Source organism: Mesorhizobium metallidurans STM 2683 (genome assembly GCF_000350085.1).
GTDB classification, from domain to species: domain Bacteria; phylum Pseudomonadota; class Alphaproteobacteria; order Rhizobiales; family Rhizobiaceae; genus Mesorhizobium; species Mesorhizobium metallidurans.
In genome coordinates, this window is sequence record NZ_CAUM01000060.1 from 5,001 (window position 1) to 61,141 (window position 56,141).

Sequence of the window (56,141 nt, forward strand, 5' to 3'; positions counted from 1 at the left end):
TGAAGATGCGGGGTTCCTGCGGTTAGACGGAAAGACCCCGTGCACCTTTACTATAGCTTTACATTGGCATTCGTAGTGGCATGTGTAGGATAGGTGGTAGGCTTTGAAACCTGGGCGCCAGCTCAGGTGGAGCCACCCTTGAAATACCACCCTTATTACTATGGATGTCTAACCGCGACCCGTTATCCGGGCCCGGGACAATGTATGGTGGGTAGTTTGACTGGGGCGGTCGCCTCCTAAAGAGTAACGGAGGCGCGCGATGGTGGGCTCAGAACGGTCGGAAATCGTTCGCTGAGTGCAATGGCATAAGCCTGCCTGACTGCGAGACTGACAAGTCGAGCAGAGACGAAAGTCGGTCATAGTGATCCGGTGGTCCCGCGTGGAAGGGCCATCGCTCAACGGATAAAAGGTACGCCGGGGATAACAGGCTGATGACCCCCAAGAGTCCATATCGACGGGGTTGTTTGGCACCTCGATGTCGACTCATCGCATCCTGGGGCTGGAGCAGGTCCCAAGGGTATGGCTGTTCGCCATTTAAAGCGGTACGTGAGTTGGGTTCAGAACGTCGTGAGACAGTTCGGTCCCTATCTGCCGTGGGTGTAGGAATATTGAAAGGATCTGTCCCTAGTACGAGAGGACCGGGATGGACGGATCTCTGGTGGACCTGTTGTGGCGCCAGCCGCATAGCAGGGTAGCTATATCCGGACGGGATAACCGCTGAAGGCATCTAAGCGGGAAACCCACCTTAAAACGAGTATTCCCTGAGAACCGTGGAAGACGACCACGTTGATAGGCCGGGTGTGGAAGAGCGGCAACGCTTGAAGCTTACCGGTACTAATAGTTCGATCGGCTTGATCGTTCTCATTCCTTATGCCCATCAAGGCGACAATCCTTTGGATTGCGCTGAAATGGATGGCACAGAAAACAGCTTCTCGAACAACGTGCGTTTTGCCGACCTGGTGGTTATGGCGGAGCGGCTGCACCCGATCCCATTCCGAACTCGGCCGTGAAACGCTCCAGCGCTGATGGTACTTCGTCTCAAGACGCGGGAGAGTAGGTCGCTGCCAGGTCTGCCAAACGCACGTTTGATCGTCACATCGTACTTTCCAAAATCGAAAATGATTTCGGGTCGATGTGAAGAAAATCTTCTCCTAACGATTAGGCCCGCCAACGGGATTTCGGGCCGCGCAAGCGGCCCTTTCATTTGGCAAAGGCTTGAATCCGGTAAGTTTCGGCTTACTTCTAAGGTTGACGCGGGGTGGAGCAGCCCGGTAGCTCGTCAGGCTCATAACCTGAAGGTCACAGGTTCAAATCCTGTCCCCGCAACCACTGATACCGACACTCCCGCAGCTTTCGCTGCGGGAGTGTTCTTTTTTGTAGTCTTTCCAACGGCTTGGCTTGGAGGTATGCTTCAGGCGTTTGATCGACGGCCAAGCAATTATTTGAAATGGCACCTGACGGACAATGACGAGAGGTTGCGCGTATCCGGCGCCAAAGTTGATCTGACCCGTGGAAACGATGATCCGGTTGGCGGCCAAGCATGAAGATAGGCCGCCCGGCGGGACCAGAAAAATCAGGTCCTGCCCTCGCGGCCCAATTCTTCATAATTTCAGCCGGTTGGGTTTGCTCAGCCGGTTTTTTTCGTTTGACGCCCTGCGTGAGCCGCCCGAATTCCGCTATGCCGCTGATGTCGACGCCGTTGTGGAGGCAACAGTCACCAGGCACGCCTCCGATCGCAGCAGGCCCAGCGCCTCTTTGGAGACGCTGTCGTCGGTGATGACTTCGTCAATCTCGGAGATATCACAGAGCGTGCAGAAGCCAGGCGCCGTAAACTTCGAGCCATCCACAAGCAGGATTGTTCGCCTGGCCGAAGCAATCATGGCCCGCTTGAGGGACGCAACCTCAAGCGCCGTCTCGGTGAGCAGGGTGCCGGTTACCGCTGACGCGCCTGTCATGCAAAGGTCGGCGTGGAGCGTCCTTATGAAGCTTTCACCGGGCTCGCCGGCAAGATGGCGATAGCCCGGCCGGACGGTGCCGCCGGGCAGGATGATGCGCCAGGATTTGATGTCAGCGGCAAAGTCGGCGATCTGGAGGCTGTTGGTCACCACGGTCAGAGGCAGATCGCGCTCGGCAGCCGCGCGAACCGCCTCCATGACCGTCGAGGAACTGTCGAAGATGACGCTGTCTCGCGCACTGAGGCGCAGGGCGGCCTCGCGGCCGATCGCCACTTTTTCCGCGTGCTGGAGTTCGGCGTTGACCGTCATCTCCCTTTCGAAGGTGGCCCGCATCGGCTGAAGCAGATGAGCGCCGCCATGGGTGCGCTCCAGATAGCCCTTTTCCACGAGATCCTCGAGGTCGCGCCGAACGGTCGATTGGGAACCGCCGATGGTGTCGGCCAGTTCCTGGATGCTGGCTGCTCCATTGACCCGCAGATGCTCCAAAATCAGGGCCCGTCGTTTGGCCGGAACGATGTCGACGCGCTTGCTCGGAGAGTCCATGCATCACCCGGTTGGTGGCCGGCAATGATGCCGGCCGGTTTCCGATCAATTTCGGTCAATCTCTACCAAATCGTATATCCACAATCCACCACGACCACCGAGCCGGTCATCGCGCTGGAGGCACTGGAGGCGAGAAAGAGGATGGGTGCCGCGATCTCGTCCGCCCGCGCGACGCGCCTCATCGGCGTCATGTCCATCCAGACCGGCATGAGTTTGTCGTCCGTGAAGCCGTCGCGGGACATGACCGTGTCGACGTAAGTCGGTGCCACACAGTTGACGCGCACGCCCCGCTCCGCCCATTCGCCGGCAAGCGACCGTGTCATATGATGAACGGCCGCCTTGGCCGCATTGTAGTGCGCCTGACGCTGCGGCTTGTTCGAAATCAAGCCGGACATCGAACCGAGCGTCACGATGGAGCCACGACCGCGTTCCAGCATCGGCCTGGCGAATTCCCGGCATGACCAGTAGGCGCCGTTGAGATCGACATCGACAACCCTAAGCCAGACCTCGTCGCTCATTTCCTCGCCACCCGTATCCGGCCAGGCGATGCCGGCGTTGGCAACCAGGATGTCGACGGCCTGGTAACGCTGGTTGGCTGATCGAGCGGCCGCCGCGACTGCCTTGGAATCGGTAACGTCGAGCACAACAGCGTCGACCGTATAGCCTTTCCCGGTCAATTCCCGCCGGCCGGCTTCGAGCACGTCAGGGTTCATGTCCGAAATGATCACCCGCGCCCCGGCTTCGGCCAGCGCCTCGGCTGTCGCCAGGCCGATGCCGCGCCCCCCGCCGGTGATGAATGCCGTTTGTCCATCCAGGCGGAATCGTTCGAGATACATCGGATCTTCCTTCATGCCTGTTTGAGGGCGGTGCGCGTGTCAGCCGGGCTGTGGCGGCCAAGCATCAGCAGGCAGCCGGCCGTGAAACTGTCGCCGAGACCAAGTGTGGTGGCGGGCTTTTCGACGTAAGGCGAAGCGCAGGCGACGAAGGCCCAGCGCCCTTTGCGCACTGCTATCTCGAACGGCACGGTGTGGAACTGGACCTCGGGTGCCGTGGTAATGATTTCGGCGGGTGCGCCCGTTGCGGCGCGTGAGCTGGCGATGGCGCAGCCGGTCATCAAGGCAAGTTCCTCCTCGCGCGGATCGTTGATTGTAATGGCCGCGGCCCAGGTGTCGGCGTGAACGCAGACGCGCTCAAGGTCCAGGCGCTCCGCGAGCGCGATCATCGCCTCCCGGGGTGATTGGGCCGAAGGGTCCATGGCGAGCAGCTCGGAATGGCTCATGCCGAGAGAGGTGATCGTGCCTTTTGCGTGGGCGAGCAATTCCTCCACGGCGGCCAGCGAGGCGTAACCGGCAAGCTCGAAATGGATGGTCTTGAGCCCCGCCGCCTTCCACGCCCGGCTGAGTTCGAAGACATGCCGGCTGGCCGTGCCGACATTCTCCACCGCCTCGTCATTGAGGCCTGAAAGCAGGCCGGTGGCAGCCGATGACGCCAGCTGCCGGGACAATGTCTCGAAATCGGCATCGCGCTGGATGCCCCGATCGCAGAAGCGGACGATGACGCGTGATGAGCGTGGAGGCACCAGCGTGCCGATCGGCCGGCCTGCCGTGTACTCGAAGATGAATATTTCGGGAATGTGCGGTCCGGCTGGCCTGATCGCGTCGACCGTCTTCATCATACCGCCTTCGGCGAGCAGAACACCGCTCGGGATTTGCCGCAGCATTTGCTCGTGACGATCCTCGAGCGCGATCAACGCGGGCACGCCCAACCTCGAAAGAACCCAGGCGGCCTGCGGACCGGTTCCTCCCAGCGCGTAGCGCGGCTCGAGCCGTTCGCGGAGCCAGGCGGGACCCTGCGGCCATTCAAAACGGACCTCGCCGCCGATACCGCGCGCGGCGCGTGAGAGCAGAAGCGATGCAAGTTCACCCGCCGGGCTTGCCGTGGGCGCATCCAGCAAGGGCTGAATGTCGGGCATGTCGACCCTGGCATCCACGCAGGCACTTATGCCGCACAGAACCAATCCGGACTGGGAAAGGGTGCTCGCGCTCAACAGACCCGATCGCGGGTTCGTCAGGGCGGCATAGCGATCGGCCCATGATCCAGTGAAAATCTCTTTCATAGCCGCGTAAATCCTCCCCTACCCGGCGATGATGTCAATTGCTACCATTATCTTCCAAATCGTCAATGCGGTTTTGCGGAAGCCTGTCAAAATTATGCATATTTGGCGAATTCCGGTAACCGCCCGTAGCCATGAGGTCGAAAATCCCTATTCCCTGCTTCGCACATCTGGCGGCGTCGATTAGTCACCATAAGCTATTGTTAATAACTATATTTTTAAATCAAAATGCAAAAAGTTCTGCTCATTAATGCCTGCGACCAGGTGTCGACTGGGTAAAATTTCGAGAGAGTTAGATAGCTATTGACAGATTATGAAAAGAATCGGCATATGACTGCAGGTCTTTGGCGGCGAGAGGACGCGCGCCGCGGCCCCGTCCAGAATTTTGAGGAACACTGATGCCCACGAGACTCGATAGAAAACTGGCGAACATCCGGGCAGGACACTACAAGCCCACCGACTTCATCATCGCCGATGCCAAGGACAGTGATGTCGGAGCGGGCGTGACCGCGACCGGGTTCGATTATTCGGCAAAACCGCCGCGCCGCCGCAGCCGCCAGGAATTCATCGCGCAGATCGAGGCGATCATCAAGCAGGACATCGTCGACATCATGCTGGTGTCGCAGTCGAATCTCGAACTGCTGGACGAACGTGCCGCCTTTCTTGGCAGCGACGTGAAGCCGGCGATCCGCGCCAATCTCGAAACCATGTGCTGGGGGGCGGTCCGGCATGGCGTCTATACGCAGACGCCATCCATTCCGTTTCGCGATGCCAATCTTGCCCGCCTCGTTGCCAACTATCCGACGAGCGGCACGAATCTCGGCCTGTACTCGGTGTCCTTCAGCAACAATATCGAACTCGATATCCGCACCTTGAACGCCTTCGCCGAATTCCGGGCAGAGGCCGCCAGGCACAATTTCAGATATTTCTACGAGGTCTTCAATCCAAGCGTCGACATCGGGCTCAGCCGTGAGGAGATCGGCGAGTTCGTCAACGACAGTATCATCAAGTCGCTGGCAAGTGTGCCGCGCGCCGATCGGCCGCTTTTCCTCAAGACCCCCTACAACGGACCGAAGGCGCTGGAGGAACTCGTCAATTTCGATTCCGAACTCATTGTCGGCGTGCTCGGCGGTGGTGCCGGAACAACGCGCGACACTTTCGAGTTGGTCGCTCAATCCGAACGTTACGGCGCGCGGCTGGCCCTCTTCGGGCGCAAGATCAACCTCGCCGAGGCACCGCTTCAGCTGATCGTTCTGATGCGAGCTGTCGCCGACGGCGAGATGGGGCCGGAAGAGGCTGTCCGCGCCTATCACGGTGAACTGCAGAAGCTGGGCCTTGCCCCCAACCGGTCGCTGGCGGACGACCGGGCCATTACGGAGGACGTCTTGAAGGTCGCGGCCGCGAAGGCCGCCTGACCGCTGATAGGGAGACGCCATTTCGTCTCCTTCGGAACGTGGCCCCTGGGTCACGGCGCCCGCGAGTAAGAGGCCGCGACGCGCGCATGCTTGGAGAAAAAAGGGAGGAACATAATGAGGAAAATGCTGTTTCTTGCGACGACCATCCTTACGGCGGTTCTTGCCGCCGGTTCGGCCTGGGCCGACGAGAAGGAAGTGACGGTCTGGTCCTGGTTCATCCAGAGCACGATGGACAAGTCGATCGCGGCCTTCGAGAAGGCCCATCCGGACATCAAGGTCAAATACACCTACTACAACTATTCTCCTGAATACATCACGGCACTGAAGGCGGCGGCGGCTTCAGGCAGCCTGCCTGATGTCATCGGCCTGCAGCCGGGATCGCTGACACAGCAGTACCGGGACAATCTGGAGGCGGTGAACGAGCGCGCCGAGAAGGAATGGGGCGCGGACTGGGCGCGGAAGATCTTCCCGGTCAACCGCAAGCAGATGCAGATGGGCAATCCGGCGGGCGACAAGAACTATTACATCGTCCCGCAGGAATCGCAGGTCCTCTGTATATGGTACAACCGCAAGATCTTCGAGAAGCTCAACATTGCCGCGCCGAAGACCTATGACGAGCTCAAGGCGGCGGCCAAGGCGCTGACCGACGGCGGCTATATCCCGATGTTTCAGGGAGCGGCCGACGGCTGGCAGAACGAGAACGTGTTTCTGATGCTGGCCAACCAGTTCTCGCCCGGCATCGTCGACAAGGCACAGGCCGGCGAGACACCATGGACCGCACCTGAACTGGTCGAGGCCATGAAGGCCTGGAAGGGTCTCTTCGACGACGGTATCTTCCAGCAGGGCGCGCTTGGCGCCCATGCCTATCCGACGGGCGCCCAGCTTTTCGCGCAGGGCAAGGTCGGCATGATGGCGCTCGGCTCGTGGTGGATGCAGGAAAGCAAGTTTCCACCGCCGCTTTCGGAGTATGTTCAGAACATGGACGGTTTCGACTTCTTCTACATGCCACCCGTCAAGCAAGGCAATCCGGCGAGCCCGCCGGTCGGTGGCATCGACATCGGCTACGGGCTGACAAAGAACGGCGGCAAGAACCCGGCTGCATGGACATTCCTGGCGGAGCTGACCAATGGCGCCGGCCTGCAGGAAGCGCTGAACGACCTCAATGATCTGCCGGCCTTCGACGGCCACTCGCCGAAGGGCGATATCACCGACCACGTGAAGGAGATGTCGACCCGCTTCATGACCGACCTGCCAAAGGCCGAGAACCAGCGGTTTGCCTCGCCGGCAGTCGCCGAGGCGCTGGACAACGCCCTTGCCGGTGTCGCGGCCGGCAGCACCGAGCCGGAGGCGGCGCTCGCGACCGTGCAGGCGGCGACCGAAAAGGCGCTTGCCGCGCAATGAACCGCAGCGATCGACCGGGCGCTTTCGAGCGCCCGGTCCCCGTTGATCTGACAGGGTGAGCATTATGCGCGCAGAAGCCGTGCGAGCCGGACCCGCGGCGGCGATCGAACGGCGGCCGGCATCGAGAACCTCAACGCTTTATCTCTTCGCTCTGCCGGCGACCCTTCTGTTCGTCGTCTTCATTGCCTATCCGATCCTGTGGGTGGCCGGACAAAGCTTCTACGTTCGTTCGGGCAGCGGCACATCCTCCTTCGCCGGCCTCGCGAATTACGTGACGGTTCTCGGCGATCCGACCTTCTGGATCGTGGTGCGCAACATGCTTTTGTGGGGCGTGATCACCATCCCGGTGCAGATGCTTATCGGTGGGGTGCTTGCCTATTTCATAGAGCGGCACACCCATGCCCTGCGCGGCTTCTTCCGCACCATGTTCTTTCTGCCGGTGGTCACCTCGGTTTCGGTCATCAGCCTGGTCTGGGTGCAGATCTATGCGCCTTACTACGGCATTGCCCAGGAATATCTGAAGCATGTCGGGTTCGTCATGATGACCTCGCCGATCGGTGACCCGAAGATGGCGATCTATGCGCTTGTCATCGTCAACATCTGGCAGTGGACCGGCTTCTCGATGCTCATGTACATCGCCGGCATCGCAAATCTGCCGAGCGAGGTGCTGGACGCGGCGCGCGTCGACGGGGCGAGGGGCTGGCGGCTCGCGATGCATGTCATCGTGCCGATGCTGGCGCCCGCGACCAAGTCGCTGCTGCTGCTGGGCGTCATCGGCACGTTGCAGACCTTCCCGATCGTCCATCTGATGACCGGCGGCGGCCCGAACCGCGCCAGCGAGGTGTTCGGCACTTTCATCTTCAAGCAGAGCTTCGTGCTCGGCGACACCGGCAGCGGTGCCGCACTTTCCGTCATCGTGCTCGTCGTCGCGCTGGTCCTGTCGCTGCTCCAGATCGTGACGCTCGGCGCCCGCCTGACGCCGGCCGGAAAGGAGCGCGCGTGACCCCGCTTGCCCGCTCCCGTCTTCGCAGCACCGTGATCCACCTGGTGCTCTTCATCGTGCTCGGCTTCTGGATGATGCCGCAGGTCTACATGCTGTCGATCGGTCTCAGGACGCCGGCCCAGGCCTTCGATGCGGCGCTCTTCACCTGGCCGGTCACCTTCGACAACTTCGCCACGGTCATCCGCGACAATCCGCTTGGCGGCATCTTCCTCAACAGCCTCATCGTGACGGTGGCGACGGTGGCGATCGTGGTGGCTGTCGCCTCGCTCTTTGCCTTCGCCTGCGCCATCCTGCGGCTGAAGGGTTCGCTCTTCCTCTACACGACGCTGCTGACGACGCTCATGGTGCCGCTCGCCTCCATGGTGCTGCCGCTTGCCATCCTGCTCAGGAATTTCGGCTGGGTGAACACCTATATCGGCCTGATCCTGCCCTATGCGGCGCTCGGCGTGCCCTTTGCCATGGTGATCCTCAAATCCTTCCTGGAGGATGCGCCCCGCGAGCTTTTCGAAGCCGCGCGCGTCGACGGCTGCAATGCCTGGCAGACCTATTGGCACGTGGCGCTGCCGCTGGTCAGGCCGGCGCTTGTCTTCGTCACGATCTGGCAGTTCATCGTCACCTGGAACGAATTCTTCCTTGCCCTCATCGTGCTCACCAAAGCCGAGATGAAGACACTCACCATCGTGCCGATGCAGTATTCGGGCCTCTACATGGCCAATCCCGGCGCGCTGTTTGCGGTGCTCACGCTGATCGCGCTTCCCCTCATCCTCCTCTATGTGCTGGTTCAGCGCGCCTTCGTGCGCGGGCTGCTCGCCGGCGCGGTGAAAGGCTAGATCCATGGCGACGCTTTCGATCGACAAGATCACCAAGGCTTTCGGCAGCGTGATGGTCATTCCCGAATTGTCGCTCACCGTCCCTGACGGCGAATTCTGCGTGCTTGTGGGACCGTCAGGTTGCGGCAAGTCCACGCTGCTGAGGATCATCGCCGGCCTGGAGCCGGTCAATTCCGGGCGCATCTTGGTGGACGGCGTCGACATGAGCGATGCCGAGCCGCCGGAACGCGGCGTGGCCATGGTTTTCCAGTCCTATGCGCTCTATCCGCATATGGATGTCGGCCGCAACATCGGTTTCGGCCTCGAGATCGCCCGCACCCCTTCGGCCGAGATTGCCGAGCGGGTGCGCCGGGCCGCCGACAAGCTGCGCCTGTCGTCCTATCTGCGGCGCAGGCCGCGCGAACTCTCCGGCGGTCAGCGGCAGCGCGTGGCGATCGGCCGGGCCATAACCCGCAAACCGAAGCTCTTCCTGCTGGACGAGCCGCTCTCCAATCTCGATGCGGCGCTGCGTGTCGGCATGCGCATCGAGATCGCGCGCCTCAAAGCCGAACTTGCATCGACAATGATCTACGTCACCCATGACCAAGTAGAGGCGATGACGCTTGCCGACCGCATCGTCGTGATGGACGGTGGGCGGATCGAGCAGGTAGGCACGCCGCTCGAACTCTATCACCGGCCCGCCAATCTGTTCGTTGCCGGCTTCATCGGCTCGCCCGCCATGAATTTCCTCAAGGGCCGGGTCGCCACCGTTCAGGACAAGCAAGCGACGGTCCGTCTGGTATTGGGCCCGACGCTTGATATCCCCGTCTCCAAGCCGCTCGAACCGGGCGACGAAGTCATCCTTGGCATTCGACCGGAACACGTTCTCCTCTCGGCCGAGGAACACCCGGATGTGCATGTCGTGAAGGCTGGCGTGGTCGAGCTGTTGGGCAGCGATACCTTCATTCATGTGCGGGACGGTGAAGAGAACCTCGTGATCCGCGACAGCAGCGGGCGCGTGGCGCGCGCGGGGGATCGTATTGCAATCTCCTTGCCGACTTCCGCCTGCCATCTCTTCGACAAGACTGGCCACAGAATCTCCGAAAATGCTCCCACGCGCTGGGAACCCATACCCGCAAAGGCGCGGATCAACTGACGACAGCCAAGGAATACAGGGAGGAAAATATGACGGATTTCCAAGGGCGACCCATTCTGGTCACGGGCGGCAGCGGCGGAATCGGAGGCGCCGTCGTTCGCCATCTCGTGGCGGCCAATGCGGATGTCATCGCCGCTGGCCGTTCGCGCGAGGCGCTCGATGCGATCGCCGGCGAGACCGGCTGCCGCACCCTCACCTTCGACCTCGCCTCGGAGGAAGAAATCCGCAATGCCCTCGAAGGGCTCGATCTCTGGGGTGTCGTCAACTGCGGCGGCTTCGGCGGCGAAATTGCAACGCCGATGGATACCGACATCGCCATCTTCGACAAGGTCATCACCATCAATGCGCGCGGCGCATTGCTCGTCACCAAATATGCCACGCGGTCGATGGTCCGGCTCAAGAAGGGCGGTGCGATCGTCAACGTGTCGAGCCAGGCAGCGCTCGTTGCCCTGGAAGGGCATATCTCCTACGGGTCGTCGAAGGCGGCGCTGGAAAACATCACGCGCGTTTCAGCCCTTGAGCTCGGCAAATACGGAATCCGGGTCAACAGCGTCAACCCGACGGTGGTGATGACGCCGATCTCTTCCGGGCATTGGAGCCAGCCGCATGTCGCGGAGCCATTCCTGAAGCAGATGCCGCTCGGCCGCTGGGCTACCGAGGATGAAGTCGCAGCGCCGATTGTTTTCCTGCTCAGCGATGGAGCGTCGATGATTACCGGCGTCTCCTTGCCGATAGATGGCGGCTATACGTGTCGTTAAAAGAGGTGCGGCCGGTTATCCCGGCCGCACCAGGCCTGGGAGGTTAGCGGGCCGCGGTCCAGCCCTTATAGTCCTTCAGGTTCTCGGCCGTGATCAGCTTCGGGTCAAGCAGCACGGTGGGCTCGGCCGGCTTCTTGCCGGCAAGCAGGTCAGCCGCCATCGTGAGCGACTGGCCGGCCATCACATAGGGGTCCTGTGAAGCCGACGCCTTGATCATCGAGGTGCCGGAAGAGAGTTCCTTCTCGATGTCCGGTGCGCCGTCGACCGCAGTGAAGATGAACTCCGAGCGGTTGAGCTGCTTGGCCGCAAGCTGGGCGCCGATCGCTGTCGGATCGTTGATGGCAAAGACCGCGTCGATCTTGTCGAAACGGGTGAGCAGCGACTGGAACACTTTCAGGCCGCCGTCGCGCGAGCCTTCGGCATTCTGGTCGTCGGACAGGATCTTGATGTCCGGATGCTTTGCAAGCACGTTCTTGCAGCCCTGCACCCGCTCGAGAATCGACGACGACGCCGGACCATTCAGGATGACGTAGTCGCCCTTGCCGCCGGTGTGGTCGACGAGATACTGGCAGGCCTCTTCGCCGGCCTTGACGTTGTTGGTCATCACGGTGACGTCGGCGCCCGGCGCCGAAACGTCGAAGGCGGCAACCACGATGCCCGCGGCCTGCGCCTTCTTCACCGCCGGCGCGATCGCCTTGGCGTCGACGGCGTTGAGCATGATCACGTCGACGCCGGCGGCGATGAAGGAATCGACCTGCGAGACCTGCTTGTTGAGGTCGTAGTCGGCCGACACCGATGTCACCTCGACATTCGGGTTGATCTTCTTGGCGGCGTCCTCGATGCCCTTGATGGTGGCGACGAAGAAGGGGTTGCCGAGCAGGCCGACCGAGATGCCGACCTTGTTCAGATCCTTGGCCGAAGCGGGTGCGATGGCGACGGCCGCGAGTGCGACGCCGCAGAGCAGTTTAGCTATGGTCTTCATTGCTTTCCTCCTGATGCCCCGCGCCTCTCACGGTGCGTTACACGAACCGGGTCGTTGACGCCGGCGACTAAGGTCAATCACGTTCTTGCTCCTGCCTGGAGCCTGTAGCGGTCGAGGGCGACCGCCACGATGATGACCAATCCCTTGATGATGTACTGCCAGATGTCCGAAACACCGGCCAAGATGAGCCCGTTGGAGAGCACCGCGATGATCAGGCCGCCGATCAGCGTGCCCCAGATCGAGCCAACGCCGCCGACGAAGCTGGTGCCGCCCAGAATGACCGCGGCGATGGCGTCGAGCTCGTAGGACTGCCCAAGTTGAAGCCCGTTGGCAGCGTAGAGTCTGGCAGCCGACATGGCGCCGCCAAGGCCGGCCAGAAGGCCGGAGACGCCATAGACGAAGAGCAGCACCAGCGGCACCTTGATGCCGGTGAGGCGGGCGGCCTCGGCATTGCCGCCGACGGCATAAATCCAAGTGCCGAGCACGGTGCGCTTGAGCACCAGCCAGGACAGCACCACGACCGCGAGCGCGATGATGACCAGCCAGGGAATGCCGAACAGCGAACCGTTGCCGATGAAATCGAACGGCAAGTCCGAATTGAACACGGTCGTGTCCTGGCCGAGCAGGCGGGCGACGCCGCGTACGGCGGTCAGCGATCCCAGCGTGACGATGAAGGGCGGCAGCTTGATGTAGGCGACGAGCAGCCCGTTGATGAGGCCGAAACCGAGGCCGACCAGAATGGCGGCCGGAACGCCGAGCATGCCCCAATCCGGCACCAGCGACACGATCACCGCCACCATCGCCGAGGCGGCCAGGATGGCGCCGACGGACAGGTCGATGCCGCCAGTCAGAATGACGAAGGTCATACCGGCCGCGAGCACGATATTGATCGACGATTGCTGCGTGACGATGAGCAGATTGGTCTCGGTCAGGAAGCGCGGATTCAGGAACTGGAAGCCGGCCGCCAGCAGGACCAGTACCGGCAGCATGCCCAGCGCGGCGAAGGCGGTGCGCAGCCGCCGGTTCCTGGCGACAGCCTGGTCGCCTGCACTGATTGTTCCGGTCGCCCTGTCGGTCATCCCTTGGCCGCTCCCGTTGCAAGTTCCATGATCTTTTCCTGGCTGAGCGGCTCGCCTTCGGATGCCGCCACCTCGCCCGCGATTGCGCCGTCGCGCATCACCAGCACGCGGTCGGCGACGCCGATCACCTCCGGCAGTTCGCTGGAGATCATCAGGATGGCGATGCCCCTGTTGGCGAGGTTGTCGATCAACCGGTAGATCTCCGACTTCGCCCCGACATCGACGCCGCGGGTCGGCTCGTCGAGGATGAGGACCCGCGGCTCGGTCTCGAGCAGGCGGGCAAGCAGCACCTTCTGCTGGTTACCGCCCGACAGCGAACCGGCATTGGCCTGCACAGACCCGGTGCGGATGGAGAGGTCGGATACGGATTTGGCGGCACGCCTTTCGGCGGCCATGAAGTCGCGGAAGCCGCCAGCCCGCGCATCCCTCGCGAGCACGCCCATGCTGATGTTGTCGGAAATCGACATGTCGAGAAACAGGCCGAGTTCCTTGCGGTCCTCGGTGAGGTAGGCGATGCCGGCATCGAGCGCCTCACGCGGCGAGCCGATGGTTACAGGCCTGCCGTCGAGTTCCAGCGTGCCTGCCATATGCCTGTCGGCGCCGAAGATCAGCCGTGCAAGCTCGGTGCGACCGGAGCCGACAAGGCCGGCCAGCGCCAGCACTTCGCCCTTGTGCAGGTCGAAGGAGCAGTCCCTTAGCAGCTTTCCGTCCGACATGCCGCGCACCGAAAGTGCCACCGCGCGCTTCTCGTCCGGCGGCCGGTGATCTTTCTTGTAGAAGGCGGACAGATCGCGGCCGACCATCATCGAGACGAGGCGCGAGGCGTTCAGGTCGGCGCGCTCGAGCGTGCCGACATAGCCGCTGTCGCGCAGCACGCTGACGCGGTCGGCAAGCTGGTAGACCTCTTCCATGCGGTGGCTGATATAGATGATGGCGATGCCTTGCGATTTCAGCGTCGCGATGACCTCGAACAGCCGATCGGTCTCGCGCGAGGTCAGCGACGTCGTCGGCTCGTCCATGACGATGATGCGTGCATTCGTCGACAGCGCGCGGGCGATCTCGACCAGTTGGCGTTCGCCAAGCGACAGGCTGGAGACAGAAGCGCGCGCCGAGAAGGAGACGCCGAGCCGCGTGATGATCTCGGTGGCGCGCCGGTTGCACTGGTCGCGGTCGACGACGCCGAAACGCCGCGGCTCGTTGCCGAGGAAGATGTTCTGCGCCACCGTCAGATTGGGCGCCAGCGACAACTCCTGATAGATGACCGCAATGCCATGGGCGCGTGCCTTGATCGGGTTGCCGGTCACAACCGGTACGCCGTCGATCAGGATCTCTCCGCCGGCGTCAGGCCGGTAGGCGCCGGACAGCACCTTCATCAGCGTCGACTTGCCGGCGCCGTTCTCGCCCATCAGCGCGTGCAACTCGCCGGGATGAACGGTCAGCGACACGTCCTGCAGGGCGCGGATGGCGCCGAACGTCTTCGAGATATGACGCATTTCCAGCACTGGCTGGCGCGCGGCCTCTGCCCGGGCAGTGGCGGTCATCGTGCGCCTCCCGCTGTTGCGCCGGCGACACCTCGGTCAGCGGCGAGGCCGCGCCAGCGATTGCGGTAGCCGGCGAACCCGGCGAAGGTCGAAGCGCGCACGGGCTCCGGCACCTCGGCGGCAAATTCGCGGCCGACACTCTCGAAAGCGAGAGCCGCCGCCCCGGTGGCGCTGCCCTCCAGCGTGGCCCCTTGCATGAAGGCCTGTCCGGAGCGCAGTTCGGCCAATAGGGAGGCGAGCAGGCCGCCACTGTTCAGCCCGCCATCGACGATCACCGTGTTGTTCGAATGGATCAGGTCGAGGCAGAGATCGACCATCAGCGCGACGTAGAGCAGCGCCACGGCGGCGCGTTCCCCGGCGCTGGGCGTGCGCCCGGTGAGTTCGCCTGAGCGATGAGGCATCGGCCCGCCAGGGGCGAAGCTCGGTAGCGCCATGATGCCGGCGTCGATCACCTGCTGCAGCGAGGAGCGGTCGATCGCACCTTGCCAGTCGCCGCTGATGACAGCGAATTCGCGCCCGCCCATGAAGCGGATGGTTGGCACCGGGCCGCCGTCGACGTCGACATTGACAAGCATGTCGCGGTCGCGATCGAGCGCGTCAAGCGGGCAGTCCGGATTGAGCACGACGACCCAGGTGCCGGTCGAGACGACTGTGACCGGGCCCCGCTCCTGCCTGCGGTAGGCATGGAGCGCGGCGTTCGAGTCGTGCACGCCATTGTGGATGGCGATGGGCTGCGCCGCACTACCGAAGCGCTGCTCGCCGATGACGGCGCCGGCTCGCTCGAAGGCAGGCATCCGGCCGCGCCAGCCCTCGGCGTCGACCAATGAGGAAAAGTCGCGCTTGCGCGGCGCCCACAGATGCGAGTGGCAGCCGAGATAGGACACTTCCGAGACCGTCCTGCCGCCGAAGCGCCAGCTCCAGTATTGCGGATAGCCGAGGATCGATTTCGCTGCCGTGAAGGCGTCGGGCTCCACCGCCTGCAGCCACAGCATGTGGCGGCCATAGTTGAAGCCGAGCGGCAATTTCGGCGAAAAGGTCTCGGCAAAATCCGGAATGCGACGATCGATTCTGGCAGCGATTTCAGCAGGCGGCTCCTGCTCGTAGTCGAGGATCGGATGCGTCAGGCTGATATCGTCGACCAGGGCAAAGGTGCAGCCATGGCCCGACACCATCAACCCCTCCACACCGTGGTCGTCGATGGCATCGCTGACGGCGCGGACCGCCCAGTCATGAAGCGCCGGCTCGTCGAGCACGCTGAACCCGCCTTGGCGTATCCAGCTCGGCTTGCTGCGACGCTCGTCGAGGATGCGTCCATCCTGGGCGAAGACGAACAGCTTCGAATTGGTCTTGCCGAAGTCGAGCACGGCCATCTTCACTGGATGGCCCCCGAAGCAGAGGCGATCCGCACCATGACGCCGGCGTCCTCCAGCATGCGGGCGTCGGCGTCGGCGAGGCCGTCATCGGTGATCAGCGTGCCGATGCGCGACAGCGGCAGCGCCACATTGCGTGCGTGGATCGACAGTTTGCGGCTGTCGGCCAGCACCACAATCTGGTCGGCGCAGAGACTGAGATCGACGATCGAGCGGACCAGCAGCGGATGCGATTCCAGCACGCCTTCCTGGCCAAGGCCTTGCGCGCCAAGAAAGAACTTCGAGGCATAGAAGGTCACTGCCTGGGTGAGCGAATGGGTGATGCCCGGCTCGCGGTGCAACTCGCCGCCGGCAACCGTCAGGCTGCAATGGCCGTGGTCGCTCAGATAGGCCGCCAGCGGCATCGAGTTGGTGTAGAGACGGATGTTGCGGTCGGCGAGCTTGACGCCGAGATGAAAGCAGGTCGACCCGCCATGCACGATGACCGCGTCGCCGTCGCGCACCATGGTTGCGGCGAGAGCGGCGATCTGCCGCTTGGCCTCGACCGCGAGGTCGCGGTTCTCGTCATAGGGCCGGGCGTAGGCGACACCCGCATGCGACGCGCCATCGAGCGCCGAGATGCCGCCATAGACCTTGCGCGCTTCACCGGCCTCGTCGATCCTGTCGATATCGCGCCTGACCGTCGCGGCCGACACGCCGAGCCGCTCCTGCAGCTCGCGCACCGAGGCGAAGGGGCGATCCCGCAAGAGCTCGACGATCTGACGCTGGCGGCCGGAGTCGCTCAATCCTTTTCCTCCCATGCCATTCTGCGACGGCAATTGGTGTAACTTACTCAACATTTATCCGATTGCAAGCGTGATATGATTAGATAAGATCACTATTGACGTAACTTACTCGCATCTGCGATACCGACGCCAACATCTGGCCCAGCGACGGGACATCCGAAGCCGTGAGATACGCGGCCGGGTTTGTGGAGGAATGTTCGATGGCGACTGATGCCGATACACGAGAACTGGCCGCCTTGCGGACGCTTTCGGCCAGCATCGGGCGTGATCCGCATTTGACCCAGGCGGCCGGCGGCAACACCTCGCTGAAGGCCGGCGAGACGCTCTGGATCAAGGCGTCCGGCACCTGGCTGAGGGACGCGCTCGCCGAGGACATCATGGTGCCGGTGGCGATCCCTGCGCTGCTGAGTGCCGTCAGACAGCGCGACCCGGCCGCCGACCGGCCGCAGGGTTTCACCATCGAGGCGCTCAACCCGCGCGGGTTGCGCCCTTCTATCGAGACAACGGTGCATGCGTTGATGCCGCAGCGCGTGGTCCTGCATGTCCACTGCGTCGACACCATCTCGCTCGCAATACAGGCCGATGGCGAGGCTGAGGTCGCCAGGCGTCTCGACGGCCTTGAATGGGCCTATGTTCCCTATCGCCGACCGGGCCTGCCGCTTGCCCAGGGCATTGCCGAGCGCCTTCGGCCTGGCGTCGATGTGCTGATCCTTGGCAATCACGGGCTGGTCGTCGCGGCCGAGACTGTCACTGAGGCCGAGGCGCTGCTGCGCCGCGTCACGCAGCTTCTGGCACGGTCGCCGCGCGACGTGGCGGAACCGGATATTGCGGCATTGACGGCGCTTGCCGGAAACAGTGGTTACAGATTGCCGGCCGACATCGAGGCACATGCCGTAGCGATCGATCCCGAGAGCTGCCGCATGGCATCGGGCGGCAGCCTTTATCCGGACCACGTCATATTTCTCGGCATAGGTTCCATCGTGGCAAGGTCCGGCGAGGATGTGGCCGGTATCATCGAGCGGCTGGGCACGGCGCCGGTGGCGATCCTGCTTCCCGGCCTTGGCGTGCTGATGCGCGGCGACGCCAGCGCCGGCGCCGATGCCATGCAGCGCTGTCTCGCCGACGTGACCGCGCGGGTCGACGCCGCAGCGAGGCTGAGCTACCTTACAGAGGCCGAGAATGACGAATTGATCAACTGGGACGCCGAGCAGTATCGCCAGAAACTCAATGCCGCCGGCAACTGACATGTCGCCTTCGCATGGGCCGCTTGCCATCGGCATCGACATCGGCACATCAGGCGCGCGCGCCGTCGCCATGCGGCCGGACTTTTCCATTGCCGCGCATTCCGCCGTTGCCCTCGAACGATTTGGGCCGAACGGCCGCGATCCTGCCGTATGGTGGGAGGCGGTCGGCGCGACGTTGGCGGAGCTGCTCAAATCTGTCGATCACGCTGCCGTCCGCTCGATCGCCGTCGACGGCACGTCGGGCACACTGCTGCCGGTCGACAGTGCCGGGCGGCCGCTGGCCGAACCGCTGATGTACAACGACAAGGTCGCCGACGACGCGATCCTCGCCGCGGTTGCCCGCGCGGCACCGGCAACGAGCGCGGCACTTGGGGCGACATCCGGCCTCGCCAAGGCGCTGTCTTTCCAGCGCCCCGGCGTCGCTGCCGTGCTGCACCAGGCCGACTGGATCGCGGGACAACTCTCCGGCCGCTTTGATATCAGCGACGAGAACAACGCGCTGAAAACCGGCTACGACGTCGAGGCCCGCTGCTGGCCGGACTGGATCGCGGCGACCGGCCTGCGCATGGAATTGCTGCCTGGCGTCGTCGGGCCGGGCGATGTCGCCAGCACGATCGCTGCGAGCGCCGCCGAGCTGTTCGGCCTGCCGCGCGACGTGATTGTCGTCGCCGGCACGACGGATGGCTGCGCATCATTCCTGGCGACGGGTGCGGCGACAGTCGGCGACGGCGTTACCGCGCTGGGATCTTCGCTGACCATCAAGATCCTGTCCGACCGGCCGATCTCGGCGCCGCATTTCGGCATCTACAGCCATCGGCTCGGCGATGCCTATCTGGCCGGCGGTGCGTCGAATTCCGGCGGCAAGGTGCTCGCCCAGCACTTTTCGCTTGCGCGCATCATCGAACTCAGCGCGGTTATCGACCCGATGACCGAGACCGGCCTCGACTACTATCCGCTTCCCGCTACAGGCGAACGCTTTCCGATCGCCGATCCGGCGCTGCCGCCGCGGCTTGTTCCGCGGCCGGTGGACGACGCGGACTACCTGAAGGCGATGCTGGAGGGGATCGCCGCGATCGAAGCGCTCGGCTATAGCAGGCTTGCCGAACTCGGCGCGCCTCGGCTGACATCGGTCAGGAGCGTCGGCGGCGGCGCGGCAAATCCCGCCTGGACCGCGATCCGGCAACGCAAGCTCGGCGTCGATTTCCTGCCGGCGCTTTCCGACGAGGCCGCCGCCGGCACGGCGCGGCTGGCGCTGATGGGTGCAGGCACAGCGGGGCTTTTGTGAAAACGGCTGAACATCTCGACGGGATCGGAGCGCTGGCCGCGCGGTACGATGTCTTCCTGCTCGACCAGTTCGGTGTGCTGCATGACGGCACCAGCCCCTATCCGGGCGCGGTGGAAGCATTGTCGGCGCTGAAGCGCGCGCGCAAGACCGTGGTGCTGATCTCGAACTCCGGCAAGCGGGCAGAGCCCAACGAGCGTCGCCTGCTGAAGCTCGGTTTCGAAGCGGGGAGTTGGGACCACTTCGTCTCTTCCGGCGAAGTGGCGTGGCGGTCCTTCCACGACATGGTGGCGCATGGAAGCCTGCGCCCGGGCACGAAATGCCTGCTGATCAGCCGCGACGACGACCGCTCGGCGATCGAGGGCCTGCCGTTCGAACTGGCCAGGAGTGGCGACGATGCCGAGCTGGTGCTGATTTCCGCCAGCGAGGGCGACCGTTACGACCTCGACCATTATCGCAGACTTCTCGCGCCGGCAGCGGCGCGGCGGGTGCCGTGCTTCTGTACCAACCCCGACAAGATCATGCTGACGGCCGTGGGGCCGCGTTTCGGCGCTGGCCGGCTGGCCGATCTCTACGAAAGCCTCGGCGGCGGCGTCACCCGCATCGGCAAGCCCTATCTTCCGATTTTCGCCGCCGCCCTGGCGCTGGCGGGGGATCCCGATCGCGGCACGGTGGTGTGCGTCGGCGACAGTGTCGAACACGATATCGCCGGCGGGCTTGGCGCCGGCGTGGCGACGGCGCTGGTCTTGTCCGGAATATTGGCGGACACTGCCGACCTCGCCGGACTTTTAGACGAGCTGGACGCCTATCCGGACTACACCATGGATCTGTTCAGGTTCTGCTGACCGAGCCGGCAATTTACGAGGTAAAACAACGCAGCCAATTGACGGAGAGGAAGATGCGGCAGGCGCTGATCGTGTGGGGCGGCTGGGATGGACACGAGCCGGAACAAGGCGCGCATGCCGTCAAGGCGATGCTCGAGGAGGAAGGGTTCGAGGTCCTCGTCGAAACCACGACCGAGGTTTTCGCCGACCCCGCAGTCGCCGAACTGAGCCTGATCGTGCCGATCTACACGATGTCCAAGCTGGCGAAGAACGAAGAGCTCAACCTGACGAAGGCAGTCGCGGGCGGTGTCGGTCTTGGCGGTTATCACGGCGGCATGTGCGATGCGTTTCGTGAAGCCACGGACTATCAATTCATGTGCGGCGGCCAGTGGGTCGCCCATCCCGGCAATATCATAGATTACAAGGTCGATATCGCCAGGCGCGACGATCCCATCATGCACGGCATAGACGATTTTTCGTATCGCTCCGAGCAGTATTACATGCATGTGGATCCGTCGAACGAAGTGCTGGCGACCACCACTTTCTCCGGTGAGCACGCATCCTGGATAGAAGGCGTCGTCATGCCAGTGGTCTGGAAGCGCCGGCATGGCAAGGGAAGGGTGTTCTATTCGTCGCTCGGACATGCCGCCAAGGAGTTCGCGGTGCCGCAGATGCACACGATATTCCGTCGCGGCCTGCTCTGGGCGGCACGTTGATACGACCGGCCTCGCCGGCGCGCCATGCGGGACATGGCCGCGATGCACCTCAAACAGGGCGATAGCGTTCCGCGCTACGATGCCCGCGCGAGAAAGCTCTGGTAGTCCGACTTCGCCTGCAGCAAGCGAAGGATGTTGTTGCGCGACCCGCGGATGTGCGCGCGCGTAAGCTCGACGGCACGCGCGGCATCGCCGGCGCAAATGGCCTCGACGATCTCGAAATGCTCGTCGCGGGCGATCCCCCATTCGTCCAGCCTCAGCAACTCCATCCAGACATAGTGCTGACACTTGTCGAGGATGCCGTTCAGCAGGCCGCACAGCATGACGTTGCCGCTGATCTCGGCGATGGTGCGGTGGATGTCCATTCCGATCTGGAGTTCCTGGAACATGTCGCCGGAACTGCGCGTCGGGAGTGCTGCCAGGCGTTCGCATTCCCGCACCATCTCGCGGAGGCGTTCCTTATCGGCGGCCGTGATCTTGGCGGTCGCCAGCTCGGTCGCATAACCATCCAGCAATTCCCTGATCTCGAAGGCCTCGCGGAACATCTGGATGTCGAATTCCTTGACCGTATAGCCCTGGCGGGGGCGGCCAACCACCAGGCCGTCCTGCTCCAGCCGGTTGAGGGCTTCGCGCACGGGCGTGCGGCTGACCTTCAACTTGACCGCCAGGTCGTTCTCGGTGACGCGCGCGCCGGGAGGAAGCTGTCCGGTGACGATCATCGCCTTCAGCGACCCATGCACCGATTCGCGAAGCGTGTTCTTCTTTCTCGTGGGCATATTTTTCCGATTCATCTGCGAGGAGCGCCCCGCGAGGTTAATCTCATTGGTCCAGGATTAGCATGATCGCAAAGATCGCGGGAAGCGAGCGTGTTCGACGCCTCCACGCGACGACGCGCTGCCGCCAAAAAAAGCGATCTTTCACGTTGACATCCGTTTTGCCGTCCCGCTACATTCAAAATTGTATACAAAATAGAATGCCGAGACAACGGCCAGATATGGGGAACATGATGACGAGAAAATCAAGATTTGTCAGTGCGTTGGCGTTGACAGGACTGGTCGGCTGCATCGTGCCGGCAGCACTTGCGGCGGAAACGATCACCGTTGCTTCGTGGGGTGGATCCTATCAGGAAGCCCAGTCGAAGGCCTTCTTCAAGCCGACCGCCGATGCGCTTGGCATCACCATCAAGGAAGATACCACAAACGGACTGGACGACGTCCGGTTGCAGGTGACGGGCAATGCCGTCAAATGGGATCTGGTCGAGCTCGGCGCCGACGAATGCGCGCGGGGAACCAAGGAAGGATTGTTCGAGAAGCTCGACTATGGCCAGATCGACAAAAGCGGCATCGACCCGAATCTCGTCCACGACGACTGGATCGGGATCACCTATTATTCCGTTATCCTGATCTACAACACCGACGTCTTCGGCAAGAACGGGCCGAAGACGTGGGCCGATTTCTGGAACGTCGAGAAATTCCCCGGCCGCCGCGCCCTTGGCGGCGCCTTCGCAACCGAGACCTTGACCGTGGCGGCGATCGCCGACGGCGTGCCGCTCGACAAGGTCTATCCGCTCGATATCGATCGGGCGCTGAAGTCGGTCGACAAGATCAGGTCGCATGTCGACGCCTGGTGGACGTCAGGCGCGCAGGCTATGCAACTGGTCAAGGACGGCGAGGTCGACATGGCCAGCATCTGGAACGGCCGGGCCAGCACGCTCAAGGATCAGGGCGCGCCGGTCAGCTACAGTTACGACCAGGGCGTCCTGACAGCCGACTGCATGGTGATCCCCAAGGGCGCCAAGAACAAGGACGCGGCAATGAAGGCGCTCGCAATGTTCCTGAAGCCGGAGATCCAGGCGAACCTGCCGCTTTACATCGCCAACGGTCCGGTGAACGAGAAGGCCTTCGATACCGGCAAGATTCCCGCCGACAAGATACCAGGCATCAATTCGGCGCCGGAGAACGTCAAGAAGCAGGTGCTGCTCGACCCGGCCTTCTGGGGAGATCATCTGGTCGAGGCGCAGGAGAAATTCGATAATTTGATCCAGCAGTGACGGGGCTGATCCAGCAGTGACGGGGTCGTCTATAGTTGGCCGCGTGGGGTCGGCTCGATCGACCCTTCGTCCGTCTCTTGCCGCATCTGCGCAGATTTCCGAAGGAGCCCTGCCATTGTCCACCGCGCGATCCGCGCCGCCGATCAACATTCGGGGCATCGCCAAGCGTTTTGGCAGCGTGCCGGTGCTCAGCGGCCTCGACCTCGACGTCGCCTCCGGCGAATTCCTGACGCTGCTTGGCCCGTCGGGATCGGGCAAGACCACGCTGCTGATGATCCTGGCGGGGTTCGTCCGCGCCAATGCCGGAAGCATCGACATCGGCGGGGAGGAGGTCATCACCAAGCCGCCGCACAAGCGCAACATCGGCATGGTGTTCCAGAATTACGCGTTGTTTCCGCACATGAACGTCTTCCACAACATCGCCTTTCCGCTGAAGCAGCGCCGCACGTCCGCAGCGGAAACGGCCGAGCGCGTGGAGAAGGTGCTCGACCTGGTGCAGTTGCAGGGTCTGGCCGACCGCCGCGTCGACCAATTGTCGGGCGGCCAGCGCCAGCGTGTCGCGCTGGCGCGGGCGATCGTTTTCGAACCGCGCATCGTGCTGATGGACGAGCCGCTGTCAGCGCTCGACAAGGGACTGCGCGAGCATATGCAGATCGAGCTGCGCAGCCTGCATCGCCGGCTGGGCATGACCACCGTCTACGTGACCCACGATCAGCGCGAGGCGATCACCATGTCGGACCGTATCGCGGTCATGAACAAGGGCCGGATCGAGCAGCTCGACCGGCCCGAGACGCTCTATGCCAGGCCGCGCACCAGGTTTGTCGCGGGCTTCATCGGGGAATCGAATTTCATCCCCGTGGAAAGCCGCGACGGCAGCGTCTGGTATGCCGGAAAAAAGGTGCATACCGCATCGCCTTCGCCGTCGTCGGGCCGGCACTGGCTGGTCGTGCGGCCCGAAAGGGTCCGGCTCGCCGCCGATGCCGGACTGGGCGCCAACGCCAACATGCTGCACGCCACGGTGCGTGACATCGTCTATCAGGGTGATAGTTTCATCTGCTATGCCAATCTGGCGGATGGCCAGCAGATCGCGCTGCGCGACTATTGCCGCAGCGACGTGCTGGCGCGTCTGCCCGTCGCCGGGCAGCCGGTGCAGCTTCGCGTCGATGCGGAGGACGCGATACTGGTGGCGGACGAGACATGAGCGCCCGGCCAGCAGAATTCGTCAGCCATGGCCTGAATGCGGATGCGTTGCGGGCCGATGCTCGCCGCGAGTCGCTAGGCCTGCTCGGCCTCTGCTCTCCGGGCCTGGTTTTGGTCGGGATCATCATCGTCCTGCCGATCGGCTGGCTGTTCTGGCTGTCGCTGTTCGACGAGAACGGACAACTGAGCGGTGCGAACTACGCCCGCTTCGTCGAACAGGCTTCCTATATCAGAACCTTCATCACGACGTTCGAGGTGGCGTTCCTGGTCACCGGCCTCTGCGTCCTCATCGGCTATCCCTTGGCCTACATGCTGTCACAGCTTCCGCGGCGTGCCGCCTCCGTCTGCCTGATCTTCGTGGTGCTGCCATTCTGGACATCGGTGCTGGTGCGCACCTATGCCTGGCTGGTGATCCTGCAGCGCAAGGGCCTGGTGAACACTTGGCTCATCGACCTTGGCCTGATCAGCCAGCCATTGCCGCTCGCGCACAATTTCGCGGGCGTCATCATCGGCATGACGCATATCATGCTGCCTTTTCTGGTGCTGCCGCTCTACGCCTCGATGAAGACGATCGACGCAGACTATCTCTGCGCCGCGATGAACCTCGGTGCGCCACCGACGGCGGCTTTCTGGCAGGTATTTTTCCCGCTTTCGCTTCCCGGCCTCGCCGCGGGCGTGGTCATCGTCTTCATCCTCTGTCTCGGCTTCTTCGTCACGCCCGCCCTGATGGGCGGCGGCAAGGTCGTCATGTGGGCCATGCGCATGGAGCAGACCACCGGCCTCTACTCCAACTGGGGCGCCGGCAGCGCGCTGGGCGTCGTCCTGCTCGCCGTCACGCTTGGGCTGCTCGGCCTGTTCCGGTGGCTGCTGGGCGCGCGGGCTACCAGCGTGTGGGGTGCGCGATGAACGACGATATCGGCCTGCCGATCTCGCACTGGCGACGACTTTGGCTCTACTGCGTCGGCGCCCTGGTGCTGTCGTTCCTCATCGTGCCGTCGCTGATCATCGTGCCGATGTCGTTCTCCGGTTCGACGCTGCTGCGGTTTCCGCCGGAAAGCTGGTCGCTGCGATGGTACGAAGCCTATTTCCAGTCGGTCGAATGGCGCGACGCCACGATCGTGTCGCTGAAGGCGGCGGTGCTGACGACGGTTTTCGCGACACCGATCGGCACCGCGGCCGCCTATGCGCTGAATTCCGGCGCGTTACGCCTCGCCGGCTTCATCAATGTGGTGCTGACCGCCTCGCTGATCATTCCGGTCATCCTGATCGGCATCGGTACGTTCTTTCTCTACGCGCGCCTTGGCCTGAACAACACGCTGACCGGCCTAGTGCTGGCGCATACGGTGCAAGCGGTGCCGCTGGTCGTGCTGACGGTGCTTTCCGGCTTCCGGTCCTACGACATGAATCAGGAGCGCGTCGCGCGCAGCCTGGGGGCGGGGCGTTTTTCCGCCTTCTGGCAGGTGACCATGCCGCAGATCCGGTTCTCCATCGTGTCGGGCGCCTTGTTTGCCTTCATCACTTCGTTTGACGAGGTTGTCGTGTCGCTGTTCATATCGGGCGGCGAGACGACGACGCTGACGCGCCGCATGTTCAGCGCGCTGCGCGACCAGATCGATCCGACGATCGCCGCGATCTCGACATGCCTGATCGTGCTGTCGATCGTGCTGCTTTCGGCGGCGCAGCTTTTTGGCCGTCGCCGCTAAATTCAAATCTGCTTCATTGGAGGCTATCGATCCTGCATGCGTGATTTTCAGTTCCCCGGACGGTCGCCGGTTCGCGCGACCGAAGCGATGGCCGCGACATCGCACCCGCTGGCGACGCTGGCGGCTGTCGACATGCTGCGGTCGGGCGGCAACGCAATGGACGCGGCGGTTTGCGCGGCGGCGGTGCAGGCGGTCGTCGAGCCGCAATCGACCGGTATCGGCGGCGACTGTTTCGTCCTCTATTGCCCCAACGGCCAGAGTGAGGTCCTGGCCTTCAACGGCTCGGGCCGCGCACCGGCCGCGGCGACGGCTGAATGGTATCTGGACAGGGGGCATGAGGAACTGCCTGGGTTCGGTCCCCACGCGGTCACCGTGCCGGGGGCCATCGACGCCTGGTGCCGGCTGCTCGATGACCATGGCAGGAAGGGCATCGACGCCGCGCTCGCGCCTGCCATACGGTATGCCGAACAGGGCTATGTCGTGCATGACCGCGTGGCCTTCGACTGGGCCGACAGCGCCGACTTGCTCGCCGACGACGAACACGCCACGCGCATCTTCCTGCCGGACGGCAGAGCGCCGCTGGCCGGCGAGTTGCACCGGCAACCGCAACTGGCCGACACGTTGCGCATCGTCTCCAGCCACGGCCGCGCCGGCTTCTATGAGGGCGACGTCGCCGACGACATGGTGTCTCGTCTTCGCGCACTCGGCGGGTTGCATACGCTTGAGGATTTCGCGGCGACGACGGGCGACTATGTCAGGCCCGTCGGCACATCCTACCGGGGCTATGACATTCATCAGATGCCGCCGAACAACCAGGGGCTGACTGCGTTGGTCATGCTGAATGTGCTGTCGGGCTTTTCGCTCGGCTCCCTGGAACCGAACGGTGCGGAGCGCTTTCACCTCGAGATCGAAGCGGGGCGGCTCGCCTATCAGGACCGCGACAATCTCATCGGCGACCAGAACCACGTCCATGTCCCCGTTGAGGAGTTGCTGTCGAAATCGCATGCGGACCGGCTGCGCGCAGCGATCGACCCGGTGCGCGCGATGACGCATCTGCCTCGCCTTGAGCTTCAGCCGAGCGATACCGTCTATATCTCCGTGGTCGACCGCGACCGCAATGCGGTCTCCTTCATCAACTCGACCTTCCATTCGTTCGGCAGCGGGGTGGTCGGTCCCAGGACCGGGGTCGTCTTGCAGAACCGCGGCAGCAGCTTCCGTCTGACGGCAGGCCACCCAAATCGCATCGCGCCGGGAAAACGTCCCATGCACACCATCATGCCGGGCATGGTGACGGCCAAGGGCCGGGCGGTCATGCCGTTCGGGGTGATGGGCGGCGGCTATCAGCCGTTCGGCCATGTCCACCTGCTCACCAACATGATCGATTTCGGCATGGATCCGCAGGAGGCGCTGGATGCGCCGAGGGTGTTTTACAAACAGGACGCGGTGGAGGCCGAGCGTGGCGTTCCGGCCCGCACCCTCGCCGGCCTGCGCAAACGAGGTCACCATGTCTCCATCGCCGCCGAGCCGCATGGCGGCGGCCAATTGGTGCTGATCGATTGGGACAAGGGCACGCTTACCGGCGCGTCCGATCCCCGCAAGGACGGTTGCGCGCTGGGTTATTGACAGTCCGTCGCGCAAGAGTGCCAAACCGGATCGACCTTCGGCGTCGGTATCGACCGCGATAGCAACAATGTCGCTTCTTCCCCAACCGCACCGGCGTCGTTAATGTCCTCGACTTCGCAAGCACGGGCAAAGACGACCATGGGGCAAGGCCGACTGACGAAGAAGGAGCGGCATGAACTCATTCTGTCGGAAGTGCGCAGGTCGGCCTCGATCCGCATTTCCAAGCTCGCCCGGCGCATCGGCGTCGCCGGCGAAACGATCCGCCGCGATCTTATCGAACTGGGCGAGGCCGGGCTTCTCAACCGCACCTATGGTGGCGCGACCATTTCGCTGGTGACGTCCGAACCGGTGATTTCCCAACGCGGCCTTATCTTGGTCGAGGAGCGGGCCCGGATCGGCCGCGGCGCAGCAAGCCTCATCGGCAAGGGGCAGATCGTGATGATCGACGGCGGGTCGACGACCTTTGAGGCGGCGCGCTACCTGTCGCAGTTGAACCGGGACCTGATCATCATCACCAACTCCCCCGGCGTCGCCTCGGTGGCCGGTACCAAATCCGACCTTTCGCGTCATCCTTTGCCCCGGAACCTATGACAGCCGGGAAGGCAGCGTGTTCGGCGAAGATACGGTCGAGTTCGTGCGCCGCTACAATGCCGATGTTGCCGTCATCGGCGCGTCGGGCGTGACCGCGGATGGTCCGAACGACATGATCTCCGGTGCCGCGGCAATCAAACGCGCGATGATGTCCCGATCGCTGTCGACCGTGCTGGTGGTGAGCGGCGAGAAGTTCGGCCGCAGCAGCCTCAATCGCATCTGCGCGCTCAGCGATATTTCCGACATCGTTACGGATTGCGAGCCGCAGCTGGAATGGCGTGCGGTCATCGAAGAGGCTGGAACGGAACTGCACGTCTTCGCAGGCAACTGAGACTCTCGCCCTGTCATGATGCGTTCTGACTCACTGTTTGACCATGATCTTGTCCGCAAACTGGGTCCCACTTTGCGGGATCATGGTCTGGTTCTATTCAGTCGTGGCGTTGCCGCCACCAGCGCCTTGCCGATGGCCGATTGCGGCGCGTCGATCACGGCACGGGCGTTGCCGCTCTCGGCGATCGTGCCGGCGTCGAGGATGACGAGGCGATGGGCGATGGCACGGACCACGCCGAGATCATGCGAAATGAACAGATAGGCGATCCGTTCCTCGCGCTGCAGGTCGAGAAGCAGCTTGAGGATCTGCCCGCGCACGGACACGTCGAGCGCCGACACCGCCTCGTCGAGCACGATCAGCGACGGTTTCGTGGCGATGGCGCGGGCGATCGCGACGCGCTGGCGCTGGCCACCGGAGATTTCGTGGATGGCTCGCGGCGCGAGATCGGGGGCAAGGCCAACGCGCTCCAGCAAGGCGGCGATGCGGCGCGTGCGCTCCAGCCGGGACGCGATGCCATGGATGCGCAAGGGATCGTCGAGCGCGCGCGCCACGGTGGCACGAACCGGCAAGCATGATGCGTCTGGAAATCGTGAAATCTGACATGATCGAACTCCGTCCTCGCCGTGGACCCCGGCCGGCGCGCCAATACCCCTCGGATACTCGCGATCCCGCCAGCATCCTGCAATGGCGATTACGGGCCTTGCCCGGGGTTTCGCCAGAGACGGATTTGGCGCATCTTCATGTGGCTTTGAAGATTTCGTCCGCTGGACCAGTCATAACGAAGCGGTTCCACGTGGTCCTATCTGGTACGATCAGATAGGACCGGCTCCGCGAAATAAGGGCGGTGGAGGTTGCTGGCGTGGCCTTTCAGCCTATTCTGGCTGGACCATGCTTGGCAAAATAGTGCAGATTTGATCGACAGCCAGACCAAAACAGCCGGCATCCGACCGGTTGGACAGGGAGTTCAGGGAGAGAGAAATGAACATCGTCCCGGGCAAAAATGCCGTCAGCGCCATTCCGTTCGACCATGCCAGGGTCGACCGGCTGATGGAGGAGGCCGGCATCGATGTGCTGCTCGCCACCTCCAAGCACAACACGCAGTACCTGCTTGGCGGCTACAAGTTCATCTTCTTTGCCGCCATGGATGCGATCGGCCACAGCCGCTATCTGCCTGTGGTCGTTTACGAGAAGGGCGGGCCGGACCACGCCGCCTATATCGGCAACCGCATGGAAGGCGGCGAGCACCAGAACCACCCGTTCTGGACGCCGACGCTGCATGCCGCCTGCTGGGGCACGCTCGATGCCGCCAATCTCGCCGTCGAACACTTGAAGACGATCGGCAAGGGCGGTGCCCGCATCGGCATCGAGCCGGCCTTTCTGCCGTCCGATGCCTATATGTTGATCCGCAAGGCACTACCGGACGCCAAGCTGATCGATGCGACCGATATGCTGGAGCGCATGCGCGCGATCAAGACGGAAGCCGAGCTGGAGAAGCTGCGCGTCGCCTCCGAGCTGATCACCGATTCCATGCTGGCGACCATCCAATGGGCGCGCGAAGGCACGAGCAAGACCGAGATCATCGAGCAGCTCAGGCGCGAGGAGACCAATCGCGGCGCGCATTTCGAATATTGTCTTTTGACGCTGGGTTCCAGCCACAATCGGGCTGCCTCGCCGCAGGCTTGGAAGCAAGGCGAGGTGCTGTCGATCGATTCCGGCGGCAATTATCACGGCTATATCGGAGACCTTTGCCGCATGGGCATTCTGGGCGAGCCGGACGCCGAGCTGGAGGATCTGCTGGCCGAGGTCGAGACGGTGCAGCAAGCGGCCTTCTCCAAGGTCAGGGCGGGCACGCTGGGCGGCGACATGATTTCCCACGCGGAAGGCGTACTTAAGAAATCAAAGGTTGCGCCCTATACCGATTTCTTCGCCCACGGCATGGGGCTGATCACGCATGAGGCGCCGTTCCTGATGACCAACCATCCGGTGACCTATGAAGGCACCTATGCCGAGCAGCCGCTGGAGAAAAACATGGTGCTGTCGGTCGAGACAACCATGCTCCATCCAACGCGCGGCTTCATCAAGCTGGAGGACACGGTTGCGATCACCGATACCGGCTACGTCATGTTCGGCGACCGGGGCCGGGGCTGGAACAGGGGCGGGCTCGCTTAGAGCGCGCTTGCGATCAAAACCCAGTCATTCTGGACGAGCTCAATCCCGAGCAGATCTTGCCGTCCTTCCTGGAAGCACGGCGGGAAATCGTCGGTGCCTCGACAGACCTCTCAGGACTCCGTGGCATCGAAATCAATCGCAAATCCAGCGTCGATTGCGCTTCGTGCGATGAGATGTCCAAGTTCCCAATCGGTGAGTTCGCAAAGCGGAAACACTCTCCTCACGGTGTGGCTAACCTCGGATATCGAAATGCTCGGGTGGTCGACATTGTCGATCAGGTAGCGGACGATCGCCAGGCGAACGTCCGACAAGGTAGGCCTCTGCGCGAGCGCGGGCATCTCCGGCGTTACGAATGGAGCCGGGGTCCTTCGCCGTCGGCCGCTGTTGCGTCGAAAGCGACGGGCACACGGTGAGTGATACACGCGGCCGCCAGCATCTCCTCCAACTCGCGGTCGGTGGCCCTGCAAGCTGGCATGAGTGTTCGGATGGCGCGGATCGCCTGTGCGATGGAGAGAAAGCGTGCCTTGCCTCTGGAGAGAACATAGGCTTCGGCGGCTCTTTCAACCGTGACCGTGTGAAAAGTGTTGGTCATCGAGAATTTCCTCCCTGAAACCCTGACCAGCACGATTTACGACAAGAATTCAGCAGCCTTCAAGCTTATGTCTGAAAGCGGACAATCAGGCGGAGGCCAGGCCGAAATAGCGCTGCTCCTCCTCGCCATAAGCGCCATGGGTTAGCTTTATCATTCCGGCGCGGTCGACAATCGTGATCTCGCCGCGCTTGGCGTGAACCAGCCCCCTATATTCAAGCATTTGCAGGGCTGTGGTAACGCCGGGACGCCGGGCGCCAAGCATGGTCGCCAGAAATTCATGCGTCAGATAGATTTTACTTCCTTCAGCGCGATCGTGGACCATCAGCAGCCAGCGCGCCAGCCGTTCCTCGATTTTCGAATGGCCGTTGACCAGTGCCGTTCGGGACGACTGGACAAGGAAGGCGTGGGCATAGCGAAGCAGTGACTCGCGAAGGGACAGGCTTTCTGAAATCGCAGAGCGGAGATTTTCAACCGGCAGGCTCCAGCCTTTGCTGGCGACCTGGATATAGGTTTCATTGGAAGACCTGTCCTGGCCGAGAAGGACTGCTACCCCGGTCATGCCGTCGTAGCCGATGATGCCGACTTCGCTTTGCCGGCCTCCGGTCATGGTGGCGACCACCGAAGCGATACCCGCTTCTGGAAAATAGACATGCTCGATCGGCTGATAGGCGATTTCCAACCGGGCCTTGATGTCCAGTTCGACGTGACGCATTGCCGGCTGCAAAAGTGCGAAATCCTCTGGGGAGAGGGCTTTCAATAGCTGGTTGCGAAGAAGGGATTGGGGCATGGCTCTCTCCCGAACGGGCAAGAGCGCGTACCTCTTACTGTCGGCTGCATCCGAAGCGCTGGCGGCCGATGTGGAAGCATAGGCTTTATAGGCGCGGTTGGCAAAACTTCGCCGGCGCTGAAGCCGAGTTTCCTCACGAAACGGGGTCACTGGTTTGCCAGCAAACGGGAGAGAGGCATCCGAACTGCTGGTGGCGACCCAGTTGCTAGTCAATGACTCCCGCCGGGCGGCAGCAGCTTGAAATCCGGCAATTCCCGCAATCCCAGTTCCGGCCCGGCCGGCGAATAGACGACGAAGAGCTGCATCGGCCCGTCGCCGGTGTTCAGCGTCGAATGGAAGCGGCTTTCCGGCACATAGATGGTGCAGCCCGGGCCGACCCTTTCGACCACAGGATTTCCCTGTTCGTCCTCGACCATCTGTTCGCCATGGCCGGAGATGACGAAGATGATCTCCTCCGCACCCGGATGATTGTGACGGGTGTGGCCCTTGCCGGACGGCAGGTCGACGACGCCGCCGGAAAAGCGCTCCGCACCATTCACCTCGGGCGCCACCGTCAGCGAGAGCTTGCCCCAGTCGAAGCCGAAGGCGCTGACGTCCTTCGGATAGACAAACACCTTGCTCTTGTCGGTCATCGTCTCATCCCTTCTTTTTCTCCGCGATAGCTTTCGAGCCGCCGATCGCCACGGCCTTGAAATCGGCGGTCTGCCTGGCGATCGCGGCTTCCGCCGGCAGCCGTTCCATCGAGCTTGCGCCATAGAAGCCATGCAGGCCCTTGCAGCGGTCAAGGATATAACGCGCGTCGTCCGGCATCGAGATCGGGCCGCCGTGACAAAGCAGGATGACATCCTTGCGCACCGAGCGGGCGGCGGCGGCGATGGCGTCGATCTCCGTCACGCAGTCGTCGAGCGACTTGGCCGAGGTCGCGCCGATCGAACCGCCTGTCGTCACGCCCATATGGGCAACGACGATGTCGGCGCCGGCCCTGGTCATGGCGCGCGCCTCGTCGGGGTTGAAGACATAGGGCGTGGTCAGGAGGTCGAGCTTGTGCGCCTCGGCGATCATGTCGACCTCGAGCCCGAAGCCCATCCCGGTCTCCTCGAAGCTGAGCCGCATCTGGCCGTCGAACAGGCCGATTGTGGGAAAGTTCTGCACGCCGGAAAAGCCCATCATCTTCAGTTCGGCCAGGAACAGCGGCATGATGACGAAAGGATCGGTGCCGTTGACGCCGGCCAGCACCGGCGTCTTCTTCACCACCGGCAGTACCTCACAGGCCATCTCCTTGACGATCTCGTTGGCGTTGCCATAGGCGAGCAGGCCGGCGGCCGAGCCGCGCCCGGCCATGCGGTAGCGGCCGGAATTATAAATGATGATGAGATCGATGCCGCCGGCCTCCTCGGCCTTGGCCGACAGGCCGGTGCCGGCGCCGCCGCCGACGATCGGCACGCCGTCGGCGATCATCTTGCGGAATTTCTCCAGGATTTTCTTGCGCGGTATGGCGGCCATGCTTGTCAGGTCTCACTTGCTGGCGATGTCGAGAAAGGCCGCTACCGCAGCCTTGGCGAATTCGGGGTCGTTGATGTGCAGCGGCAGGCGGGTCACGCGCCGGTTGGCGTTCGGTTTGATCGTCCGCTCGATGACTTCGAACAGCTCGGCGTCGGCCTCGGGGTTGAAGAAGGCGCCGCCTTCGATGTCGAGCGCCGAGACGCCCTTCTCAGGGATCAGGAAGCGGACCGGACCGTCGCAGCGGCTCAGTCTGGTGCCGATCCATTCGCCGATCTGGCGGCATTCGTCGGGCGTCGTGCGCATCAGCGTGACGTTCGGATTGTGCTCGTAGAACAGCCGGCCGCGATAGCGTTCCGGGATGGTCGGCGGCGCCCAGAAATTGACCATGTCGAGCGCGCCGACCGAACCGATATAGGGCACTCCGGTGCGGGCAATAGCGCCGAAGCGATCCTCGGTCGCCGGCAGCACGCCGCCGAACAGGAGATCGCAGACTTCCGTCGTGGTGATGTCGATGACGCCGGCGAGCAGCCCGCTGTCGGCAAGCTTTTCCATGGTGCGGCCGCCGGTGCCGGTGGCGTGGAAGACCATGCAGTCATAGGTCGAGCGCAGCGCGTCGGCGATTGCCGTCACGCTTGGCGTGGTGACGCCGAACATGGTGAGACCCAGCGCGGGTTTGCCATCGGGCGGCGGTGCAGGTTTCGCAGCCATGCCTGATATCGCCTGGGCGGCATTGTGGAGCACGACTCGCGACAGCCGGTTCAAGCCCGCCATGTCGGTCACTGCAGGCATCATGATGATGTCGGAGACGTCGACATAGGGAGAGGTATCGCCCGAGGCTAACGTCGAGACCATGATCTTGGGCAGGCCGAGCGGCAGCGTGCGCATGCCCGATGTGATGATCGAGGTGCCGCCGCCGCCGCCGATGCCGATCATGCCTGCCATGTCGATGCGCGACCGCGCGAACCGGGCGAAGGCGATGGCCATGGCCGCGACCGCGGTGCCGCGGTCATCGATGCCAAGCACGGCAGCGCTGCCGCCGGGATGGTGGCCGGCCACGTCTTCGGCCGAGACATCGACCGGCACGGTGGCAGTGCGCGTGCCAACATCGACACGGACGACAGCGGTGCCGGTAGCGGTGATCGCGTCGGCCAGGAAGGCGAGTTCCTCGCCCTTGGTGTCGGCGGTGCCCACCACGTAGATGCGCTTCATCGCGTTTCCCGCTCTCCGGCGCGCTCGGCGTCGATGCCTGCCGCTCTTTTGCCCAGCCGCGAAGGCCATTGCAATTTTTTGAGACGCGCGTATCGTATTGACATGAAAGTCTCACGTCAACAAGCAGTGAACGACGATGCCGATCAGAGCGGCGGCCGAGGGGCCGAGCGCGGAGCCCGGGCACGCACAAGGCGGTTGATGCTGGAGACGGCGACGAGACTGATGCAGGAAGGCGCAACGCCTTCGGTCAGCGAGGTTGCGGAGGCGGCGGAGGTTTCCCGCGCGACCGCCTATCGCTACTTCCCAAGCCAGGCGGCACTGGTGCAGGCTGTGGTCGACGAAGGGCTCGGGCCGATCCTCACCTGGCATTCGAGCTCCACCGATTCCGAGCGCCGGGTCGCCGAATTGTTCGAGACGGCGATGCCGCGCATCGAGGCCTTCGAGGCGACGTTCAAGGCGGCGCTGAAATTGTCGCTCGACCAGTGGGCTCGCCGGCAGGCAGGCACGCTGGGCGGCGAGCCGGCGTTCACGCGCGGCCATCGCGTCGACCTGTTGAAGGATGCGATCGCACCGCTCAAGGACCGGCTGCCGCCACGCGAATTCAAGCGCCTGGCGCAGGCCCTGTCGCTGATCTTCGGCGTCGAGGTGCTCATCGTTCTGAAGGACATATGGGGGCTGGACAGCCGCAAGATGATGTCGGTCGCGCAATGGGCGGCTGGCGCTCTGGTGCGGGCGGCGGTGGCGGAATCGATAAGCGGAGGAGACGGAATTAAGCCGGCGACGGCTGCGGAATAACGCCAATCTGGTTCGACCAGATTAGAATGCCGGCTACGCACAGTAGTTGCAATGCTAAGGCCGAAACAAGGCCCTTGCGTATCAAGGAGTAGGAAAATCGAGAGAAAACAGGCAGATAATGCAGCAATCCGCTTGCGCGACTGTCCATGATCGTCCAAGAAAGAGCTTGACGCGCGTCCGAAATTGGTAATACCAGATCAGGACTGACAAAGCGGATCGAAAGTGAGGGCTTAGATCCATTTCCGACGGGGCGAGGAGGCCCTAAACCGGAATGGCGCCATCACGGGAGGAACTACCGGGGCCGACCTCGCAGCCGGCTCGCATGACAAGGTAGAATGCGCACAAGGGAGGAAATCATTATGCGCAAGACAATGACCAGCATGCTTGCTGGTATCGGCTTAGTGCTCGCCTGCGGAACGTCCGTCTACGCGCAGGACAAGGAACTCACCATATTCTGGGCTGAATGGGATCCGGCGAATTATCTGCAGGAACTCGTCAACCTTTACGAGGCCGAGACCGGCGTGAAGGTCACGGTCGAAACCACGCCTTGGTCCGACTTCCAGACCAAGGCATTCACCGAGTTCAATGCCAAGGGCAGCGCCTACGACATGGTGGTCGGCGACTCGCAGTGGATCGGCGCGGCCTCCGAGGCGGGCCACTATGTCGACCTCACCGACTTCTTCAACAAAAACAATCTGAAGGAGGTGATGGCGCCAGCGACGGTCAAGTACTACGCCGAATATCCGTCGGACTCTGGCAAGTACTGGTCGATCCCGGCCGAGGGCGACGCGGTCGGCTGGTCCTACCGCAAGGACTGGTTCGAGGATCCCAAGGAAAAGGAAGCCTTCAAGGCCAAGTATGGCTACGATCTCGACGTGCCGAAGGATTTCAAGGCGCTGCGCGACATCGCCGAATTCTTCTACCGTCCCGACGAGAAGCGCTACGGCGTCGCCATCTACACTGACAACTCGTATGACGCTCTGGTGATGGGCGTCGAGAACGCCATCTTCTCCTTCGGCGGCGAACTTGGCGACTATGCCAGCTACAAGGTCGACGGGATCATCAACTCCGAGCAGAACGTCAAGGCGCTCGAGGCCTACAAGGAGCTCTATTCCTTCACCCCTCCTGGTTGGGCCAAGAGCTTCTTCATCGAGGACAACCAGGCGATCACCGAGAACCTGGCGGCGATGAGCATGAACTACTTCGCCTTCTTCCCGGCGCTCATCAACGAAGCCTCGAACCCGAATGCCAAGGTCACAGGCTTCTTCGCCAATCCTCCAGGACCGAACGGCGACCAGTTCGCCGCGCTCGGCGGCCAGGGCATCTCCGTCATCTCCTATTCCAACAACAAGGAAGAGGCGATGAAGTTCCTGGAATGGTTCATCAAGGAAGATACGCAGAAGAAATGGGCGGAACTCGGCGGTTACACGGCAAGCGCCAAGGTGCTCGAGTCGCCTGAATTCCAGAACGCCACGCCTTACAACAAGGCCTTCTACGAAACCATGTTCAAGGTGAAGGACTTCTGGGCGACGCCGGAATATGCCGAGTTGCTCATCCAGATGAACCAACGCGTCTATCCGTACATCACCGGCAATCAGGGCACGGCCAAGGAAGTGCTCGATTCGCTCGCAGCGGACTGGAACGCGACGTTCAAGAAATACAACCGCGTGAAGTAAACGGTACTAACGCTCGGAGGGGGCGGGAGCCCGCCCCTTCCGTTTTCTTTTCCGGACAAGGAAGGAACGGGCCTTGGCCACCGCAGTCATGACCACGCTGGATCCCAATTCGCGCTCCGCCGCCCGCGGCATGAGCGATCTCACGATCCGCAATCTCTTCATCATTCCGACGATCGTTTTCCTGATCGTCTTCAACATCTTTCCGCTGATCTATTCGCTCGGCTATTCGTTCACCGACTTTCGCGCGTCGAGCCCGGCAGCGGCCAATTTCGTCGGACTGCAGAATTACCGCGAGTTGCTCAACGACCCGTTCATCTGGTCGAATTTCGCCATCACCGCCAAGTATGTCATCGTCTCCGTAGTCGGCCAGGTCATCGTCGGCTTCGGCGTGGCGTTGCTGCTCAATCGCGATATCCCGTTGAAGGGCCTGCTGACGACTCTGCTGCTGTTGCCAATGATGCTGTCGATGGCTGTAGTCGGCCTGTTCTGGAAACTGCTCTACGATCCGTCCTTCGGCATTATCAACTATACGCTCGGCCTGGGCTCGTTCGAGTGGCTGTCCAACCCAGACATGGCGCTCTACGCGGTTGCCATCACCGACATCTGGATGTGGTCGCCCTTCGTGATGCTGCTGTCGCTTGCCGGCCTGTCGGCAGTGCCGAAGCACCTCTACGAGGCGGCCGCGATCGACCGCGCCGGCTCGTTCTACACCTTCTTTCGCATTACGCTGCCCTTGGTCGCGCCGATCCTGATGATCGCGGTCATCTTCCGCACCATGGAGGCGTTCAAGACCTTCGATCTCGCCTACATCCTGACCAGCCAGCCAACCACCGAGGTGATCTCGATCCGGCTCTACAAGATGGCGTTCCAGGAATGGCAGACCGGGCGCTCCTGCGCGCTCGCCTACATCGTGCTGATCATGATCCTGGCGATCACCAACATCTACGTCAAATACCTGAACAAGGTGAAGGAGCGCTAGAATGGCTGCTGTCACCACCTCTACCGAGCGTTCGCTCAACAAACTCGCCATCGTTCTTGTGCTGATCATCACAATGATCTTCCTGGCGCCGATCTACTGGATAGCCTCGACGGCGTTCAAGCCGCGCAACCTTGCCACCACCATTCCGCCGACGGTGATCTTCCAGCCCGAGATATCACCCTTCGTAAAGCTCTTCACCAAGCGGTCGCAGTTGCGCACTGCGCCGACGCCGGAACAATACGCCGCCGCCCCGTGGTGGGAGCGGCTGGTGTTCGACGGCGGCGAGAAGGTGGTGCGCTCAGGCAGGGGCGAGGTGCAGTGGTCGGGTTATCCGAGCCGCTTCATGAACTCACTGATCGTCGCCATAACCTCGACCGTCCTGGCCGTCGGCATGGGTACCTTCACCGCATACGGTTTCTCGCGCTTCAAGGTGAAGGGTGAGGCGGACTTGCTCTTCTTCATCCTGTCGACGCGCATGCTGCCGCCGGTGGTGGTGGCGATCCCGATGTTCCTGATGTACCGGGCCGTCGGCCTCAACGACACGCATTGGGGCCTGATCATCCTCTACACCGCCTTCAACCTCAGCTTCTCGGTCTGGCTGATGAAAGGGTTCATGGACGAAATCCCGAAGGAGTATGAGGAGGCCGCGCTCGTCGACGGCTACACGCGCATGGAGGCCTTCTTCAAGATCGTGCTGCCGGAGGCCGCCACCGGCATCGCCGCCACCGCAGTCTTCTGCTTCATCACGGCGTGGAACGAATACGCCTTCGCGCTGATCATGACCAACCGCCGCGCCCAGACGGCGCCGCCCTTCATCCCCAGCCAGGTCGGCTCCGGCCTACCGGACTGGACGGTGATTGCCGCCGGCACCTTCCTGTTCCTGCTGCCGGTCGCGATCTTCACCTTCCTGCTTCGCAACCATCTGCTGCGCGGCATGTCCTTCGGAGCGATCCGCAAATGAGCTTTCGCGCCATCAACCAGAAATATCTCGAACCAGGCAGCCAGGTGCTGATGGTGCTCGGCATCATCGCGCTCTGCCAGCCCTGGAACATGCTGCTGCACAGCTATGGCGTGACCATCATCCTGATCGGCCTGATAGGCTTCAACATCTTCTCCAAGATCGCGCCGGAGGAGCAGGCAGGCACCGGGCAAACAGGCGACGCGCAAGCACGAAATCCGGGAGCACAGCATTGACCCAGATCGAGCTTCGCGGCGTGCAGAAATATTTCGGCGCCGTCCAGGTCATCAAGGACCTCAACCTGAAGATCGACGACAACGAGTTTATCGTGCTGCTCGGCCAATCGGGCTGCGGCAAGACGACGACGCTTCGCGCCATTGCCGGGCTGGAGACGATCGACGGCGGCGACATCCTCATCGACGGCAAGCCGGTCCAGCATCTGAAGGCCGCCGACCGCGACATCGCCATGGTCTTCCAATCGTTCTCGCTCTATCCGCATATGAGCGTCTACGAGAATATCGCCTTTCCGCTTAGGGCGACGCGCAAGAGCAAGGCCGAGATCGACCAGGAAGTGCGCTCGGTCGCCAAGACTCTGCAGATATCGGATCTGCTGGCGAAGAAGCCGTCGGCGCTGTCGGGCGGCGACATGCAGCGCGTCGCCATTGGCCGGGCACTGGTGCGTCGTCCCAAGGCGATGCTGATGGACGAGCCGATCGGCGCGCTCGACGCCAAGCTGCGCGAGGAGATGCGGGCCGAGATCAAGCGGCTGCACATCAAGCAGGGCTCGACCAGCATCTATGTCACCCACGACCAGATCGAGGCGATGAGCCTAGCCGACCGCATCGTCATCATGCATGAGGGCGTGCTGCAGCAGGTCGGTTCGCCGGACGAGGTCTATTCGCATCCGGCCAATCTGTTCGTGGCGCAGTTCGTCGGCAGCCCGGTGATGAACGTCGCCGATGCGTCGGTGACCGAGAAGGCGACGGCAGCCTCGGTCACGGTCGGGGAAGCGGCCAGCGGCTTCGAGTTTCCGCGCGCCTTGCTGTCGAAGCTCAACGGCCATGCCAGCGGCAAGCTTGCGCTCGGCATCCGGCCGGAAGGCGTCATCGTTCGCCGCGAAGCCGCCGATGGCTTCCTGCCGGTCGAGGCGCAGATCGTCGAGCCGCTCGGATCCTTCGACATCGTCGACCTCAAGGTCGGCTCCCAGATGCTGCGTGCCCGCACCAAGAGCGGTTTTATCAGTGGACCGGGCGTGAAGGTTTTTGCCAGGATCGATCCGGCCCAGACGCATTTCTTCGATAAGGCGAGCGGCAAGTCGCTGGGGGTGAGACTCTGATGGCCCATATCCAGCTCAAGAACATTTCAAAGACCTTCGGCAACCATACCGCGCTGGCCGGGCTCGATCTCGACATCGCCGATGGCGAGTTCTTCGTGCTGCTCGGCGAGACGGGCGCCGGCAAGACGACAACGCTGCGCATGATCGCCGGCCTGGAGAAGCCGACCGAAGGTCAGGTCTTCATCGATGGCGTCGATGTCGCCAACTGGGGCGCCGCCGAGCGCGACGTGGCGCTGGTGCTGCAGCAATATTCGCTCTATCCCCGCTATACGGTGCGCGAAAACCTTGAATTCCCGCTGAAGCCGAAGATCCGCCGGCTGCCTGACGCCGAGATCAAGGACCGCGTCGATCGTGCGGCCCGAACGCTCAGGATCGAGCACCTGCTCGACCGCAAGACCGATCGTCTCTCGGGCGGCGAGATGCAGCGCGTGTCCATCGGCCGCGCCATCGTGCGCAAGCCGCGCGTGTTCCTGATGGACGAGCCGCTGTCGGCGCTCGACGCCAAATTGCGCGAGGCGCTGCGCACCGAGCTGAAGAACCTGCAGATGCAGCTCGGCGCGACCTTCCTCTTCGTGACGCACGACCAGATCGAGGCGATGTCGATGGGCGACAAGGTCGGCGTGCTCAACCATGGCCGCATCGTCCAGACCGGCACGCCGTATGAGATCTACAACAATCCGCGCGACACCTATGTGGCGAGCTTCGTCGGCTCGCCGCCGATGAACCTCGTCGACGGCAAGCTCGTCAATGGCCGCGCGGTGATGGCGCCGCTGAATTTCGAACTGCCTTTTGAGGGGAGGGCCAAGACGAGCGGTGCGACCGACGGTCGCCCGCTCGTCTTCGGCATTCGCCCCGAGGACGTCTATCTCGATAGCGGCGCGCCGGTGGAAGCGCGCGTCCACGATGTCGAGAACCATGGCGTCGAGAAGATCCTGACGCTCAGGGTCGGCGACGCCATGCTGCGCGCCACGGTGCCGGCCAGAACCGACGTGGCGATCGAGCAGCCGGTGCGCTTTGCCTGGGATCCGGACAAGGTGGTGCTGTTCGACAAGGGCAGCGGCATCAATCTGCACCACGCGGGATGAGGCGGGCGTCCGTTATTTGGGCAGGAAGGTTTCGTAGGGGGTGTCATTGATCAAGAGGATCACGCACTCGGTGTCCGAGAGGCACGCGTCGTCATGCATCTCATTGGCTTTCTGGGTCCAATAGGATCCGGGAGGAAGTTCGACCTTGGTGGCTTCGCCGCCGTCCATTTGCCAATGCGCCCAGAGCCCCTGGATGACCACGGCGCGATAGTCGGCGGTGTGCGCGTGAACCGGTGCGCGCCAGTTGCCGGGGACCTTGAGCAAGGTGCCCGCCGGACCCTTGGATCGCTCGCCCCACAACGCGCCGAGGCGCTGCGGCTGGTCCGGCGCTTCAGCGACATAGGGAATCTTGCCGGCCGGCAAGTAGCTATCTTCAAGAGCGAATGCCTGCCCGGGAACGAAGGACAGGGCGGCGAGCGTAAGCAGTAGAGAATGATTGGCCATAGCGGGTTCCTCTGCTTGCCAGATTATTCACGAGACGTCGCCGGGCAATGACGCGCCGTCCAAAAGACTTGGCAATTCCTCCGGGCTTAGGACGCGTCGCCGCCGCCGGTGTTGCGCAGATGGCTCGGCGCCACGCCGATGACCCGTTTGAACGCGCGGCTGAAAGAGGCTTCCGAATCGTAACCCAGTTTCGCCGCCGCCACGGAAACCCTCATCCCGTCGCGGGCCAGCCATTGGCGGGCTTGGTGCATGCGCACGCGGAGCACATATTTGGCGGGCGTCTCGCCGACCACCGTGGCGAAGCGCTGGGCAAAGGCGGAGCGTGAGGCACCCATCATCCGCGCCAGGGCTTCGACCGTCCATTCGCGTTCCGGCTGCAGATGAATGGCCGCCAGCACCTTGCCGACATCGGGATTTCTGACTGCCGCGATCCATCCGGTCGCGTCGCCGCAGCCATTCTCGACCCAGGAGCGAATGATCGTCGCCGCCAGCACGTCGGCAAGGCGCGCCAGAATGCCGCCTGACCCAACCCGGTCCATCGTCACTTCGCCTGCCATCGCATCAAGCAGATGCTGGATGCCCGGCGCGTTCGCCATCAGCTTATGCGCCTGCATCAAGTCCGGCATCATGTCGAGCAACGGGTGCGAGCCGTCGAGGTTGAAATGCATGCTGCCGCAGAATAGCAGGGTCTTGGGGCCCCCGCACTCGTTCGAAACGTCATAGATGTTCTCGCAGACCGGCTCGATCGTGTAGCGGCCGATCGGCACCGGAGGCACACCCGGCGCGCTGGCTAGCACATGCTCGTCGCCGCGCGGGATCAGGAGCGCGTCGCCCACCGACAGCTCGACCCATTCCTTCGCCGGAGCGAACAGCCAGCAGCCCTGCTGGCCAATAAAATGAAACCGTGCTGCCTTCTGAGCAGGGAAGGACACCGCCCAGGGTTCTCCCAACACGCAGCGTCCATAGTCGACGCCATCAAGGCGCAGGCCACGCAGCATGTCGGTCAACGGATCGCCGGAAGTCGCCAGCGTTGTTTTGGATGAATTGTAATTCATTTCGGCGTTTATAGCATGGAAACTCCAGATAACCACCCCCATGTTGCATTGCAGCCAAATGTTGCGCTGCAACCGGAGATCCATCATGACCGAACCCACCACGGGCGTCATCGCCGCCGCTGTTCTCGACTCCTCCGAATCCGAAGAACGAGCCGAGCCGGCCTGGGGCGCGGTGGTATCGCTGGCGCTTGGCGTGTTCGGCCTGGTAACCGCCGAATTCCTACCCGCCAGCCTGCTGACGCGGCTGGCGCAGGATCTCGGCATTACCGAGGGTGCTGCCGGGCAAGCGGTCACGGCGACGGCAGTGGTCGGCGCGATCGCGGCGCCAACCATGGCCATCGTCACCAAACGGCTGGACCGCAGGCTGGTCATGTGGGGACTGACGGTGCTGCTGATCGTCTCGAACCTGCTCGCGGCCTTCGCATCGTCGCTTCCCGTGCTTCTGGCCGCTCGCGTCGTTCTCGGTATCGCCCTCGGCGGTTTCTGGTCGATGTCGGCGGCGATGGCGATGCGGCTCGTGCCGATGCGGTTGATGCCGCGCGCCATGTCGATCATCCTCACCGGCGTTTCGGTCGCCACTGTCACCGCAGCCCCGGTTGGCGCCTATGTCGGCGACATCTGGGGATGGCGCACCGCTTTCATGATCGCAGCCGTCGTCGGTGCCCTGGCGCTCCTGGTGCAGATCGCCACCATTCCGCGGTTGCCGCCAGCGGGTGTTGCCAGTTTTCGCACCTTGCTGGAGGTGATGAAGCGGTCGACGATCAGGGCGGCACTTCTGGTGGTAATGCTTGTCGCATCGGGGCACTTTGCCGGCTTCACCTATGTCCGGCCGTTTCTCGAGAAGGTTCCAGCAATGGACATCGAGACGATCTCGCTGGTGCTGCTCGCCTATGGCATCGGTGGGTTCTTCGGCAATTTCGCCGGCGGCTTCATGGCCGAACGCAACCTCAAGGCGGCCGTAGGCCTGGCGCCTCTGCTGATAGCATTGTCGGCGCTTCTGCTGCTCGTTCTTGGCGCCTCGCCAGTGGTGGCGGCAGTGGCGATCGCCGCCTGGGGCTTTGCTTTCGGTGCGGTGCCGGTCGGGCTGCAGACCTGGCTGGTGCGCGCCGCTCCCGACCAGGCCGAGAGCGCCGGCGGGTTGATGGTCGCCACATTCCAGGTGGCGATCGCGCTGGGCGCCGTCTTCGGTGGCCTGCTGGTCGATCACGCCGGCGTGGCCAGCGCGTTCGCGTATTGCGGCATTGCAACGCTGCTGGCGGCATTGGCGACGTTCCTGCTTGGCCCGAAGTCTGAAAGAGCCTAGGCCGAGCGGCCGTCGAAATCGATCACCGACACCACGCCAAGGTCGATGTCGTCGAGGCAGTTGATATTGACGTAGGCGCTTCGCTCACTTCCTTCGCCGACATCTTCGGCGAAGGGATGGATGCCGCAGGTGCGGCAGAAGCGATGCGCGATGCCGCCCTTGCCGAAAGTGTACCGGCCGAGATCATCGCCCCAAGCCAGCAGTCGCAATTTTCGATGCGGCACGGCCCACAACAGTGCCCCCTTGCGAGAGCAGATCGAGCAATTGCAGCGCACGGCTCCGCCAAGCTCGCCCTCCACCTCGAATGCCACCTTGCCGCAATGGCAACTGCCTCTGTAGTGCATTGGATTTCCTCTTTCGTCGCTTCGACAGGTGCAAACTCGCCCCCGCCGGGTTATGCCTTTCGCGCACGCCAGACGTTGGCCGCTGCCTGAAAGACGTTCAAGGCGTCCGGAGTCCGACACCGAAAATGCAATCTGCCCGCGATCGCCTCGACGCCGTCCTTTCACGCCTCGCCGCGCGTGCGGACGATCAACGCGTTTTCGTAAAGCTCTATGCCGAAGCAGCACGGGCTGCGGCGGATGCCGCTGACGCTCGCCACAGGGCCGGCGTGACGATCGGTCCGCTCGACGGAACGATCGTCTCGATCAAGGATCTGCTCGATGTCGCCGGTGAGGCGACCACGGCCGGTTCGCTGATGCTCAGGAACGCCGCTCCTGCTCGGTGCGACGCCGCCATCGTCAGCCGGTTGCGGCAGGCCGGCGCGGTTATCATCGGCAAAACCAACATGACCGAATTCGCCTTCACCGCGATCGGCGACAACCAGCACTATGGCACGCCCGGCAATGCGGCCGATGCCAGCCTGATCCCCGGCGGCTCATCCTCCGGTGCCGGCGTTTCGGTCGGCGAGGGCACGTGCGACATTGCCATCGGCTCCGACACAGGCGGTTCGGTGCGCATTCCGGCATCGCTCAACGGCGTCGTCGGCTTCAAGCCTACGGCGCGGCGCGTGCCATTGACCGGTGCATATCCATTGTCCGCGACTCTGGATTCGATCGGGCCGCTGGCGCAGAGTGTCGCTGCCTGTGCGCTCGCCGACGCGGCGATGTCGGGCGAGGACCTGCCGCCATTGCACCTGTCGCTACCGCTTGCCGGGCTTCGCGTCGGCATCCCGCACGGCCTGCTTTTCGAAGATGCCGAAGGTGAGATCAATGCCGCGTTCGATCGCAGCCTCGCCAAGATCGAGCAGACAGGCGCGCGCCTGACGGACCTGTCGATCGACGACCTGCTTGCCGATCTGCGTGCCGCGACCAGACGCGGCTCGATCGCCGCCATGGAAGGGGCCGAGATCCATGCCGACTGGCTGGCGACAGGGGCATCGGCGCCGGTCGACCCTTGGGTCAGCGGGCCCTTGTCGCGGGCCGCCGCGATACCGGCCCCGGTTTACATCAGGGCAATGCGCCGTCGCGCAGCACTCTGCGTCGCCATGGACGAGCGGCTGGCGTCGGTCGATGTCGTGGCGCTGCCGACCACGCCGGTGACGGCGCCGACCATCGCTTCGATGGCTGATGCCGATCTGCGCGAACGCATCGAAGGCCTGCTGCTGCGCAACACGCAGGTCGCCAACCAGTTCGACCTCTGCGCGATATCATTGCCGATGCCGGGGACCGCGCGGCCAGCCGGGCTGATGCTGGTGGCGCGCAACGGCCATGACCGTCACCTCCTGCGGATTGCTGCGGGAATCGAAGCGCTGCTTGGCCTTTGAGGCGCTCAGACGTCAGCCGGAAAGCGCCGACGGTAGTGCTCGACCACTTCGGGATTGCGCAGGTTGACGGGCAATTTGTTGGCCAGCACCAGCAAGGTCTCGGCCGCCGCGCCGACACCCATGCGCATCATCGATTGCTCGGTGATCCCCGCCATGTGCGGGGTGACGATGACATTGTCGAAGCTGAAATAGGGATGATTGGGCGGCAGCGGCTGCGTCGCAAAGACGTCGAGCGCGGCGCCGCCAATGCGGCCTTTTTTCAGCGCTTCGATCAGCGCATCGTCGTCGATCACCGGCCCGCGCGAGATGTTGACCAGAAGCGCATCCGGCTTCATCCGGCCGATGCGCTCGCGGCTGATCAGGCCGCGCGTCTCCGGTGTCAGCGGACAGCACAGAACGATGATGTCGCTCTGTTCGATCAGCGCATCGATGGACCGGAAACCGACCCTGTCAGGCGCCGGCCGCATGCTGCGTGTCGTCGCCACTACGTTCAGGTCGAAACCATGTGCCGCGATATGGCCGACCGCCTCGCCGATGGCGCCGAGGCCGACAATGCCGATCGTCTTGCCGGCGAGTTCGCTGGCCACCACAGTGTGCTCGCGACCTGCCAGCCAGCCCTTCGCCCGCAAGTCGCGATCCAGCACGCGGAACCGTCGAAGCAGCGCCAGGGCAGCGAACATCACATATTCGGCGACGGACCGCGCATTCACTCCCGGCACGTTCGCCACCAGCACGCCGGCGGCAGCGGCCGCTTCCATCGGGACCATGTCGAGGCCGGCTCCGTGGCGGATCGCGGCCCTGAGCTTGTTCGCCCCTTCGAAGAGCGCTGCTGGCAGCGGGGCGCGAACGATGATGACATCGACATCCCGCGCCTCGGCGGCCAGCGTGGCGGCGTCGAGGGCGGAGGCGACAACGAGGTCACCGGCACCGGTCAGCATGGCGGAAGCGTGCGGGTGCAGCGTATGCGTCGACAGAATCCTGGGCATGTCAGACCTGTTCCAGCGCCGGGCTCTGAGGTTCCATCCCGTCGCCTTCGATCAGGCCCTTCCAGTAGCTTTCCGCGCCTTGCAGATGGGCGCTCATCAGCGCTTGGGCGAGATTGCCGTCGCGGCGCAGCAGCGCCTCGTAGATCTGGATGTGTTCGGCATGCGAGCGCCTGCCGCGTTCGGGGTCGTTGAAATAGATCGGCAGGCGCTGCTCGCCCATCAGATAGTAGACGCTGCAGATATTGTGGAAGACGCCGTTCTTGGTTGCCCGCACGATCTCGAGGTGAAACTCGCGGTCTTCCCTGGCAAGGCCTTCGCCCGCCGCGATGCGCGCCTCCGAAGCCTTCAGAATCTCGCGCAGCCGCTCGAAATTCTCCTCGGTGGCGCGCGAACAGGCCAACTCCGCCGCCTTGATCTCGTGGATCTTGCGCAATTCGACCGTCTCATAGATCCGGACCGGATCGAGCGGCAGGCCTGCACGTGCGAACAGTGCCAGCGCTTCGACGCTGGCCTGCTTGGTGTCGACATAGATGCCGGATTTAGCGCGGCGCTCGACGATGCGCATGGCTTCGAGAATGGCCAGCGCCTCGCGGATCTGGCCGCGGCTGACGGCGAAATGCTCGGCCAGCTCACGCTCCGACGGCGTCCGGCCCGTTTCCTTGTCGGAATGGGAGAACAGATAAGCGGCGAGCTCGGCCAGAAGGTTCTTTTCTTTCATCGTCAATTGCGTTGCGCGTGCGCCTCCAGGAACCGTTCCGAAATGGTGAATCCCAGTCCGGGTTTCTCGGGGATCGCTATCATACCGTCCTTTGCTTCGACAGTCTCCTCAATCAGGTCGTGGATCATCGGGTTGGCGCCGAGCGAATATTCCACGGTGAAGCTCGCCGGAGAGGCGGCGCAGACATGGAGCCCGGCAAAGAAGCAAGGTGCGCCGGCCCACAGATGCGGCGCGAAGCGCAGATTGAAGGCGCTGGCGATGGTGCCGATCTTCATCGCCTCGCTGATGCCGCCGCAGAAGGCGGGGTCCGGCTGGAAGATGTCGGCCGCCTTGAGCGAGGCGAGGTCGCGGAACGCGTAGCGCGTCGCTTCGCTTTCGCCGGTGGCGATCGGGATGGAGCCGGAGGCCCGCACCTCGGCCATTCCCGGCTTGTCGTCGGCGATGACGGGTTCCTCGAACCAGGCCAGGTCGAGATCGCCGGCGAGATGGATGAAGCGTTTGGCTTCCGCCACCGTATAGGTGCCATGCGCGTCGACCATCAGGTCGACTTCGGGGCCAAGCGCCTGTCTTGCGGCGCGGACGCGGGCAGCGGAAATGTGCGGAGCGCCGTCCATGGCGCCGATCCGCATCTTCAGCGCCTTGAAGCCGCCCCTGGCGATGTAGGACTTCATTTGGTCGCCGATCGCCTCGCTGGAGGCCCAGCCGCCGGAAGCGTAGGCCGGCATGCGGTCAAGCTTGCGGCCGCCCAGCAGCCGCCAGACCGGGACCCCAAGCGATTTGCCCAGAATGTCCCACAGCGCGATGTCGACGGCGCTGATGGCGGCGACGCTGACGCCGCGCCGTGCCAGTTGCGGCATGGCGTGGCCAGCACGTGCGGCCGTGTCGTGGCGCACGCCGTTGTAGAGCATTTCCCAGATGATACCGATGTCGGCCGGGTCGCAGCCGATCAGTTGCGGGCCGACCTCGTGGTTCAGCATATGGACGAGGGCGCCATAGCTGCCGGCGCTGCCGGCGGCATTCTTGCCTTCGCCCCAGCCGACCAGCCCGTCGTCGGTCTCGACGCGCAGAATGGCGGCGTCGAACGTCGTCACCTGACCGAAGTCGCTGCGGTGCTGCTTCGCGGCTTCGATCGGTATGCGGACCCACCAGGCTTGGACCGTCTTGATGCGCATGTTCATCCCCGGCCCTGCCGCCAGTGGGCGGAAGGGCTCATTCCCAGTCGGATCGGCTACTTGATCAGCGGCAGCAGCGTTTCGGCGGTGATGCGCATCTGGTCGGTGTAGAATTTCTCCGTCAGCACGCTGGAGCCGTGATCCTGGATGAACTTCAGCTGCTCGGGCGAAATGTCGACCGGGTGGCGCTCGACCATGTCGGGATAGGGTGCGGCGGGCGTGCGGTCGACCGGGGCGACGAACTCATTGGTCAGCGCGCCGTCATAGCCGACCTCCTTCAGCGTCGCGACGATCTTCGGCCAGTCGATCTGGCCGAGACCGGCGGCGAAGCGGTTGTTGTCGGCGACGTGAAAGTCGAACAGGCGTTTTCCCACCTGGCGGATCGCGTCATAGACGTTAAATTCTTCCATGTGGATGTGGTAGGCGTCGAGGCAGACGCCGCATTCGGGGCTGACCGCGTCGGCCAGCGCCAGCGCCTGGGCACCGCGGTTGAACAGATAGGTCTCGAAGCGGTTGAGTGGCTCGACCGCGATCTTGACGCCGACCTTCTTGGCATGGGTGAAGCATTCCCTGGTGGCGTCGACCACCCATTTCCACTCTTCCTCCTCGGTGCCGTCTGGCACCACCTTGCCGACGGTCGCGGGAACCAGCGTGATGATCTCGCCATCGAGTTCGCTGATCATGGTCAGCACGTCCTTGACATACTGCACCGAGCGTTCGCGCTGGCCCTGGTCCTTGGCGGCGAGGTTGCGCTCGCCCAGCATCAGCGTGACCGCGCCCCAGCAGCGGATGCCATGCTCCTTCAAGCGCGCGCGCGTCTCCTTGGTCTTGTACTGCTCGGGTTCGCCCGAAATCTCGATCGACTCGTAGCCGAATTTCTTGATGCGCTTGAGCGTCGTCTCCAACGGTTCCGCCCGCATCCAGTTGTGCGTCGAAAGATGCATGGTCTATCCTTCCCGGAATTCGCCTGTCACGTTTCCCACAGCGCCCTCCAGCGAGGCTCGCCGCCTGATTCCTCCCCAGGGACGCTCCAGTGTTTTTTCGACGAACTGGTTCGACCAATTGGGCCTGATGGCAGGTCTACATCAAATTCCCATGGACGGCAAGAAGTCGCGCACTGCAACTCGCTGTGCCGATTACTCGATTGAATAGATTAACATATTTTCGTATCTTGTGATAACCGGCGGCTCTTCGGCGGCATGTGCCGCCGCTTGACCATTCGGCCATATTTGGTAATACCAGAATCGCGACACAAACAAGTGTCTTCGGGAAAACACCAAACGGGCTGGCCTCGCTTCCAATCGGCGCTATGCTTGGTCATGCAAACAACGAGGGAGGATGCCGATGCCATTGACCATGAAGGGTCCAGGTCTGTTTCTGGCGCAGTTCGCGGGCGATGCCGCACCGTTCAATTCACTTCCCTCGATCACCAAATGGGCTGCCGGCCTCGGCTACAAGGGTGTGCAGATCCCGACCTGGGACAGCCGGCTGTTCGACCTCAAGAAGGCGGCGGCGTCCAAAACCTATTGCGACGAGGTGAAGGGCATCTGTGCCGATGCCGGCGTCGAGATCACCGAACTGTCGACGCATCTGCAGGGACAGTTGGTGGCGGTGCATCCGGCCTATGACGCGCAATTCGACGGCTTCGCGCCGCCCGACGTGCATAATAACCCGAAGGCCAGGCAGAAGTGGGCGGTCGAGCAGATGAAGTTCGGCGCCAAGGCATCGAAGAACCTGGGCCTGAAGGCTTCGGTGTCGTTTTGCGGAGCGTTGGCTTTCCCTTACCTCTATCCGTGGCCGCAACGCCCTGCCGGACTGATCGAGGAAGCGTTCGCCGAACTGGGAAAGCGCTGGAAGCCGATCCTCGACGTCTATGAGGACAATGGCGTCGATCTTGGCTACGAAATTCATCCGGGCGAGGACGTGTTCGACGGCGCGACCTTCGAGATGTTCCTCGATGCGGTGGGCGGCCACAAGCGCTGCAACATCAACTACGATCCGTCGCATTTCCTGCTGCAGCAGCTCGACTACCTCGAATTCATCGACATCTATCACGAGCGGATCAAGGCGTTCCACGTCAAGGATGCCGAATTCAACCCGACCGGCCGGCAAGGCGTCTATTCCGGCTACCAGAGCTGGACCAACCGGGCCGGGCGTTTCCGCTCGCTCGGCGACGGGCAGGTGGATTTCGGCGGCATCTTCTCCAAGCTTGCCCAGTACGACTACGATTCATGGGCGGTGCTGGAATGGGAATGCTGCCTGAAGCATCCCGAGGACGGAGCGGCCGAGGGCGCTCCCTTCATCCAGCATCACATCATCAGGGTGACGGAAAAGGCATTCGACGATTTTGCCGGCGGCGCGACCGACAAGAAGATGCTGCGCGCCATGATGGGGATTTAACGCGGTTTCCCCTCCCCTTGAGGGAGGTAAGCAACGACGAGGGAGAAAAGTATGGTCGGCGCATCGAAGTCGGAAACGGGGGGCGGCCCGATCCGCTATGGCATGGTCGGCGGGGGGCAGGGCGCCTTCATCGGCGCCGTGCACCGGATCGCGGCGCGGATGGACAATGATTTCGTGCTGGTCGCCGGCGCGCTGTCGTCGGATCCAGAGCGCGCGAAGGCATCGGCCGCCGAACTCGGACTCGACCCCGCGCGCAGCTACGGCTCCTTCGCCGAGATGGCCAAGGCCGAGGCCAAGCGGCCCGACGGCATCGAGGCGGTGGCCATCGTCACTCCCAATAATGTGCATGTGCCGGCGGCGAAGGCCTTTCTCGAAGCCGGCGTCCACGTCATCTGCGACAAGCCGCTGGCAACGACATTGGCGGAAGCAAAGAAGCTGGCCGCCCTGGTTGAGAAGACCGGCAAGGTGTTCGTGCTGACGCACAATTACACCGCTTATCCCATGGTGCGGCAGGCGCGCGAGATGGTGGCGAAGGGCCAGCTCGGCGACATCCGCATCGTGCAGTCGGAATATCCGCAGGACTGGCTTACCGAAGACCTCGCCGCTACCGGCCAGAAGCAGGCGTCCTGGCGCTCCGACCCCAAGCAGGCAGGTGCGGGCGGTGCGCTGGGTGACATCGGCACGCATGCCTACAATCTGGCGCGGTTCGTCTCCGGGCTGGAGCTTGACGCGCTGTCGGCGGATCTCGACGCCTTCGTGCCGGGGCGGCAGCTCGACGACAATGTCAATGTGATGCTGCGCTTCAAGCCGGTCGGCAAGACGCATCCGGCCAAGGGCATGTTGTGGGCGAGCCAGGTGGCGCCCGGCCATGAGAACGGGCTGAAGCTGCGCATCTACGGCACGAAGGGCGGGCTGGAATGGGTGCAGGCCGATCCGAACTATCTCTGGTACACGCCGTTCGGTCAGCCGAAGCAGTTGCTCACGCGAAATGGCGCAGGCGCGCTGCCGGTCGCCGGACGTGTCAGCCGCGTGCCCTCAGGCCATCCCGAAGGCTATCTCGAAGGCTTCGCCAACATATACCAGGAAGCGGCCCGCGCCATCCGCGCGGCGCGCAGGAAGGGCGGCAAGCCGGCAAAGGATGTCGTCTTTCCGACCATCCAGGACGGCGTCGAAGGCATGGCCTTCATCGAGGCCTGCGTGAAGTCGTCGAAGAAGAATGGAGCGTGGACCAAGCTGTAACTTCGGCTTCTCCGGGAATTCAAGGGGGAGGAATGTCGATGAAAATCGGCATGTGCATGTTCTTATGGACGACCAGCGTCTCGAAGAAACACGAGAAACTGCTGCGCGACATCAAGGCGACCGGTTTTGACGGAGTCGAGATACCGGTGTTCTCAGGTACGCCTGACGACTACCGCAAGCTCGGTGACTTGCTCGACCGCATCGGACTGGAGCGCACGGCGGTCTCGGCCATGGGCGATCCCTCGATGAACCTGATCGCGCCGGATGCCGCGACGCGCAAGGCCGGCATCGACTATATGAAATGGGCGATCGACTCCGCCCAGGCGCTTGGCGCGAGCACGTTGAGCGGCCCGCTGCATTCGACGCTGGGCGCTTTCTCCGGCACCGGGCCGACGACGGCCGAGAAAAAACGCTCGGTCGCCTCGCAGCGCGCCATCGGCGATCATGCCGGCAAGAGGGATGTCACCATCGGGCTGGAGGCGCTCAACCGCTTCGAATGCTATCTCTTCAACACGATGGATGATTTGTCGGCGCATATCGACGCCATCGACCGGCCGCACATCAAGGCGATGTACGACACCTTCCATGCCAATATCGAGGAGGCCGATCCGGTCGGCGCCTATACGCGCAACCGGAGAAACATCGTCCACATCCACATCTCGGAGAACGATCGCGGTGTGCCCGGTCGCGGCAACATCCCGTGGCACGAGACGTTTTCGGCCATCCGCAAGAGCGGCTATGACGACTGGCTGACGATCGAGGCCTTCGGCCGCTCGCTGAAAGATCTGGCGGCGGCCACCAAGGTGTGGCGCGATTTTTCGGAAAACCCGGAAGCCGTTTATCGGGAGGGCTACTGGCATATCAAGAACGGCTGGAAGAAGGCGGGTGCGCGGGACGCAGCAAAGCCTTCCTCTCAGGCGATCTGAGCTGGCGGCAACAGGCGAGCGGGCCGCTCATCGCTGCCGTTTCCGACGTCCCCCATCAGTTTGCGGCGGAGATAGCTGGAGATGTTGTCAAAGATAAAGACGACAAGCAGGATCAACAGAACCATGTAGAAAACATTGGCCCAGTTGGTGTTGGTGCGCATGGCTTCCCACAATTTCAGACCGATGCCGCCGGCGCCGACAGCTCCTATGATCGTCGCTGAGCGGGTGTTCGATTCCCAGAAATAGAGGGATTGGCTGAGGAATACCGGCAGAACCTGGGGCAACACGCCGTAGCGTTGCACTATTGCCGGCGCGGCGCCAACCGAGCGGATGCCCTCGCGCTGCTTGTCGTCAATGTTCTCCAGCGCTTCGGAATAGAGTTTGCCCAGGGTTCCGGTGTCGGTGAAGAAGATCGCCGAGATGCCGGCCAGCGGCCCCGGACCGAAGCCGCGCGTGAAGAACAGCGCCCAGATCAGCATGTCGACAGACCGCTGGAAATCGAAGAAGCGTTTTGTTGCCTGGTTGGCTATCCGGCTCGGCGTGATGTTGCGGGCAGCCAGGAAGGCGAGCGGAAAGGCGACGATCGAGGCCAGCACCGTGCCGACAAAAGCCATGACGATGGTTTGCAAAAGTTTCAGCCAGACGTCGCCGTGCTGCCACTCGGCGTTGTTGAGGACGTTGTCCCAGGCAAGCGCTGCGTTTGACCGGGACGGATCGATGCGTGCCCCTGAGACGATCAATGAAGCGACCTCGCCGAACGGCTTTCCCCAGAATGGCGAATTCGTATCAAAGACAAAATTGGCCCAGCCGAAGAAACGCCTCCAGGCGACCACTTCGTCGTTTTGCACCTCAGCGCGACCGAGAAATCCGAACGAGACATAGGCTGTCGAGCCGGGCTTGCGTTGCTCGATCCAGTCAGGCAGCGGTGTGCGCGGCGTGACAGAATTGTCCTTGACGATGTCGAAGATGACGCTTTCGGCGCCGCGCGTCACAGTAACAAGGTTTGGCGTGATGGCGATCCGGCCATTGCCAAAGGCGACGGCGGCCGCCACCACAGCGTTTTCGCGCACCGTTTCAGGCGCAGCCGGAACCGATTGGCCCGATAGGGCGGCTGGGCTCTCGGCGGTTGGCGCACCAGGCGCCATGAACGAATCCTGCGACGACTTGTTGGTCGCGATCGCCGGTGCTGGCGCTGCCTCGACCCGCCGCTCGATCACGGCCATCTCCTTGGTCACCCAGTCGGGATTTGGATTGGATCCCAGTTTGGAGAAGCGGGAGTAGTCGATCGTCAGATAATTGTCTTTGAATTCGATGTCGGGCCGGATTTCGTAAGATACCCAGTCGGCGAGATACGCGCTGGCAAGGTTCCAGTTCGCCTTTCCGAGAACGATGGCGATTGAGAAGAACCACGAGCAATAGAAGGTGTAGAGAATGCAAAGAAGGATGCCGATCGGGGCGGCGTAGCGCTTCCACAGGGATCGCCGGAACGCGTCCGGATGGCGAGCGGCGATGTCGTTGATGGCGTCGGCGTTCATTGCGTTACTCTCCGCGCCCATATGCGAACGCCTGTCGGCCGACAAGACGATGTCTTAGCCATGCCGAAAACTGGTCGACGGCGACAATCGTGCAGAACAGCAGAAAGACGATGGCAATGGTCTTGGCCTCATGGCCCCGGCCGATCGAAAGACGCAGGGATTCGCCGATGCCGCCGGCGCCGACGGCGCCGAGAATGGTCGAAGCGCGCACATTGATTTCGAAGCGGAGCAGGAAATAGCTCATGAAGTTGGGCAGAACCTGCGGCACGATGCCGAACCACACCCGTTCGACCCAGTTGGCGCCAACGGCTCGCAAGCCTTCTTCAGGCTTCATGTCGGCATTCTCGACCACTTCGAAGAACATTTTTCCGAGCGCGCCGACGGTGTGGATGCTGACCGCGAGGATCGCCGGAATCGGTCCAAGCGAGAAGATCGCCAGAAAGAAGCCGGCAATGACAATTTCCGGAAAGGCGCGGACAATTTCAAGGAAGCGGCGCGTGGCGAAACGGATCCAGCGGCTGGCCGTGATATTGCCTGCGGCGAGAAAGCAGAGCAGGAAACCAAATGTGGAGCCCACGAGCGTCGAGAACAGGGCGATGTTCAGCGTCTCGATCATCCGGTAGAAATACTCCGGAATGTAGATGCTCTGGGTCAGGTAGACCCGGCCTTCGGGGTAGTCGAATTTGAGGCTGCCATCGTCATAGGGGGACGACAGGTCCAACAGCGCGCGCACCGGGTCGAACCAGTCGCGCGGCTTCAATTCGGTGAAAAAGTCGGCGACGTAGGGAAGGCGGTCGAAGAACTTTCCGGCGTTGGTTTCGTTGGCGAACCAGAGCGAGCCAGAGAGTGCAAGAAACAGGAAAACCAGGCCCCCGATCGTGTAAAGGCGCCGGCGGGCGGCGAGGTCGCGCCAGTGCCGCTCGACCGCGGCTCCCTCCGGTGAAAGCGCAGGCGCGCGGTAAACTTCGGTCGCACTCATCGATAGATCCCCGGCCCATGACGCGGCAACGCCGCCGGCGGCACATGGCCCCGGCG

55 protein-coding genes, 1 tRNA gene, 2 rRNA genes and 1 pseudogene (1 of these 59 only partly in view) are annotated in these 56,141 nt (G+C 63.0%); 33 read left to right on the forward strand and 26 right to left on the reverse strand.

Annotated elements, in window-relative coordinates; all coding sequences use genetic code 11:
• The 3 genes from MESS2_RS10415 to MESS2_RS10425 form a co-directional block, all read left to right on the forward strand.
• Positions 1-859, forward strand: a 23S ribosomal RNA gene (locus MESS2_RS10415); it begins 1,939 nt to the left of the window's first position.
• A gap of 96 nt (positions 860-955) precedes the next feature.
• A 5S ribosomal RNA gene (gene rrf, locus MESS2_RS10420) occupies positions 956-1,070 on the forward strand.
• A 182-nt stretch (positions 1,071-1,252) separates the two neighbouring features.
• A tRNA-Met gene (locus tag MESS2_RS10425) sits at positions 1,253-1,329 on the forward strand.
• A 347-nt stretch (positions 1,330-1,676) separates the two neighbouring features.
• Here MESS2_RS10425 and MESS2_RS10430 read toward each other — a convergent pair.
• The 3 genes from MESS2_RS10430 to MESS2_RS10440 form a co-directional block, all read right to left on the reverse strand.
• Positions 1,677-2,498, reverse strand: coding sequence for a DeoR/GlpR family DNA-binding transcription regulator (locus MESS2_RS10430; protein ID WP_008874166.1), 822 nt, complete (start codon positions 2,496-2,498; stop codon positions 1,677-1,679).
• Between the two features lie 62 nt (positions 2,499-2,560).
• Positions 2,561-3,334, reverse strand: a complete 774-nt coding sequence (locus tag MESS2_RS10435) for an SDR family NAD(P)-dependent oxidoreductase (protein ID WP_040592665.1) — start codon at positions 3,332-3,334, stop codon at positions 2,561-2,563.
• 11 nt (positions 3,335-3,345) lie between these two features.
• Positions 3,346-4,545, reverse strand: a complete 1,200-nt coding sequence (locus MESS2_RS10440) for an ADP-dependent glucokinase/phosphofructokinase (protein WP_244439941.1) — start codon at positions 4,543-4,545, stop codon at positions 3,346-3,348.
• A 464-nt stretch (positions 4,546-5,009) separates the two neighbouring features.
• Between MESS2_RS10440 and MESS2_RS10445 the strand changes: the two genes are divergently transcribed.
• The 6 genes from MESS2_RS10445 to MESS2_RS10470 all read left to right on the forward strand — a co-directional run bounded on the left by MESS2_RS10445 (position 5,010) and on the right by MESS2_RS10470 (position 11,153).
• Complete coding sequence (locus MESS2_RS10445) at positions 5,010-6,026, forward strand: hypothetical protein (RefSeq protein ID WP_008874169.1); 1,017 nt, start codon at positions 5,010-5,012, stop codon at positions 6,024-6,026.
• A gap of 114 nt (positions 6,027-6,140) precedes the next feature.
• Positions 6,141-7,427, forward strand: a complete 1,287-nt coding sequence (locus MESS2_RS10450) for an ABC transporter substrate-binding protein (protein WP_008874170.1) — start codon at positions 6,141-6,143, stop codon at positions 7,425-7,427.
• 64 nt (positions 7,428-7,491) lie between these two features.
• A complete protein-coding gene (locus MESS2_RS10455; RefSeq protein WP_008874171.1) occupies positions 7,492-8,430 on the forward strand; it encodes a carbohydrate ABC transporter permease in 939 nt (312 codons plus the stop codon).
• Entirely contained in the window at positions 8,427-9,260 is an 834-nt protein-coding gene (locus tag MESS2_RS10460) for a carbohydrate ABC transporter permease (RefSeq protein ID WP_008874172.1), read from the forward strand. The genes MESS2_RS10455 and MESS2_RS10460 overlap by 4 nt, the downstream gene beginning before the upstream one ends.
• A 4-nt stretch (positions 9,261-9,264) precedes the next feature.
• Entirely contained in the window at positions 9,265-10,395 is a 1,131-nt protein-coding gene (locus tag MESS2_RS10465; protein WP_008874173.1) for an ABC transporter ATP-binding protein, read from the forward strand.
• A gap of 29 nt (positions 10,396-10,424) precedes the next feature.
• Positions 10,425-11,153: an SDR family oxidoreductase gene (locus MESS2_RS10470; RefSeq protein WP_008874174.1), complete on the forward strand. Its 729-nt coding sequence runs from the start codon at positions 10,425-10,427 to the stop codon at positions 11,151-11,153.
• Positions 11,154-11,196: 43 nt separating this feature from the next.
• Here MESS2_RS10470 and MESS2_RS10475 read toward each other — a convergent pair whose 3' ends face one another.
• The 6 genes and pseudogenes from MESS2_RS10475 to MESS2_RS10495 form a co-directional block, all read right to left on the reverse strand.
• Complete coding sequence (locus tag MESS2_RS10475) at positions 11,197-12,135, reverse strand: ABC transporter substrate-binding protein (RefSeq protein WP_008874175.1); 939 nt, start codon at positions 12,133-12,135, stop codon at positions 11,197-11,199.
• A 77-nt stretch (positions 12,136-12,212) separates the two neighbouring features.
• Complete coding sequence (locus MESS2_RS10480) at positions 12,213-13,214, reverse strand: ABC transporter permease subunit (RefSeq protein ID WP_008874176.1); 1,002 nt, start codon at positions 13,212-13,214, stop codon at positions 12,213-12,215.
• Positions 13,211-14,233, reverse strand: a complete 1,023-nt coding sequence (locus MESS2_RS10485) for a sugar ABC transporter ATP-binding protein (RefSeq protein WP_425277749.1) — start codon at positions 14,231-14,233, stop codon at positions 13,211-13,213. Before MESS2_RS10485 ends, MESS2_RS10480 begins: the two co-directional genes overlap by 4 nt.
• A pseudogene (locus tag MESS2_RS34085) lies at positions 14,228-14,656 on the reverse strand (ATP-binding cassette domain-containing protein); the annotation flags it as partial. The pseudogene MESS2_RS34085 and the gene MESS2_RS10485, both read right to left, overlap by 6 nt.
• A gap of 95 nt (positions 14,657-14,751) precedes the next feature.
• Positions 14,752-16,131 (reverse strand): FGGY-family carbohydrate kinase, encoded by a 1,380-nt coding sequence (locus MESS2_RS10490; RefSeq protein ID WP_040592659.1) that lies wholly within the window; start codon positions 16,129-16,131, stop codon positions 14,752-14,754.
• Positions 16,128-16,910 (reverse strand): DeoR/GlpR family DNA-binding transcription regulator, encoded by a 783-nt coding sequence (locus MESS2_RS10495; RefSeq protein WP_008874179.1) that lies wholly within the window; start codon positions 16,908-16,910, stop codon positions 16,128-16,130. The genes MESS2_RS10490 and MESS2_RS10495 overlap by 4 nt, the downstream gene beginning before the upstream one ends.
• 200 nt (positions 16,911-17,110) lie before the next feature.
• On the opposite strand from MESS2_RS10495, the gene MESS2_RS10500 reads away from it, so the two are divergent.
• The 4 genes from MESS2_RS10500 to MESS2_RS10515 are packed head-to-tail and all read left to right on the forward strand — an operon-like array spanning position 17,111 to position 20,976.
• Entirely contained in the window at positions 17,111-18,154 is a 1,044-nt protein-coding gene (locus tag MESS2_RS10500) for a class II aldolase/adducin family protein (RefSeq protein ID WP_008874182.1), read from the forward strand.
• Between the two features lies 1 nt (position 18,155).
• Positions 18,156-19,439 (forward strand): FGGY-family carbohydrate kinase, encoded by a 1,284-nt coding sequence (locus MESS2_RS10505; RefSeq protein WP_008874183.1) that lies wholly within the window; start codon positions 18,156-18,158, stop codon positions 19,437-19,439.
• Complete coding sequence (locus MESS2_RS10510) at positions 19,436-20,281, forward strand: TIGR01459 family HAD-type hydrolase (RefSeq protein ID WP_008874184.1); 846 nt, start codon at positions 19,436-19,438, stop codon at positions 20,279-20,281. Before MESS2_RS10505 ends, MESS2_RS10510 begins: the two co-directional genes overlap by 4 nt.
• A 53-nt stretch (positions 20,282-20,334) precedes the next feature.
• A complete protein-coding gene (locus tag MESS2_RS10515; protein ID WP_008874185.1) occupies positions 20,335-20,976 on the forward strand; it encodes a ThuA domain-containing protein in 642 nt (213 codons plus the stop codon).
• Between the two features lie 74 nt (positions 20,977-21,050).
• Here the strand turns inward: MESS2_RS10515 and MESS2_RS10520 are convergent, their stop codons facing one another.
• A complete protein-coding gene (locus MESS2_RS10520) occupies positions 21,051-21,752 on the reverse strand; it encodes a GntR family transcriptional regulator (RefSeq protein ID WP_008874186.1) in 702 nt (233 codons plus the stop codon).
• Between the two features lie 230 nt (positions 21,753-21,982).
• Here MESS2_RS10520 and MESS2_RS10525 point away from each other — a divergent pair, with 230 nt between their 5' ends.
• From MESS2_RS10525 to MESS2_RS33815, 7 genes are all read left to right on the forward strand, one after another.
• On the forward strand, positions 21,983-23,026 hold the full coding sequence (locus tag MESS2_RS10525; protein ID WP_008874187.1) for an ABC transporter substrate-binding protein: 1,044 nt from the start codon (positions 21,983-21,985) through the stop codon (positions 23,024-23,026).
• Between the two features lie 115 nt (positions 23,027-23,141).
• Positions 23,142-24,227 (forward strand): ABC transporter ATP-binding protein, encoded by a 1,086-nt coding sequence (locus MESS2_RS10530; protein ID WP_008874188.1) that lies wholly within the window; start codon positions 23,142-23,144, stop codon positions 24,225-24,227.
• Entirely contained in the window at positions 24,224-25,132 is a 909-nt protein-coding gene (locus MESS2_RS10535) for an ABC transporter permease (protein ID WP_008874189.1), read from the forward strand. Before MESS2_RS10530 ends, MESS2_RS10535 begins: the two co-directional genes overlap by 4 nt.
• A complete protein-coding gene (locus tag MESS2_RS10540) occupies positions 25,129-25,929 on the forward strand; it encodes an ABC transporter permease (protein ID WP_008874190.1) in 801 nt (266 codons plus the stop codon). The genes MESS2_RS10535 and MESS2_RS10540 overlap by 4 nt, the downstream gene beginning before the upstream one ends.
• Before the next feature lie 36 nt (positions 25,930-25,965).
• A complete protein-coding gene (gene ggt / locus MESS2_RS10545) occupies positions 25,966-27,552 on the forward strand; it encodes a gamma-glutamyltransferase (protein WP_008874191.1) in 1,587 nt (528 codons plus the stop codon).
• A 102-nt stretch (positions 27,553-27,654) separates the two neighbouring features.
• Positions 27,655-28,143: a DeoR/GlpR family DNA-binding transcription regulator gene (locus tag MESS2_RS33810; RefSeq protein ID WP_280113311.1), complete on the forward strand. Its 489-nt coding sequence runs from the start codon at positions 27,655-27,657 to the stop codon at positions 28,141-28,143.
• Between the two features lie 16 nt (positions 28,144-28,159).
• Positions 28,160-28,474: a DeoR/GlpR family DNA-binding transcription regulator gene (locus MESS2_RS33815; RefSeq protein WP_008874193.1), complete on the forward strand. Its 315-nt coding sequence runs from the start codon at positions 28,160-28,162 to the stop codon at positions 28,472-28,474.
• 80 nt (positions 28,475-28,554) lie between these two features.
• Here MESS2_RS33815 and MESS2_RS10555 read toward each other — a convergent pair whose 3' ends face one another.
• Complete coding sequence (locus MESS2_RS10555) at positions 28,555-29,070, reverse strand: ATP-binding cassette domain-containing protein (protein WP_425277750.1); 516 nt, start codon at positions 29,068-29,070, stop codon at positions 28,555-28,557.
• Positions 29,071-29,452: 382 nt separating this feature from the next.
• Here MESS2_RS10555 and MESS2_RS10560 point away from each other — a divergent pair, with 382 nt between their 5' ends.
• The gene (locus MESS2_RS10560; RefSeq protein WP_008874195.1) at positions 29,453-30,643 is read left to right on the forward strand and encodes a M24 family metallopeptidase; all 1,191 of its coding nucleotides are present in this window, start codon (positions 29,453-29,455) and stop codon (positions 30,641-30,643) included.
• 110 nt (positions 30,644-30,753) lie between these two features.
• On the opposite strand, the gene MESS2_RS10565 is transcribed toward MESS2_RS10560, so the two are convergent.
• From MESS2_RS10565 to MESS2_RS10590, 6 genes are all read right to left on the reverse strand, one after another.
• Entirely contained in the window at positions 30,754-30,954 is a 201-nt protein-coding gene (locus tag MESS2_RS10565) for a hypothetical protein (RefSeq protein ID WP_244439943.1), read from the reverse strand.
• Between the two features lie 35 nt (positions 30,955-30,989).
• Positions 30,990-31,235 (reverse strand): hypothetical protein, encoded by a 246-nt coding sequence (locus MESS2_RS10570; protein ID WP_008874197.1) that lies wholly within the window; start codon positions 31,233-31,235, stop codon positions 30,990-30,992.
• An 85-nt stretch (positions 31,236-31,320) separates the two neighbouring features.
• On the reverse strand, positions 31,321-32,235 hold the full coding sequence (locus tag MESS2_RS10575) for a Crp/Fnr family transcriptional regulator (protein WP_244439945.1): 915 nt from the start codon (positions 32,233-32,235) through the stop codon (positions 31,321-31,323).
• Positions 32,232-32,654 (reverse strand): cupin domain-containing protein, encoded by a 423-nt coding sequence (locus MESS2_RS10580; RefSeq protein WP_008874199.1) that lies wholly within the window; start codon positions 32,652-32,654, stop codon positions 32,232-32,234. Before MESS2_RS10580 ends, MESS2_RS10575 begins: the two co-directional genes overlap by 4 nt.
• Positions 32,655-32,658: 4 nt before the next feature.
• Entirely contained in the window at positions 32,659-33,525 is an 867-nt protein-coding gene (locus tag MESS2_RS10585; RefSeq protein WP_008874200.1) for a phosphoenolpyruvate hydrolase family protein, read from the reverse strand.
• Between the two features lie 12 nt (positions 33,526-33,537).
• Complete coding sequence (locus MESS2_RS10590; RefSeq protein ID WP_008874201.1) at positions 33,538-34,734, reverse strand: Tm-1-like ATP-binding domain-containing protein; 1,197 nt, start codon at positions 34,732-34,734, stop codon at positions 33,538-33,540.
• A gap of 102 nt (positions 34,735-34,836) precedes the next feature.
• Here MESS2_RS10590 and MESS2_RS10595 point away from each other — a divergent pair, with 102 nt between their 5' ends.
• From MESS2_RS10595 to MESS2_RS10625, 7 genes are all read left to right on the forward strand, one after another.
• A complete protein-coding gene (locus tag MESS2_RS10595; RefSeq protein WP_040592662.1) occupies positions 34,837-35,529 on the forward strand; it encodes a TetR/AcrR family transcriptional regulator in 693 nt (230 codons plus the stop codon).
• Between the two features lie 359 nt (positions 35,530-35,888).
• The gene (locus MESS2_RS10600; protein WP_008874204.1) at positions 35,889-37,205 is read left to right on the forward strand and encodes an ABC transporter substrate-binding protein; all 1,317 of its coding nucleotides are present in this window, start codon (positions 35,889-35,891) and stop codon (positions 37,203-37,205) included.
• Between the two features lie 73 nt (positions 37,206-37,278).
• Positions 37,279-38,184: a carbohydrate ABC transporter permease gene (locus tag MESS2_RS10605; protein WP_008874205.1), complete on the forward strand. Its 906-nt coding sequence runs from the start codon at positions 37,279-37,281 to the stop codon at positions 38,182-38,184.
• 1 nt (position 38,185) lies between these two features.
• The gene (locus tag MESS2_RS10610; RefSeq protein ID WP_008874206.1) at positions 38,186-39,145 is read left to right on the forward strand and encodes a carbohydrate ABC transporter permease; all 960 of its coding nucleotides are present in this window, start codon (positions 38,186-38,188) and stop codon (positions 39,143-39,145) included.
• Positions 39,142-39,378, forward strand: a complete 237-nt coding sequence (locus tag MESS2_RS10615) for a hypothetical protein (RefSeq protein WP_008874207.1) — start codon at positions 39,142-39,144, stop codon at positions 39,376-39,378. The genes MESS2_RS10610 and MESS2_RS10615 overlap by 4 nt, the downstream gene beginning before the upstream one ends.
• Complete coding sequence (locus MESS2_RS10620; protein WP_008874208.1) at positions 39,375-40,478, forward strand: ABC transporter ATP-binding protein; 1,104 nt, start codon at positions 39,375-39,377, stop codon at positions 40,476-40,478. Before MESS2_RS10615 ends, MESS2_RS10620 begins: the two co-directional genes overlap by 4 nt.
• On the forward strand, positions 40,478-41,563 hold the full coding sequence (locus MESS2_RS10625) for an ABC transporter ATP-binding protein (RefSeq protein WP_008874209.1): 1,086 nt from the start codon (positions 40,478-40,480) through the stop codon (positions 41,561-41,563). Before MESS2_RS10620 ends, MESS2_RS10625 begins: the two co-directional genes overlap by 1 nt.
• A gap of 12 nt (positions 41,564-41,575) precedes the next feature.
• On the opposite strand, the gene MESS2_RS10630 is transcribed toward MESS2_RS10625, so the two are convergent.
• A complete protein-coding gene (locus MESS2_RS10630) occupies positions 41,576-42,007 on the reverse strand; it encodes a DUF4437 domain-containing protein (protein ID WP_008874210.1) in 432 nt (143 codons plus the stop codon).
• A gap of 86 nt (positions 42,008-42,093) precedes the next feature.
• The gene (locus MESS2_RS10635; RefSeq protein WP_040592670.1) at positions 42,094-43,062 is read right to left on the reverse strand and encodes an AraC family transcriptional regulator; all 969 of its coding nucleotides are present in this window, start codon (positions 43,060-43,062) and stop codon (positions 42,094-42,096) included.
• A gap of 85 nt (positions 43,063-43,147) precedes the next feature.
• On the opposite strand from MESS2_RS10635, the gene MESS2_RS10640 reads away from it, so the two are divergent.
• Positions 43,148-44,365: an MFS transporter gene (locus MESS2_RS10640; RefSeq protein WP_008874212.1), complete on the forward strand. Its 1,218-nt coding sequence runs from the start codon at positions 43,148-43,150 to the stop codon at positions 44,363-44,365.
• On the opposite strand, the gene MESS2_RS10645 is transcribed toward MESS2_RS10640, so the two are convergent.
• Entirely contained in the window at positions 44,362-44,709 is a 348-nt protein-coding gene (locus MESS2_RS10645; RefSeq protein WP_008874213.1) for a GFA family protein, read from the reverse strand. The genes MESS2_RS10640 and MESS2_RS10645 overlap by 4 nt on opposite strands.
• A gap of 125 nt (positions 44,710-44,834) precedes the next feature.
• On the opposite strand from MESS2_RS10645, the gene MESS2_RS10650 reads away from it, so the two are divergent.
• Positions 44,835-46,130, forward strand: a complete 1,296-nt coding sequence (locus MESS2_RS10650) for an amidase (protein ID WP_008874214.1) — start codon at positions 44,835-44,837, stop codon at positions 46,128-46,130.
• Positions 46,131-46,135: 5 nt separating this feature from the next.
• Here MESS2_RS10650 and MESS2_RS10655 read toward each other — a convergent pair whose 3' ends face one another.
• The 4 genes from MESS2_RS10655 to MESS2_RS10670 are packed head-to-tail and all read right to left on the reverse strand — an operon-like array spanning position 46,136 to position 49,950.
• Positions 46,136-47,116: an NAD(P)-dependent oxidoreductase gene (locus MESS2_RS10655; RefSeq protein ID WP_008874215.1), complete on the reverse strand. Its 981-nt coding sequence runs from the start codon at positions 47,114-47,116 to the stop codon at positions 46,136-46,138.
• Between the two features lies 1 nt (position 47,117).
• Positions 47,118-47,834 (reverse strand): FadR/GntR family transcriptional regulator, encoded by a 717-nt coding sequence (locus tag MESS2_RS10660; RefSeq protein ID WP_008874216.1) that lies wholly within the window; start codon positions 47,832-47,834, stop codon positions 47,118-47,120.
• Positions 47,835-47,836: 2 nt separating this feature from the next.
• Positions 47,837-49,006, reverse strand: a complete 1,170-nt coding sequence (locus tag MESS2_RS10665) for a mandelate racemase/muconate lactonizing enzyme family protein (protein ID WP_008874217.1) — start codon at positions 49,004-49,006, stop codon at positions 47,837-47,839.
• A 56-nt stretch (positions 49,007-49,062) separates the two neighbouring features.
• Entirely contained in the window at positions 49,063-49,950 is an 888-nt protein-coding gene (locus tag MESS2_RS10670; RefSeq protein ID WP_008874218.1) for a sugar phosphate isomerase/epimerase family protein, read from the reverse strand.
• Positions 49,951-50,350: 400 nt separating this feature from the next.
• Between MESS2_RS10670 and MESS2_RS10675 the strand changes: the two genes are divergently transcribed.
• From MESS2_RS10675 to MESS2_RS10685, 3 genes are read left to right on the forward strand one after another with little or no spacing between them, the layout of a single operon-like run.
• Complete coding sequence (locus MESS2_RS10675) at positions 50,351-51,406, forward strand: sugar phosphate isomerase/epimerase family protein (RefSeq protein ID WP_008874219.1); 1,056 nt, start codon at positions 50,351-50,353, stop codon at positions 51,404-51,406.
• A 51-nt stretch (positions 51,407-51,457) separates the two neighbouring features.
• Complete coding sequence (locus tag MESS2_RS10680; RefSeq protein WP_008874220.1) at positions 51,458-52,645, forward strand: Gfo/Idh/MocA family protein; 1,188 nt, start codon at positions 51,458-51,460, stop codon at positions 52,643-52,645.
• A 38-nt stretch (positions 52,646-52,683) separates the two neighbouring features.
• Positions 52,684-53,571, forward strand: coding sequence for a sugar phosphate isomerase/epimerase family protein (locus MESS2_RS10685; protein WP_008874221.1), 888 nt, complete (start codon positions 52,684-52,686; stop codon positions 53,569-53,571).
• On the opposite strand, the gene phnE (MESS2_RS10690) is transcribed toward MESS2_RS10685, so the two are convergent.
• On the reverse strand, positions 53,559-55,106 hold the full coding sequence (gene phnE, locus MESS2_RS10690; protein WP_008874222.1) for a phosphonate ABC transporter, permease protein PhnE: 1,548 nt from the start codon (positions 55,104-55,106) through the stop codon (positions 53,559-53,561). The genes MESS2_RS10685 and phnE (MESS2_RS10690) overlap by 13 nt on opposite strands.
• 4 nt (positions 55,107-55,110) lie before the next feature.
• Positions 55,111-56,085 carry a phosphonate ABC transporter, permease protein PhnE gene (gene phnE / locus MESS2_RS10695; protein WP_008874223.1) on the reverse strand — a complete coding sequence of 325 codons (975 nt, stop codon included), beginning with the start codon at positions 56,083-56,085 and terminating at the stop codon, positions 55,111-55,113.
• Between the last annotated feature and the right edge of the window lie 56 nt (positions 56,086-56,141).

What these genes read in the sequence shown, in the direction of transcription:
- MESS2_RS10450 (WP_008874170.1), top strand. Translation starts at nt 6,141, where the DNA reads ATGAGGAAAATGCTGTTTCTTGCGACGACCATCCTTACGGCGGTTCTT.
- MESS2_RS10455 (WP_008874171.1), top strand. Translation starts at nt 7,492, where the DNA reads ATGCGCGCAGAAGCCGTGCGAGCCGGACCCGCGGCGGCGATCGAACGG.
- MESS2_RS10665 (WP_008874217.1), bottom strand. Translation starts at nt 49,006, where the DNA reads ATGCGCATCAAGACGGTCCAAGCCTGGTGGGTCCGCATACCGATCGAA.
- MESS2_RS10470 (WP_008874174.1), top strand. Translation starts at nt 10,425, where the DNA reads ATGACGGATTTCCAAGGGCGACCCATTCTGGTCACGGGCGGCAGCGGC.
- ggt (WP_008874191.1), top strand. Translation starts at nt 25,966, where the DNA reads ATGCGTGATTTTCAGTTCCCCGGACGGTCGCCGGTTCGCGCGACCGAA.
- MESS2_RS10570 (WP_008874197.1), bottom strand. Translation starts at nt 31,235, where the DNA reads ATGACCAACACTTTTCACACGGTCACGGTTGAAAGAGCCGCCGAAGCC.
- MESS2_RS10525 (WP_008874187.1), top strand. Translation starts at nt 21,983, where the DNA reads ATGACGAGAAAATCAAGATTTGTCAGTGCGTTGGCGTTGACAGGACTG.
- MESS2_RS10485 (WP_425277749.1), bottom strand. Translation starts at nt 14,233, where the DNA reads ATGGACGAGCCGACGACGTCGCTGACCTCGCGCGAGACCGATCGGCTG.
- MESS2_RS10480 (WP_008874176.1), bottom strand. Translation starts at nt 13,214, where the DNA reads ATGACCGACAGGGCGACCGGAACAATCAGTGCAGGCGACCAGGCTGTC.
- MESS2_RS33810 (WP_280113311.1), top strand. Translation starts at nt 27,655, where the DNA reads ATGTCCTCGACTTCGCAAGCACGGGCAAAGACGACCATGGGGCAAGGC.
- MESS2_RS10685 (WP_008874221.1), top strand. Translation starts at nt 52,684, where the DNA reads ATGAAAATCGGCATGTGCATGTTCTTATGGACGACCAGCGTCTCGAAG.
- MESS2_RS10585 (WP_008874200.1), bottom strand. Translation starts at nt 33,525, where the DNA reads ATGGCCGCCATACCGCGCAAGAAAATCCTGGAGAAATTCCGCAAGATG.
- MESS2_RS10505 (WP_008874183.1), top strand. Translation starts at nt 18,156, where the DNA reads ATGTCGCCTTCGCATGGGCCGCTTGCCATCGGCATCGACATCGGCACA.
- MESS2_RS10580 (WP_008874199.1), bottom strand. Translation starts at nt 32,654, where the DNA reads ATGACCGACAAGAGCAAGGTGTTTGTCTATCCGAAGGACGTCAGCGCC.
- MESS2_RS10635 (WP_040592670.1), bottom strand. Translation starts at nt 43,062, where the DNA reads ATGAATTACAATTCATCCAAAACAACGCTGGCGACTTCCGGCGATCCG.
- phnE (WP_008874222.1), bottom strand. Translation starts at nt 55,106, where the DNA reads ATGAACGCCGACGCCATCAACGACATCGCCGCTCGCCATCCGGACGCG.
- MESS2_RS10500 (WP_008874182.1), top strand. Translation starts at nt 17,111, where the DNA reads ATGGCGACTGATGCCGATACACGAGAACTGGCCGCCTTGCGGACGCTT.
- MESS2_RS10520 (WP_008874186.1), bottom strand. Translation starts at nt 21,752, where the DNA reads ATGCCCACGAGAAAGAAGAACACGCTTCGCGAATCGGTGCATGGGTCG.
- MESS2_RS10680 (WP_008874220.1), top strand. Translation starts at nt 51,458, where the DNA reads ATGGTCGGCGCATCGAAGTCGGAAACGGGGGGCGGCCCGATCCGCTAT.
- MESS2_RS10595 (WP_040592662.1), top strand. Translation starts at nt 34,837, where the DNA reads ATGAAAGTCTCACGTCAACAAGCAGTGAACGACGATGCCGATCAGAGC.
- MESS2_RS10540 (WP_008874190.1), top strand. Translation starts at nt 25,129, where the DNA reads ATGAACGACGATATCGGCCTGCCGATCTCGCACTGGCGACGACTTTGG.
- MESS2_RS10640 (WP_008874212.1), top strand. Translation starts at nt 43,148, where the DNA reads ATGACCGAACCCACCACGGGCGTCATCGCCGCCGCTGTTCTCGACTCC.
- MESS2_RS10645 (WP_008874213.1), bottom strand. Translation starts at nt 44,709, where the DNA reads ATGCACTACAGAGGCAGTTGCCATTGCGGCAAGGTGGCATTCGAGGTG.
- MESS2_RS10560 (WP_008874195.1), top strand. Translation starts at nt 29,453, where the DNA reads ATGAACATCGTCCCGGGCAAAAATGCCGTCAGCGCCATTCCGTTCGAC.
- MESS2_RS10600 (WP_008874204.1), top strand. Translation starts at nt 35,889, where the DNA reads ATGCGCAAGACAATGACCAGCATGCTTGCTGGTATCGGCTTAGTGCTC.
- phnE (WP_008874223.1), bottom strand. Translation starts at nt 56,085, where the DNA reads ATGAGTGCGACCGAAGTTTACCGCGCGCCTGCGCTTTCACCGGAGGGA.
- MESS2_RS10675 (WP_008874219.1), top strand. Translation starts at nt 50,351, where the DNA reads ATGCCATTGACCATGAAGGGTCCAGGTCTGTTTCTGGCGCAGTTCGCG.
- MESS2_RS10445 (WP_008874169.1), top strand. Translation starts at nt 5,010, where the DNA reads ATGCCCACGAGACTCGATAGAAAACTGGCGAACATCCGGGCAGGACAC.
- MESS2_RS10650 (WP_008874214.1), top strand. Translation starts at nt 44,835, where the DNA reads ATGCAATCTGCCCGCGATCGCCTCGACGCCGTCCTTTCACGCCTCGCC.
- MESS2_RS10435 (WP_040592665.1), bottom strand. Translation starts at nt 3,334, where the DNA reads ATGTATCTCGAACGATTCCGCCTGGATGGACAAACGGCATTCATCACC.
- MESS2_RS10535 (WP_008874189.1), top strand. Translation starts at nt 24,224, where the DNA reads ATGAGCGCCCGGCCAGCAGAATTCGTCAGCCATGGCCTGAATGCGGAT.
- MESS2_RS10430 (WP_008874166.1), bottom strand. Translation starts at nt 2,498, where the DNA reads ATGGACTCTCCGAGCAAGCGCGTCGACATCGTTCCGGCCAAACGACGG.
- MESS2_RS10630 (WP_008874210.1), bottom strand. Translation starts at nt 42,007, where the DNA reads ATGGCCAATCATTCTCTACTGCTTACGCTCGCCGCCCTGTCCTTCGTT.
- MESS2_RS10590 (WP_008874201.1), bottom strand. Translation starts at nt 34,734, where the DNA reads ATGAAGCGCATCTACGTGGTGGGCACCGCCGACACCAAGGGCGAGGAA.
- MESS2_RS10615 (WP_008874207.1), top strand. Translation starts at nt 39,142, where the DNA reads ATGAGCTTTCGCGCCATCAACCAGAAATATCTCGAACCAGGCAGCCAG.
- MESS2_RS10670 (WP_008874218.1), bottom strand. Translation starts at nt 49,950, where the DNA reads ATGCATCTTTCGACGCACAACTGGATGCGGGCGGAACCGTTGGAGACG.
- MESS2_RS10465 (WP_008874173.1), top strand. Translation starts at nt 9,265, where the DNA reads ATGGCGACGCTTTCGATCGACAAGATCACCAAGGCTTTCGGCAGCGTG.
- MESS2_RS10610 (WP_008874206.1), top strand. Translation starts at nt 38,186, where the DNA reads ATGGCTGCTGTCACCACCTCTACCGAGCGTTCGCTCAACAAACTCGCC.
- MESS2_RS10625 (WP_008874209.1), top strand. Translation starts at nt 40,478, where the DNA reads ATGGCCCATATCCAGCTCAAGAACATTTCAAAGACCTTCGGCAACCAT.
- MESS2_RS10475 (WP_008874175.1), bottom strand. Translation starts at nt 12,135, where the DNA reads ATGAAGACCATAGCTAAACTGCTCTGCGGCGTCGCACTCGCGGCCGTC.
- MESS2_RS10655 (WP_008874215.1), bottom strand. Translation starts at nt 47,116, where the DNA reads ATGCCCAGGATTCTGTCGACGCATACGCTGCACCCGCACGCTTCCGCC.
- MESS2_RS10660 (WP_008874216.1), bottom strand. Translation starts at nt 47,834, where the DNA reads ATGAAAGAAAAGAACCTTCTGGCCGAGCTCGCCGCTTATCTGTTCTCC.
- MESS2_RS10515 (WP_008874185.1), top strand. Translation starts at nt 20,335, where the DNA reads ATGCGGCAGGCGCTGATCGTGTGGGGCGGCTGGGATGGACACGAGCCG.